The 56,091-nt window shown below is 70.9% G+C and carries 52 protein-coding genes, 2 tRNA genes and 3 pseudogenes (1 of these 57 running past the window's edge); 33 read left to right on the top strand and 24 right to left on the bottom strand.

The window, feature by feature from the left end; all coding sequences use genetic code 11:
- Positions 1–124: 124 nt before the first annotated feature.
- From tdh to TN53_RS06715, 10 genes and pseudogenes are all read left to right on the top strand, one after another.
- The gene (gene tdh, locus TN53_RS06760; protein WP_046257440.1) at positions 125–1,153 is read left to right on the top strand and encodes an L-threonine 3-dehydrogenase; all 1,029 of its coding nucleotides are present in this window, start codon (positions 125–127) and stop codon (positions 1,151–1,153) included.
- 28 nt (positions 1,154–1,181) lie between these two features.
- Positions 1,182–2,375, top strand: coding sequence for a glycine C-acetyltransferase (locus tag TN53_RS06755; protein ID WP_046257439.1), 1,194 nt, complete (start codon positions 1,182–1,184; stop codon positions 2,373–2,375).
- Positions 2,376–2,412: 37 nt separating this feature from the next.
- Entirely contained in the window at positions 2,413–3,315 is a 903-nt protein-coding gene (locus TN53_RS06750) for a LysR family transcriptional regulator (RefSeq protein WP_046257438.1), read from the top strand.
- A gap of 36 nt (positions 3,316–3,351) precedes the next feature.
- Positions 3,352–4,725: a B12-binding domain-containing radical SAM protein gene (locus TN53_RS06745; protein WP_046257437.1), complete on the top strand. Its 1,374-nt coding sequence runs from the start codon at positions 3,352–3,354 to the stop codon at positions 4,723–4,725.
- Between the two features lie 48 nt (positions 4,726–4,773).
- Positions 4,774–5,361 (top strand): helix-turn-helix domain-containing protein, encoded by a 588-nt coding sequence (locus TN53_RS06740; protein ID WP_046257436.1) that lies wholly within the window; start codon positions 4,774–4,776, stop codon positions 5,359–5,361.
- Positions 5,358–5,891, top strand: a complete 534-nt coding sequence (locus tag TN53_RS06735; protein WP_046257435.1) for a GNAT family N-acetyltransferase — start codon at positions 5,358–5,360, stop codon at positions 5,889–5,891. Before TN53_RS06740 ends, TN53_RS06735 begins: the two co-directional genes overlap by 4 nt.
- Before the next feature lie 30 nt (positions 5,892–5,921).
- Complete coding sequence (locus tag TN53_RS06730) at positions 5,922–6,281, top strand: MmcQ/YjbR family DNA-binding protein (protein WP_046257434.1); 360 nt, start codon at positions 5,922–5,924, stop codon at positions 6,279–6,281.
- 173 nt (positions 6,282–6,454) lie between these two features.
- A pseudogene (locus tag TN53_RS06725) lies at positions 6,455–7,658 on the top strand (MFS transporter).
- Positions 7,659–7,739: 81 nt separating this feature from the next.
- Positions 7,740–7,813: transfer RNA gene (locus tag TN53_RS06720), tRNA-Pro, on the top strand.
- Between the two features lie 96 nt (positions 7,814–7,909).
- Positions 7,910–10,402: a DUF4132 domain-containing protein gene (locus TN53_RS06715; RefSeq protein WP_052745147.1), complete on the top strand. Its 2,493-nt coding sequence runs from the start codon at positions 7,910–7,912 to the stop codon at positions 10,400–10,402.
- 6 nt (positions 10,403–10,408) lie between these two features.
- On the opposite strand, the gene TN53_RS06710 is transcribed toward TN53_RS06715, so the two are convergent.
- From TN53_RS06710 to TN53_RS06680, 7 genes are all read right to left on the bottom strand, one after another.
- Positions 10,409–11,677, bottom strand: coding sequence for an LPXTG cell wall anchor domain-containing protein (locus TN53_RS06710; RefSeq protein WP_046257433.1), 1,269 nt, complete (start codon positions 11,675–11,677; stop codon positions 10,409–10,411).
- A 168-nt stretch (positions 11,678–11,845) separates the two neighbouring features.
- Positions 11,846–12,382 carry an NUDIX hydrolase family protein gene (locus TN53_RS06705; protein WP_095046334.1) on the bottom strand — a complete coding sequence of 179 codons (537 nt, stop codon included), beginning with the start codon at positions 12,380–12,382 and terminating at the stop codon, positions 11,846–11,848.
- A gap of 15 nt (positions 12,383–12,397) precedes the next feature.
- Positions 12,398–13,498: an amidohydrolase family protein gene (locus TN53_RS06700; protein ID WP_046257431.1), complete on the bottom strand. Its 1,101-nt coding sequence runs from the start codon at positions 13,496–13,498 to the stop codon at positions 12,398–12,400.
- A gap of 1 nt (position 13,499) precedes the next feature.
- Positions 13,500–14,912: a glutamine synthetase family protein gene (locus TN53_RS06695; RefSeq protein WP_046257430.1), complete on the bottom strand. Its 1,413-nt coding sequence runs from the start codon at positions 14,910–14,912 to the stop codon at positions 13,500–13,502.
- 30 nt (positions 14,913–14,942) lie between these two features.
- A complete protein-coding gene (locus TN53_RS06690) occupies positions 14,943–15,746 on the bottom strand; it encodes an SAM-dependent methyltransferase (RefSeq protein ID WP_046257429.1) in 804 nt (267 codons plus the stop codon).
- 119 nt (positions 15,747–15,865) lie between these two features.
- Positions 15,866–16,645 carry a hypothetical protein gene (locus tag TN53_RS06685; RefSeq protein WP_046257428.1) on the bottom strand — a complete coding sequence of 260 codons (780 nt, stop codon included), beginning with the start codon at positions 16,643–16,645 and terminating at the stop codon, positions 15,866–15,868.
- A 65-nt stretch (positions 16,646–16,710) separates the two neighbouring features.
- The gene (locus TN53_RS06680; RefSeq protein WP_046257427.1) at positions 16,711–17,037 is read right to left on the bottom strand and encodes a hypothetical protein; all 327 of its coding nucleotides are present in this window, start codon (positions 17,035–17,037) and stop codon (positions 16,711–16,713) included.
- A gap of 139 nt (positions 17,038–17,176) precedes the next feature.
- Here TN53_RS06680 and TN53_RS06675 point away from each other — a divergent pair, with 139 nt between their 5' ends.
- From TN53_RS06675 to TN53_RS06635, 9 genes are all read left to right on the top strand, one after another.
- Positions 17,177–17,623, top strand: coding sequence for a potassium channel family protein (locus TN53_RS06675; RefSeq protein ID WP_046257426.1), 447 nt, complete (start codon positions 17,177–17,179; stop codon positions 17,621–17,623).
- A gap of 100 nt (positions 17,624–17,723) precedes the next feature.
- Positions 17,724–19,133, top strand: a complete 1,410-nt coding sequence (locus tag TN53_RS06670) for a cytochrome P450 (RefSeq protein ID WP_046257425.1) — start codon at positions 17,724–17,726, stop codon at positions 19,131–19,133.
- A 290-nt stretch (positions 19,134–19,423) separates the two neighbouring features.
- A complete protein-coding gene (locus TN53_RS06665) occupies positions 19,424–20,056 on the top strand; it encodes a helix-turn-helix domain-containing protein (protein ID WP_046257424.1) in 633 nt (210 codons plus the stop codon).
- Positions 20,057–20,108: 52 nt separating this feature from the next.
- On the top strand, positions 20,109–21,443 hold the full coding sequence (locus tag TN53_RS06660; protein ID WP_046257470.1) for a M24 family metallopeptidase: 1,335 nt from the start codon (positions 20,109–20,111) through the stop codon (positions 21,441–21,443).
- Positions 21,436–22,413, top strand: coding sequence for a thiamine pyrophosphate-dependent dehydrogenase E1 component subunit alpha (locus tag TN53_RS06655; protein ID WP_046257469.1), 978 nt, complete (start codon positions 21,436–21,438; stop codon positions 22,411–22,413). Before TN53_RS06660 ends, TN53_RS06655 begins: the two co-directional genes overlap by 8 nt.
- Positions 22,401–23,381, top strand: coding sequence for an alpha-ketoacid dehydrogenase subunit beta (locus tag TN53_RS06650; RefSeq protein WP_046257423.1), 981 nt, complete (start codon positions 22,401–22,403; stop codon positions 23,379–23,381). Before TN53_RS06655 ends, TN53_RS06650 begins: the two co-directional genes overlap by 13 nt.
- 22 nt (positions 23,382–23,403) lie before the next feature.
- Entirely contained in the window at positions 23,404–24,747 is a 1,344-nt protein-coding gene (locus tag TN53_RS06645) for an amidohydrolase family protein (protein ID WP_046257422.1), read from the top strand.
- Positions 24,744–25,619: a cupin domain-containing protein gene (locus TN53_RS06640; RefSeq protein WP_046257421.1), complete on the top strand. Its 876-nt coding sequence runs from the start codon at positions 24,744–24,746 to the stop codon at positions 25,617–25,619. The genes TN53_RS06645 and TN53_RS06640 overlap by 4 nt, the downstream gene beginning before the upstream one ends.
- Entirely contained in the window at positions 25,616–26,308 is a 693-nt protein-coding gene (locus TN53_RS06635; protein WP_046257420.1) for an SDR family oxidoreductase, read from the top strand. The genes TN53_RS06640 and TN53_RS06635 overlap by 4 nt, the downstream gene beginning before the upstream one ends.
- Here the strand turns inward: TN53_RS06635 and TN53_RS06630 are convergent.
- The 4 genes from TN53_RS06630 to TN53_RS06615 all read right to left on the bottom strand — a co-directional run bounded on the left by TN53_RS06630 (position 26,305) and on the right by TN53_RS06615 (position 28,943).
- Positions 26,305–27,123, bottom strand: a complete 819-nt coding sequence (locus TN53_RS06630; protein ID WP_046257419.1) for an SAM-dependent methyltransferase — start codon at positions 27,121–27,123, stop codon at positions 26,305–26,307. The genes TN53_RS06635 and TN53_RS06630 overlap by 4 nt on opposite strands.
- A 110-nt stretch (positions 27,124–27,233) precedes the next feature.
- The gene (locus tag TN53_RS06625) at positions 27,234–27,566 is read right to left on the bottom strand and encodes a DUF3140 domain-containing protein (RefSeq protein ID WP_046257418.1); all 333 of its coding nucleotides are present in this window, start codon (positions 27,564–27,566) and stop codon (positions 27,234–27,236) included.
- A 31-nt stretch (positions 27,567–27,597) separates the two neighbouring features.
- Entirely contained in the window at positions 27,598–28,077 is a 480-nt protein-coding gene (locus tag TN53_RS06620) for a Dps family protein (protein ID WP_046257417.1), read from the bottom strand.
- 134 nt (positions 28,078–28,211) lie between these two features.
- Entirely contained in the window at positions 28,212–28,943 is a 732-nt protein-coding gene (locus tag TN53_RS06615) for an alpha/beta fold hydrolase (protein WP_234441522.1), read from the bottom strand.
- On the opposite strand from TN53_RS06615, the pseudogene TN53_RS06610 reads away from it, so the two are divergent.
- A pseudogene (locus TN53_RS06610) lies at positions 28,885–29,397 on the top strand (thiolase family protein); the annotation flags it as partial. The gene TN53_RS06615 and the pseudogene TN53_RS06610 sit on opposite strands and share 59 nt — an antisense overlap.
- 217 nt (positions 29,398–29,614) lie before the next feature.
- Complete coding sequence (locus tag TN53_RS06605) at positions 29,615–30,388, top strand: sulfite exporter TauE/SafE family protein (RefSeq protein ID WP_046257416.1); 774 nt, start codon at positions 29,615–29,617, stop codon at positions 30,386–30,388.
- Here TN53_RS06605 and TN53_RS06600 read toward each other — a convergent pair.
- Positions 30,374–31,177, bottom strand: coding sequence for an HAD-IIA family hydrolase (locus tag TN53_RS06600; protein ID WP_046257415.1), 804 nt, complete (start codon positions 31,175–31,177; stop codon positions 30,374–30,376). The genes TN53_RS06605 and TN53_RS06600 overlap by 15 nt on opposite strands.
- A gap of 69 nt (positions 31,178–31,246) precedes the next feature.
- The gene (locus tag TN53_RS06595) at positions 31,247–33,697 is read right to left on the bottom strand and encodes a hypothetical protein (protein ID WP_159038104.1); all 2,451 of its coding nucleotides are present in this window, start codon (positions 33,695–33,697) and stop codon (positions 31,247–31,249) included.
- A 224-nt stretch (positions 33,698–33,921) separates the two neighbouring features.
- Between TN53_RS06595 and TN53_RS06590 the strand changes: the two genes are divergently transcribed.
- Complete coding sequence (locus TN53_RS06590; protein WP_046257466.1) at positions 33,922–34,668, top strand: cobalt-precorrin-6A reductase; 747 nt, start codon at positions 33,922–33,924, stop codon at positions 34,666–34,668.
- On the opposite strand, the gene TN53_RS06585 is transcribed toward TN53_RS06590, so the two are convergent.
- From TN53_RS06585 to TN53_RS06570, 4 genes are all read right to left on the bottom strand, one after another.
- A complete protein-coding gene (locus TN53_RS06585; RefSeq protein ID WP_046257413.1) occupies positions 34,655–35,071 on the bottom strand; it encodes a hypothetical protein in 417 nt (138 codons plus the stop codon). The two genes, TN53_RS06590 and TN53_RS06585, sit on opposite strands and share 14 nt — an antisense overlap.
- 44 nt (positions 35,072–35,115) lie before the next feature.
- Positions 35,116–37,188 carry an MDR family MFS transporter gene (locus TN53_RS06580; protein ID WP_046257412.1) on the bottom strand — a complete coding sequence of 691 codons (2,073 nt, stop codon included), beginning with the start codon at positions 37,186–37,188 and terminating at the stop codon, positions 35,116–35,118.
- A gap of 59 nt (positions 37,189–37,247) precedes the next feature.
- Positions 37,248–38,021: a precorrin-6A synthase (deacetylating) gene (cobF, locus tag TN53_RS06575; RefSeq protein ID WP_046257465.1), complete on the bottom strand. Its 774-nt coding sequence runs from the start codon at positions 38,019–38,021 to the stop codon at positions 37,248–37,250.
- Between the two features lie 239 nt (positions 38,022–38,260).
- Positions 38,261–38,776, bottom strand: coding sequence for a DUF309 domain-containing protein (locus TN53_RS06570; protein ID WP_046257411.1), 516 nt, complete (start codon positions 38,774–38,776; stop codon positions 38,261–38,263).
- A gap of 102 nt (positions 38,777–38,878) precedes the next feature.
- On the opposite strand from TN53_RS06570, the gene TN53_RS06565 reads away from it, so the two are divergent.
- A tRNA-Pro gene (locus tag TN53_RS06565) sits at positions 38,879–38,952 on the top strand.
- Between the two features lie 47 nt (positions 38,953–38,999).
- Here the strand turns inward: TN53_RS06565 and TN53_RS06560 are convergent.
- Positions 39,000–39,677, bottom strand: a complete 678-nt coding sequence (locus TN53_RS06560; protein ID WP_095046331.1) for a TetR/AcrR family transcriptional regulator — start codon at positions 39,675–39,677, stop codon at positions 39,000–39,002.
- A gap of 58 nt (positions 39,678–39,735) precedes the next feature.
- Here TN53_RS06560 and TN53_RS06555 point away from each other — a divergent pair, with 58 nt between their 5' ends.
- From TN53_RS06555 to TN53_RS06535, 5 genes and pseudogenes are all read left to right on the top strand, one after another.
- Positions 39,736–40,419 carry a class II aldolase/adducin family protein gene (locus TN53_RS06555; protein ID WP_046257410.1) on the top strand — a complete coding sequence of 228 codons (684 nt, stop codon included), beginning with the start codon at positions 39,736–39,738 and terminating at the stop codon, positions 40,417–40,419.
- A complete protein-coding gene (locus tag TN53_RS06550; protein ID WP_046257409.1) occupies positions 40,419–41,348 on the top strand; it encodes a carbohydrate kinase family protein in 930 nt (309 codons plus the stop codon). Before TN53_RS06555 ends, TN53_RS06550 begins: the two co-directional genes overlap by 1 nt.
- Positions 41,349–41,470: 122 nt before the next feature.
- Positions 41,471–42,139, top strand: a complete 669-nt coding sequence (locus tag TN53_RS06545; RefSeq protein ID WP_046257408.1) for an NUDIX domain-containing protein — start codon at positions 41,471–41,473, stop codon at positions 42,137–42,139.
- A gap of 85 nt (positions 42,140–42,224) precedes the next feature.
- Positions 42,225–43,245: pseudogene (locus TN53_RS06540) on the top strand (aldo/keto reductase).
- A 30-nt stretch (positions 43,246–43,275) separates the two neighbouring features.
- The gene (locus TN53_RS06535) at positions 43,276–44,079 is read left to right on the top strand and encodes a DUF427 domain-containing protein (RefSeq protein WP_046257407.1); all 804 of its coding nucleotides are present in this window, start codon (positions 43,276–43,278) and stop codon (positions 44,077–44,079) included.
- On the opposite strand, the gene TN53_RS06530 is transcribed toward TN53_RS06535, so the two are convergent.
- From TN53_RS06530 to iolC, 6 genes are read right to left on the bottom strand one after another with little or no spacing between them, the layout of a single operon-like run.
- The gene (locus tag TN53_RS06530; RefSeq protein ID WP_046257406.1) at positions 44,069–44,854 is read right to left on the bottom strand and encodes a GntR family transcriptional regulator; all 786 of its coding nucleotides are present in this window, start codon (positions 44,852–44,854) and stop codon (positions 44,069–44,071) included. The two genes, TN53_RS06535 and TN53_RS06530, sit on opposite strands and share 11 nt — an antisense overlap.
- Before the next feature lie 27 nt (positions 44,855–44,881).
- Positions 44,882–46,375 carry a CoA-acylating methylmalonate-semialdehyde dehydrogenase gene (locus tag TN53_RS06525; RefSeq protein WP_046257405.1) on the bottom strand — a complete coding sequence of 498 codons (1,494 nt, stop codon included), beginning with the start codon at positions 46,373–46,375 and terminating at the stop codon, positions 44,882–44,884.
- A gap of 27 nt (positions 46,376–46,402) precedes the next feature.
- Positions 46,403–48,280 carry a 3D-(3,5/4)-trihydroxycyclohexane-1,2-dione acylhydrolase (decyclizing) gene (gene iolD, locus TN53_RS06520; protein WP_046257404.1) on the bottom strand — a complete coding sequence of 626 codons (1,878 nt, stop codon included), beginning with the start codon at positions 48,278–48,280 and terminating at the stop codon, positions 46,403–46,405.
- Positions 48,280–49,185: a 5-deoxy-glucuronate isomerase gene (gene iolB, locus TN53_RS06515; protein WP_046257403.1), complete on the bottom strand. Its 906-nt coding sequence runs from the start codon at positions 49,183–49,185 to the stop codon at positions 48,280–48,282. The genes iolD and iolB overlap by 1 nt, the downstream gene beginning before the upstream one ends.
- Before the next feature lie 31 nt (positions 49,186–49,216).
- Positions 49,217–50,092: a Cgl0159 family (beta/alpha)8-fold protein gene (locus tag TN53_RS06510; RefSeq protein WP_046257402.1), complete on the bottom strand. Its 876-nt coding sequence runs from the start codon at positions 50,090–50,092 to the stop codon at positions 49,217–49,219.
- The gene (gene iolC, locus TN53_RS06505; RefSeq protein ID WP_046257401.1) at positions 50,089–51,051 is read right to left on the bottom strand and encodes a 5-dehydro-2-deoxygluconokinase; all 963 of its coding nucleotides are present in this window, start codon (positions 51,049–51,051) and stop codon (positions 50,089–50,091) included. The genes TN53_RS06510 and iolC overlap by 4 nt, the downstream gene beginning before the upstream one ends.
- 273 nt (positions 51,052–51,324) lie before the next feature.
- Here iolC and TN53_RS06500 point away from each other — a divergent pair, with 273 nt between their 5' ends.
- The 5 genes in view from TN53_RS06500 to TN53_RS06480 are tightly spaced (at most 10 nt apart) and all read left to right on the top strand, a layout consistent with a single transcriptional unit that may run on beyond the window.
- Positions 51,325–52,341, top strand: a complete 1,017-nt coding sequence (locus tag TN53_RS06500; protein ID WP_046257400.1) for a sugar ABC transporter substrate-binding protein — start codon at positions 51,325–51,327, stop codon at positions 52,339–52,341.
- Positions 52,341–53,417 carry an ABC transporter permease gene (locus TN53_RS06495; protein WP_046257399.1) on the top strand — a complete coding sequence of 359 codons (1,077 nt, stop codon included), beginning with the start codon at positions 52,341–52,343 and terminating at the stop codon, positions 53,415–53,417. The genes TN53_RS06500 and TN53_RS06495 overlap by 1 nt, the downstream gene beginning before the upstream one ends.
- Positions 53,418–53,422: 5 nt before the next feature.
- Positions 53,423–54,337 carry an ATP-binding cassette domain-containing protein gene (locus TN53_RS06490; protein ID WP_046257463.1) on the top strand — a complete coding sequence of 305 codons (915 nt, stop codon included), beginning with the start codon at positions 53,423–53,425 and terminating at the stop codon, positions 54,335–54,337.
- Positions 54,334–55,233: a sugar phosphate isomerase/epimerase family protein gene (locus TN53_RS06485; RefSeq protein ID WP_046257398.1), complete on the top strand. Its 900-nt coding sequence runs from the start codon at positions 54,334–54,336 to the stop codon at positions 55,231–55,233. Before TN53_RS06490 ends, TN53_RS06485 begins: the two co-directional genes overlap by 4 nt.
- Before the next feature lie 10 nt (positions 55,234–55,243).
- Positions 55,244–56,091, top strand: the 5' portion of a protein-coding gene (locus TN53_RS06480) for a Gfo/Idh/MocA family protein (protein WP_046257397.1). Its footprint extends 169 nt past the window's final position; 848 of the gene's 1,017 nt are visible here — the first part of the coding sequence; it begins with the start codon at positions 55,244–55,246; its stop codon lies off the right edge, out of view.

The following is a 56,091-nucleotide window of genomic DNA, read 5'->3' as shown; positions in this document are numbered from 1 at the left end:
AAAACCTCGATGGACCTGGGGCGCTGCCGTACGGCAGATTGCTACGCGATCCCACCCCTCTCCCCGGACGCGGGCATCTTCGGTATGTCCGCGCACGGGGACCGCACCCACAGGAGCCGTAGCGTTGAAGGCGCTGGTCAAGGAGAAGGCGGAGCCCGGGCTGTGGCTCGCGGACGTCCCGGAGCCCGCCGTCGGACCCGGCGACGTACTGATCAAGGTGCTGCGCACCGGCATCTGCGGCACGGATCTGCACATCCGGTCCTGGGACGGCTGGGCGCGGCAGGCGATCCGTACACCGCTGGTGCTCGGGCACGAGTTCGTGGGCGAGGTCGTCGGGACCGGGCGGGACGTCGCCGACGTCGCCGTCGGCGACCGGGTCAGCGGCGAGGGCCACCTGGTGTGCGGGAAGTGCCGCAACTGTCTCGCCGGGCGCCGCCATCTGTGCCGGGCCACGGTCGGGCTCGGCGTCGGACGGGACGGCGCGTTCGCGGAGTACGTCGCCCTGCCCGCGGCCAACGTCTGGGTGCACCGCGTCCCCGTCGACCTCGACGTCGCCGCGATCTTCGACCCGTTCGGCAACGCCGTGCACACCGCGCTGTCCTTCCCGCTCGTCGGCGAGGACGTCATCATCACGGGTGCCGGTCCCATCGGGCTGATGGCCGCCGCGGTCGCCCGGCACGCGGGTGCCCGCAACGTCGTCGTCACCGACGTCAGCGAGGAGCGGCTGGAGCTGGCCCGCAAGATCGGCGCGAGCCTGGCGCTCAATGTGACGCAGCGTCAGATTGCCGACGGCCAGCGGGAGTTGGGGCTGCGCGAGGGCTTCGACATCGGCCTGGAGATGTCCGGTCGGCCCGAGGCGTTGCGTGACATGATCGCCAACATGACGCACGGCGGCCGGATCGCCATGCTCGGCCTGCCGGCGCAGGAGTTCCCCGTCGACTGGGCACGGATCGTCACCTCGATGATCACCATCAAGGGCATCTACGGCCGTGAGATGTTCGAGACCTGGTACGCCATGTCGGTGCTCCTGGAGGGCGGTCTCGACCTCGCCCCCGTGATCACCGGCCGGTACGGCTACCGCGACTTCGAGGCGGCCTTCGCCGACGCGGCGAGCGGCCGCGGCGGCAAGGTCATCCTCGACTGGACTGCGTAACTCCCATACAGCTTCAGGAGCTTCTGTCATGTTCGACTCCGTGCGCGAAGACCTGCGCGCCACCCTCGACGAGATCCGTGCCGCCGGTCTGCACAAGCCCGAGCGCGTCATCGGCACCCCGCAGTCCAGGGCCGTCGCCGTCACCGCCGGCGGCCGCCCCGGCGACGTCCTCAACTTCTGCGCCAACAACTACCTCGGGCTCGGCGACCACCCCGAGGTGGTCGCCGCCGCCCACGAGGCCCTCGACCGCTGGGGTTACGGCATGGCGTCCGTGCGCTTCATCTGCGGGACGCAGGAGGTGCACAAGGAGCTGGAGGCACGTCTCTCGGCGTTCCTCGGCCAGCAGGACACGATCCTCTACTCGTCCTGCTTCGACGCCAACGGCGGTGTCTTCGAGACGCTCCTGGGCCCCGAGGACGCGGTGATCTCCGACGCCCTCAACCACGCCTCGATCATCGACGGCATCCGCCTGTCCAAGGCCCGCCGCTTCCGCTACGCCAACCGTGACATGGCCGACCTGGAAGCCCAGTTGAAGGACGCGTCCGACGCGCGTCGCCGACTGATCGTCACCGACGGCGTGTTCTCGATGGACGGCTATGTGGCACCGCTGCGCGAGATCTGCGACCTCGCCGACCGCTACGACGCCATGGTCATGGTCGACGACTCCCATGCCGTCGGCTTCGTCGGCCCCGGCGGCCGCGGCACTCCCGAGCTGCACGGGGTGATGGACCGCGTGGACATCATCACCGGCACGCTGGGCAAGGCGCTCGGCGGGGCGTCCGGCGGCTATGTGGCGGCCCGTGCGGAGATCGTCGCCCTGCTGCGCCAGCGCTCCCGCCCGTACCTCTTCTCGAACACCCTCGCGCCGGTGATCGCCGCCGCCTCGCTGAAGGTGCTCGACCTCCTGGAGTCGGCGGACGACCTGCGCGTGCGGCTCGCCGAGAACACCGCGCTGTTCCGCCGCCGTATGGCCGAGGAAGGCTTCGGCATCCTGCCCGGCGACCACGCCATCGCACCCGTGATGATCGGGGACGCGGGCCAGGCGGGACGCCTGGCGGAGCTGCTGCTGGAGCGCGGTGTGTACGTGATCGGCTTCTCGTACCCGGTCGTTCCCCAGGGGCAGGCGCGGATCCGCGTCCAGCTGTCGGCCGCCCACTCCACGGACGACGTCGACCGGGCCGTCGACGCCTTCGTCGCGGCGCGGGCGGAGCTGGAGGGCTGAGCCGGAGCACACAGGGGCATTTGAGACAATCGATCTCATGATCGAAGCGCGGCGGCTCCACATCCTCCGTGCGGTGGCCGACCACCGCACGGTGACGGCGGCTGCCGCCGCGCTGTACCTCACCCCCTCGGCGGTCTCCCAGCAGCTCACGGCGCTGGAGCAGGAGACCGGGCACCGCCTGGTCGAGCGCGGCGCGAAGGGCGTACGGCTCACCCCGGCCGGCGAGATCCTGCTCAGCCACGCCAACGCCGTCCTCGCCCAGCTGGAGCGGGCGGAGGCCGAGCTGGCCGCGTACGACACGGGGCAGTCCGGCACGGTCACCGTCGCCTCGTTCGCGACCGGGATCGCCCTGGTCGTCGCCCCCGCGGTGGCCCGTCTCGCCGACATCGCGCCCGGCATCCGTATCCGCGTCCAGGACGCCGAGGGCGACGCCAGTCTGCCGATGGTGCTGGACCGCCAGGTCGACGTCGCCGTGGCGGTGGAGTACCGCGGGGCGCCGCCCGCCGACGACCCCCGCCTGTCCCATGTCCCGCTGTACGCCGAGCCCTTCGACGCGGTCGTCCCCGTACGCCATCGGCTGGCCGACGTGAGCGAGGTGCCGCTGGCGGAGCTGGCCAAGGACCCGTGGATCGGCCCCTACCCGGGTAACCCCTGTCATGACGTGGTGGTCCTGGCCTGCGAGAGCGCCGGGTTCCAGCCCCGCTTGGAGCACTCCTCGGACGACTTCCGGGCCGTCGTCGCCCTGGCCTCGGCCGACGCGGGCGTGGCGCTCGTACCGCGGTCCGCGCTGATCGGCATGGATCTGACCGGCGTGGTCGTACGGCCCGTCGACGGCGTCGCGCCCACCCGCCGGGTCTTCGCGGCCGTACGGCGCGGGGCGGAGGAGCACCCGCTGATCCGCCCGGTGCTGGAAGCGCTCGGAGAGGCGTCCCAGCCGTAGGGAACCGGCCACCGGCCGAAAGCAGTCTGGGCTGTCATGCGTGTGACGATGATCCTCCCGGCCCTGACCGAGGCGACCAGCCCGCTGTTCCGGCCCATCAAGTACTCGCTGTTCCCGCCCCTGGGCCTGGCGACCCTGGCCGGCTATCTGGACCCCGACGACGAGATCACCCTCCACGACGAACACGTGGAGCGCATCGATCTCGAGGCCCTCGACACCCCCGACCTCCTGGTCGTCCAGCCGTACATCACCTCGGCCAGACGCAGCTACGAAATAGCCGACCACTTCCGGGCCCGGGGCGTGCATGTCGCCATGGGCGGTCTGCATGTCACCTCGCTCCCCGACGAGGCGGCGGCCCACGCCGACACGATCTTCACCGGCCCCGGTGAGGACACCTGGCCCCTGTTCCTGAAGGACTTCCGCGACGGAGTCCCCGCCCGCCGCTACGACTCGACCCAGCGCACGCTGGCCGGACTGCCGCCCATCCGACGGGATCTGATCAAGCGTCACCTCTACCTCGTCCCCAACTCCATCGTGGTGTCGCGCGGTTGCCCCCACCACTGCGACTTCTGCTACAAGGACGCCTTCTTCGAGGGCGGCAAGTCCTTCTACACCCAGAGCGTCGACGACGCCCTCGCGGAGATCGACCGGCTGCCCGGCCGCCATCTCTACTTCCTCGACGACCATCTGCTGGGCAACCGGCGCTTCGCGGAGGCCCTGTTCGACGGCATGAAGGGGATGGGGCGGCTGTGGCAGGCGGCGGGCACGGTCAACTCCGTGCTGAAGCCCGACCTGTTGGAGAAGGCCGTGGAGGCGGGTCTGCGCAGCCTGTTCGTCGGCTTCGAGACCGTCAACGACGCCAACCTCGCCGAGCGCCGCAAGAACCAGAACATCGGCGCCGACTACGCGGCCGCGGTGCGGCGCCTGCACGACGCCGGGGTGATGGTCAACGCCAGTTTCGTGTTCGGGCTCGACCAGGACGGCCCGGACGTCTTCGACCGCACCGTCGCGTGGGCGGTCGAGCAGGGCATCGAGACGGCGACCTTCCACATCATGACGCCCTATCCGTCGACGGGACTGTGGAAGCAGATGGAGTCCGAGGAGCGGATCGTCCACCGCGACTGGGACCTGTACGACACCCGGCATGTCGTCTACCGGCCCAAGGGGATGACGCCACGTCAGCTGGAAGACGGCTACTGGCGCGCATACCGCGACTTCTACCGCTGGTCCAACATCTGGCGTGGCTCGGCGGCCCAGCCGGGCCGTCCTGAGCGGCTGCGGCACCTCGCCTACTCGGGCGGCTGGAAGAAGTTCGAGCCCGCGTGGGACCTGCTGATCCGCTCACAGCGGGTGGTGCGGGCGATGCCGGCGCTGGAGCGGACGCTGGCGGCGTTCGGCGGACGGGAGTGAGCGGGGTCACGAAGACCATCGTCCCGTATCCGGGATAGCATCCCGGATATGAAACAGGATGTCGTCGTCGAGTCCGGGCCCGACCCCGTCGACGCCCGGCTCGGCGCCCGCCTCGCCGAGCTGCGGGCCGAACGCGGCTGGTCGCTGGGGGAGTTGGCGGAGCGCAGCGGAGTGAGCAGGTCGACTCTGTCGCGGGCCGAGCGGGCGGAGATCAGCCCCACCGCCTCGCTGCTGAACCGACTGTGCGGGGTGTACGGGCGGACCATGTCCCAGCTGCTCAGCGAGGTCGAGGCCGAGCCCGCGCTGCTGGTGCGGGCCGTCGAGCAGCCGGTGTGGGAGGACCGGGCCTCCGGGTTCCTACGGCGGTCCGTGTCGCCGCCGCACACCGGGCTGCGCGGCGAACTCGTCGAGGGGCGGCTCGCCGCGGGTGCCGACATCGCCTACGACCGGCCGCCCGTCCCCGGCCTCGAACAGCACATCTGGGTACTGGAGGGGGCACTCGACGTGACGGCTCAGGACGTCGAGCACCACCTCGACACCGGCGACTGCCTGCGGCTGCGGGTGTGGGGGCCGACGCGGTTCCGGTGCCCGGGGTCCGAGCCGGTGCGCTACGCCCTGGCGGTGGTGCTGCCGTGAGCGTGACACGCCTGGACGAGAGCGAGGTCCTGGACCGGCTGGACGCGTTGGCCGGCCTGATGGTCGACACCGTGGACGGAGGCGCCTCGATCGGCTTCCTCGGACCCCTCGACCATGCCGAGGCCGCCGCCTGGTGGAAGGAGCGGGCCGCCGGTGTGGCCGCCGGGTCGCTCGCGATCTGGGCGGCCCACCACGGCGAGCAGGTCGTCGGCACGGTCAGCCTGGCCTTCCCCGACAAGCCCAACAGCCGTCACCGCGCCGAACTGGTGAAGCTGATGGTGCACCGGGACGCCCGGGGCCGGGGCCTGGGCCGCAGACTCCTGACGACCGCCGAGGAGGCCGCCGCTGCGGCCGGTGTCACCCTCCTCCACCTGGACACCGAGACCGACAGCCCGGCGGAGCACCTCTACACGACGGCCGGCTGGACCCGGGCCGGTGTGATCCCGGACTACGCGGCCGACCCGGCCGGGGTGCTGCGACCCACCACGCTCTACTTCAAGGAACTGGGAGCAGCCACTCCCACCAGGTGATTGTCAGTGCGAGCGGCTACGGTGCCTGCCATGCCGGATGCCGAAGACGTACGTCGTATCGCCCTGTCCCTGCCGGACACCACGGAGAAGATCGCCTGGAGCATGCCCACGTTCAGGGTCGCGGGCAAGATGTTCGCCACCCTGCCCGAGGAGGAGACCTCCCTCGCGGTGCGCTGCCCCAAGGAGGAGCGCAGCGAGCTGGTGCTGGCCGAGCCGGAGAAGTTCTGGATCGCCGAGCACGAGGCACAGTTCGCCTGGGTGCGGGCCCGGCTCGCCGCACTGGAGGACGAGGACGAACTGCGGGACATCCTGGCCGACTCCTGGCGCCAGGCCGCCCCGCCCCGACTCCTCGACAGCCACCCCGAGTTGGGGAGATCGGCCGCGGACTGAAAATCCCTCGGACGCCGTCGGCCCCCGTGGCATGATCCGGAGCCGTGAGAGCCGGGGCGGACCTGACGGGGAGGGCGTGAGAGGTGACCGGGACGTCGTCGCACGCCGAGCGCGTTGTCGGTGACCAGGGGAGAACGCCGGCTGGTCCCCCCGTCTGGTCGCGGGACTTCGCCCTGTTCTTCGCCGCGCGGGCCGTCGCCGGGCTCGGCGACACCATGCTGCCCGTCGCCCTTGCCGCGGGCCTGCTCCAGCACGGGTACGGGGCGGGTGCGGTCGGCCTCGCCATGGCCGCGACGGCGGCCGCCTTCGCCGGGTTCGTCGTCTTCGGCGGGGTCATCGCGGACCGCTTCGACACCCGCAGGCTGATGATCGGCGCCGACCTGGTGCGCGTGGGCACCCAGGCCCTGGCCGCCACGCTCTTCTTCTCCGGGCATGTGGTGCTCTGGCAGATCTGCGCCATCGGATTCACCAACGGCGTGGCCGGCGCCCTGTTCCAGCCAGGTGTCGCGAGCACGGTTGCGCCGCCTCGCCACCGACGTCCAGGGCGCGAACGGCGCGATACGCGTCGCCGAGGCCTGCGCCCAGCTCGCCGGCCCAGCCTTCGCCGGTGTGCTCGTCGGCTTCGCCTCGCCCGGCGGCGTCTTCGCGACCCACGCCACCACCTACGCCGTGAGCGCCCTGTGCCTCCTCCTGCTGCGCCTGCCCCCGCGCGCCCCCGACGACGGCCTGCACCCGCACCCGACCAGCACCTTCGGGGCCGATCTGGTCGAGGGCTGGCGGGAGTTCAGATCCCGCACCTGGCTGTGGGGCGTGATCGCCATCTGGGGCCTCTACATGATCGCCGTCTCGGGCCCGACCGTCCCCCTGGTCGCGACGGAGGTGGTCCAGGAGCACGGCCCACGCGCCTACGGCCTGGTGAACTCCGCCCTCGGCGCCGGCACGGTGATCGGCGGACTCCTCGCGCTGCGACTGCGCCCCCGCCGGATGCTGCGCGCCGGGGCGATCGCCCTGGTCGGCTTCGGAGCCTTCCCGGCGAGCGTCGGCGCCGGCCTCGGTGTACCGGCCATGGCGGCCGGCGCCGCGGTCGCCGGAGTGGGCATGGCGTTCTGGAGCGTGATGTGGTCGACCAGCGTCCAGACCCAGGTACCACCGGATGCCCTCAACCGCATCCACGCCTACGACGTGGCGGGCTCCCTCGCCCTGATGCCCGTCGGCCAGGCCCTCGCCGGACCCTCCGCCGGGGTCCTCGGCGCCGACCACGTGCTCCTCGTCGCCGGTGCGACCAGCCTCGTCGTCTGCGCCGCCCTGCTCTCGGTCCCCGCGATACGTGACCTCGTGCGCGCCGACGCCCGCCCCCGGACCATCGGCCCCGAATAAACGGGTGCGCGACCACCGACCCGAGTGCGGTATTGTTTCCCTGCACGTTCGGCCGGGGGAAACCCCAGGTCAGACGGACACCGGGACGTGGCGCAGCTTGGTAGCGCACTTGACTGGGGGTCAAGGGGTCGCAGGTTCAAATCCTGTCGTCCCGACGGTGTGAAGGGTCTTCACAGGCGAGAGCCTGTGGAGGCCCTTCTTTCGTCGCATCGCTTGATCGCGTTGTCAGTGCCCCCTGCCATCATCCCGCCATGCTCTACGACACCTTGGTGGCCCAGGCCCGCAGGAACGACCCGTTCGACGACGTGCGGGCGGGCGCGCTCGCACGTGCGCGCTGGCTCGTCGATCTTCTGGAACGGCAGCGAGCCGAATTCGCAGCGGGGCTGCATGGCGCGTACACGCCCGAGCAGTCCCATATGCGGGACGCGCGGATACAGGCCGAGATCGAGGCGGGCCTCGCCGCCTGCGGGGACGAGGAGGGCCGGGCCGCGGTCCTGAGCCTGCTGCTCGCCGCGAGTTTCGGCGACACGCTGTGGCACTACGAATCGGAGATCGGCTCCCTGGTCTCGCGAGTGCGCGGGTGGACGCCCGCCGAGGTCGCGGTGATGCTGCTGCGCTCCGCCGAGTACGACATGGGCTTCTGGTTCGCCAACGCGCTCGGGTCCGCCCTGAGCGCCGCGGAGGAACTCGACGCCGAGGATCTTCGCACCATCGCGCCCTGGCTGCGGTGGGCGCACACGGAGCTCCTGGACACGGAGATCGGATCGGGAGCCGCCTCCCTCGCCCGTCGCCTCCGCGCCCTGCTGGCGCTCGTGGACGGCGCGGAGATCCCCGACGGCCTCATCCCCGGGCAGGCGCCCTGGGCCGCTGCGCTCCGCGCCCGCGCGATCGCCGGTCCCGGGGCCGAACTGGCCGGCCTCATAAGGCACTTGGCCGACCTGACGGCGCCGCGTCCCACACAGCGCTGGCGCCGGACGTGTCTGACGGCCGTCGAAGCGGCATCGGGGCGCGACCTCGTCGCCGAAACACTGAGGGCACTGGCAAAGGGCGAGCCGCTGTGCAGCAGGGAGCACGGGCGGCAGACCGCCGGGGAGTACGGCGACCACCACTACCACTACGTCGTCCACCAGAACGACGGCGACCTCGCGCGCGGCATGGTCTGGGCCGCCGCCCTGACCGACGGCCCGGCGGCGGTGCCGTACCTCGACGCCCTGGCGCTGCGCACCGGCGCCGCCCGGCCGACCGGCGTGGCCGAGGACCTCAAGCTCGCGGGCGCCGCGATCAACGCGCTGGCCGAGATCGACGACCCGGCCGCGCTGGAGTCCCTGTGGCGGCTCCGGTCCCGGATCAGGCACCGCGGTTTGCGCAAGCAGCTCGACACCGCGCTCACGGCGGCGGCCGGGCGGCAGGGCATCACCCCGGAGCAGCTCGTCGAGCGCAGCGTGCCCGACCACGGCCTGGCAGCGGACGGCTCGCTGGAACGTGAGGTGGGCGGCCACCGGGTCCGGGTGGAGATCCAGGACGCGACGACCGTACGGATCGGCTTCACCGCCCCCGACGGGCGGACGTCCCGCACGGCGCCCGCCGCGCTGAAGGACGGGTTCCCGGAGGAGCTCAAGGAGTTGAAGGCCCTGGTCAGGGAGGTGCGCGGCACGCTGGCGGGGGAGCGTGGCCGGGTCGAGGCACTGATGTCGGCGGCGCGGGAATGGCCGTACGACCAATGGTGTCGCCACTACCGCGACCACCCGGTCACGGGTGTGCTCGTGCGTGGCCTGATCTGGGAGTTCCAGGGCGCTGACGGGGCGTGGCGCGCCGTGGCGCCGGCCGCTCGGCCGGACGGCCGGCCTGAACGGGTGCGGCTGTGGCACCCCGTCCGGGCGTCGGTGGACGAGATCGGGGCGTGGCGGGAGCGGATCGTCGGCGAGCGGCTGCGGCAGCCGTTCAAGCAGGCTTTCCGGGAGCTCTATCTGCTCACTCCGGCCGAGGAGGAGACCGGCGTCTACTCCAACCGGTTCGCCGCCCACATCGTCCACTACCGGCAGCTCTACGCGCTGTTCAAGGAGCGCGGCTGGCAGACCGACTTCCTGGGCCGCTACGACGGCGGTCGGCACGGGGAGGCCCGGGCCGAGTTCGCCGACGGCCGGTGGCGGGTCTGCTTCCACCACGAACCCGCGGACGACGGGGGCCACGACGTCGAGCGTGCCGCCACCGACCAGGTGCGCTTCGAACGACGGGACGGCCGGCGCTGGCGCGAGACTCCGCTGGCCGACGTGGAGCCGCTGGTGTTCAGCGAGGCGATGCGCGACGTCGATCTGTTCGTGGGCGTCACCTCGATCGCGGCGGACCCCGAGTGGAGTGATCGGGGCGAGAGCCGTCACGCCGCCTACTGGCGGAGAGCCGGCTTCGGCGACCTGACGGTGAGTGCCGAGGTCCGCCGCGAGGTGCTGGAGCGGATCCTGCCGCGCCTGAAGATCGCCGACCGCTGCTCGATCGCCGGCCGCTGGCTGAGCGTGCGCGGCGATCTGCGTACGTACCGGATCCATCTCGGCTCGGCGAACATCCTGATGGAGCCGGACGATTCCTATCTGTGCATCGTGCCGGCGCGCCGCAGGACCGAGGGCACGGTGTTCCTGCCGTTCGAGGACGACCGGCTGTCGCTGATCCTGAGCAAGGCCCAGCTTCTCGCCGCCGACACGAAGATCAGCGACGAGACGATCCTGCGGCAGATCAAGAGGGGCGGCTGAGGGCCCTTACCGGCGGGTCTTTCGGCGCCGTACCACCAGCACGGCACCGGTGCCGACGGCGACGGCCGCGGCCGCCGCACCCGCGAGGGGCAGCGTCGAGGAGGAGCCGGTGCTCGCCAGGTCGCCGTCGAGGGGGGAGGAGCCGCCCGTGGTGGAACCGCCGGTGGACGACGTGGAGCCGCCGCCGTCGGTGGAGTCCCCGCTCGGAGTGGCCGTGGCGCCCCCGCCGCCCGTGGACCCGCCCCCGTCGGTGGAGCCGCCTCCGCCCGTCGATCCGCCGCTGCCGGCGACGTCGAGGAGGATGGCGGCGGTGTCGTTCGCCGTGTTCTCGTCGAACGGCCTGGGCTCACCGGCCAGCTTCACCGAGCCCTTGGCTCCGGCCACCGCCTTGTCGATCCGCAGCTTGAAGGTGTAGGTCTGGCCGTCACCCGGGTCGACCCAGGCCTGGCTGGTGCCGCACTCGTAGGTACGGGCCGCGATCTTGTCGCAGAATCCGTGGGCCTTGGTCACGGTCGTCCCGGCGGGCATCTGGACGACGACCTTGGTCGCCCCGGTGCCGGACTCCCTGCGCACCCACGCGGGTCCGGCGTTGGTGAACTTCACCTCGAAGGACAGGGTTTCGCCGACCTTGCCCTTCAACTTCGCACCGCTCACCTGGAAGTCGGCCGTGTTGACCGCCGTCACCGGCACGTCGGCGGCGTCCCAGCCCTCGTGCTCGCCGGAGCCCGGGGCGGCCGGGGTGGCGTCGGGCTGCTCGACGAGTTTCACGGCGGGCCCGGTGCCGGGCACCGGTCCCTCGTCGACGCCCTCCGTGGGCGCGGGGTCGTCCGCGGCCACGACGGCGCGGAGTTCATCGGTGTAGGCCTTGCCGAGGGCCTTGAACTCCGGTGACTTCTCGGGCGCGTAGACGATCCCGGGCTCCACGCTCTGGTCGAACTCGCAGACCGCGTACGAGTAGCTGGGCGCCTCGTCGAAGGAACCGACCTCGTAGCGCGCGCAGTTGGAGGGCAGCTCGGTGTGGCTCAGACCCTGGGTGAGGGAGTACGACAACCAGACCTTGCCGAGCGCCTCGGTGCCCGTGTTCGTGAAGGAGACCGGTACGTCGAAGGCGCTGCCCGGCTTCAGCCCCGTCACGGGCGCGATCTCTCCCAGCACCAGTTCGGGCGTCGAGTCGTCGGCGACGGCGGGCGTGGCGCCCAGTGCCATCAGTGCGACGGCGCCGAGCGCACCGGTGGTCTGTCGGAGCGTACGAGAGCCGGGAACGGCCTGGAACATGCGGGTCCCTTTGTGTGAATCGACGGTGGCGGACGGTCGAACTACGGGGAACGCGAGTTCCCGGGAGTGAGACGTCAGCGCTCGCCGAATGGTTGTACTCCTCAGGGATGCGTGAGGTCTCGGTTCGCTCGGGTGAAGCGCTCGAGCAGCGGGACCGCCGGCCTGCGGTCAGACCGCGCAGCCCAGGTGTGCCAGGGCCTGCTTCAGCAGCACCCCGTGCCCGCCGGGCATCTCGCTCTGCACCGCCTCCGACACGGCGTCCTGGGGGCTGAACCAGACCAGGTCCAGGGCGTCCTGGCGGGGACGGCAGTCGCCGCTCACCGGGACGACGTAGACCAGCGACACCGCGTGCTGTCGGGGGTCGTGGTACGGCGTGATGCCCTGCGTCGGGAAGTACTCGGCCACCGTGAAGGGCTGCAGGGCCGCCGGGATGCGGGGCAGTGCCACCGGGCCGAGGTCCTTCTCCAGGTTCCGCATGAGGGCGTCGCGGACGCGCTCGTGGTGCAGAACACGGCCCGAGACCAGCGTCCGGCTGACCGTCCCGCCGGAGCCGATGCGCAGCAGCAGGCCGACGCTGGTGACTTCGCCGCTGTCGTCGACGCGCACGGGCACGGCCTCGACGTACAGGATCGGCATCCGGGCGCGCGCCTGCTCGAGGTCGTCCGTAGTCAGCCAGCCGGGCGTGGTTTCGGTCATGTCAGACATTGCTTGATCATACTTTCAGGAGGGGCCGGAAAGGCGGTAGACCCGATGGGCATTGTGTGCTCCCGCCCACTCTGCGAGCCGCAGCGCGTCGGACAGGCTCAGCTCGTCGTCGTCCACCCGGTTCTGGAGCAGCTCGCCCAGGCCCTTGCGGAAGGACAGTGCGCCGAGCGCGTAGAACTCGGACAGGCCGTACGCGTCGGAGCTGTACAGCAGTTTGCGGAACGGTGTGATCTCCAGCGCCTCCTCCAGTACCGCCCGCGCCCGCGCCGGGCCGACGTGGTGCAAGGTCAGCCCCACGTCGAGGTACACCTGCTCGAAGACCGCCGCCAGATAGCCGGCCTGCCGCTGGTACGGCCAGCAGTGCAGCAGCAGTACCGGGATCGTACCGGCGCTCAGATGCAGCCAGTCCGTGAGGTGCGTGGGGTCCACCTTGTGCAGCCGGATGTCGTTGTCGCCGAACCCCGTGTGCAGCTGGAGCGGGAGGCCCAGGTCGACCGCCGTCCAGAGCAGGTTCCGTACGAGGACCGGGTCCTCCAGCCGGCCGCCCGCCGCGAGCCGGTGCCGCGCCGCCCGCTCGACCTCCGCCGCCGACGGACGCGCCGGATCCAGGTCGAAGCCCGTCCGGTACGCCGCCACGGACTTCACCGCCACCACGCCCGGCCGCCCCACCGCCTTCCGCGCCGCCGAGCAGAAGGCCTGCGCGTACGTGTCGGGCTCCACACCCTCGGCCGCCATCGCCTCCTCGACGCTCTCCAGCCGGACGACCTCGTACACGTCGTCCGCGGCGAGCTCGGCCGGACCGAATCCGGTGTCCACGCAGTACGTGCCAGTGCCCGCGGCGGCCAGGAAGCGGCGGTTCACCTCCTGCCAGCCCAGTTCCGTCCGCCGCGCCAGGTACTGCCGCGGCGGGGCATGCCGGTCCAGGTCCAGCAGCGGTGCGCAGTGGCGGCGTACGGCCACGCCCACCGGGGTGTCGAACGGCGAGCCGCCCGGCCAGCGGTCGCCCTCGGTCAGCAGTGATTCGAAGCCGGGCCGGTCCAGATCGGCGGTCACGACACCGTGGCAGTGGTGGTCGACCAGGCTCAGGGCGGCGAGCGCCTCGTGGACCGCGCCCATGTCAGTACTTCCAGCGGTACGCCGCCGCGACCTGCTCGTCGTCCAGCCCGGCCACGGCCGCGATCTCGCCTTCCCGTACGGCGATCACGGCGTCGGCGAGAACCGTGCCCAGGGCGCCGCGCAGCTTCTTGTCCCCGCGGAACTCCACCACCGCCTCCGCCAGCGACGTAGGCAGCCGGCGTACGCCACGGGCCGTCGCGGCGTCGGCCGCCAGGCGGGCCGGGTCGCCGGTGATCTCCTCGGGGAGCGGCGCGGACGACGTGATGCCGTCCAGGCCCGCGGCGATCACACTCCCCAGCGCCAGATACGGGTTGGCGGCCAGGTCGACCGGCTTGACCTCCAGATTGGCCGCCTGGTCGCGCAGGCCGAGGGTGCCCGTGACGACGCGTACCGCCGCCTCGCGGGTCTCACGGCCCCAGGCGGTGAACACCCCTGCCCACTGGGAGGGTTTGAGGCGCAGATAGCTGGCCGGGCTGGGGGCGGTGACCGCGGTGAGGGCGGGGAGATGGGCCAGCACCCCGGCCGTGAACGACTCGGCGTCCGCCGTCATGCCGTACCGGCCGTCGCCGCCGGCGTGCAGATTCGTGCCGTCCCGCCACGCGGAGAGGTGGAGGTGGCCGCCGTTGCCGACGCCCTGGGCGAAGACCGCCGGGGCGAACGAGACCACGAACCCGTGGCGCGCGGCGACCGCGCGGATCGTCTGCCGCACCAGCACGCTCCGGTCGGCCGCCGCCACCGGGTCCAGGGCACCCACCGAGACCTCGAACTGCCCGGCCGCGTACTCGGGATGAAGCTGGTCGACGTCGACGCCCTGTGCCGCGAACGCGGCCAGCAGGTCGGCGGTGTAGTCGCTGACCTCGACCTGGCGGATCGCGCCGTACGCCGGACCCGACAGGGCCGGGACGAAGTCCCCCTCGGCCGACGGGCCTTGGCCGACCGCCCACTCGACCTCGACGGCCGCCTTGAAGGTGATCCCGTGCCGCTGCTCCGCGTCCGCGACGAGCCGGCGCAGGAGGGTGCGGGTGCAGCCCGGGTGCCGCTCGCCCTCCTGGGTGACGCGGTCGACCGGCGCCCAGGCCCAGCCGGGCTGCCCGGCCAGGACCACGAGTCGGTCGAGGTCGGGGTAGAGGCGCAGGTCGCCGTCCGGGGAGCCGAGGACGTCGGTGGTGACGATGGAGTCGTTCGCCAGGAAGGTGTCGAAGACCGGCGACATACCGACGCCCCAGGCCGCGGCCGACGCCAACTTGGCCGTCGGGACCGTCTTCACCCGGCCGACGCCCGCGGTGTCGACGTAGGACAGCACGACGCCGTGCACGCCTCTGTCGGCCAGTTCGTCGCTCAGGGCGGTGGCACGGTCGACATCACCGGGACGTCCGCCGGGTACGGGGTCGGCGGGGTCGGCAAGGGGGGTCATACGTCCTCCACGACGGGCTGGGCCTGCGCGTCAGGGTTTCACGGCCACCGCGCCGAACTGCGGTACCGCGCCCGGGGAGTCGGTCTCGGCGCGCCACTGCGAGCACGACACCAGACCCGGCTCCATGAAGTCCAGCCCGTCGAAGAACGCGGCGATGTCGGTGCCGCTGCGGGCGGTGATCGGTGGGGTGGCGTTCTCGTTCCAGAACTTCATGGCCGGGATCTGGCCCGCGCCGCCGAGGGCGTCGTCGAAGGTCGGGTGGGTGAGCACCAGATAGCTGCCGGAGGGGACCTCGGCCAGCAACCGGCGGACGATGTCCCGCGCCTTGTCGTGGTCGAGCACGAAGTTGAGGATGCCCAGCATCATCACCGCGACGGGCTCGGTGAAGTCCAGGGTGTGCGCGGCGCGTTCGAGGATCGCCTCCGGCTCGTGGACGTCGGCGTCGATGTAGGCGGTGACGCCCTCGCCGGTGCTGGTGAGCAGGGTGCGGGCGTGGGCGAGGACGGTGGGGTCGTTGTCGACGTAGACGATCCGCGCGTCCGGGGCGATGCGCTGGGCGATCTCGTGGGTGTTGTCCCCCGTCGGCAGGCCGGTGCCGATGTCCAGGAACTGGCGTACCCCGCGCTCGTCGGCCAGGTGGCGCACGGCCCGGCCGAGGAAGTCGCGGTCGGCGCGGGCGATGGCCCGGATGACGGGGAACATCCCGGCGATGTGCTCGCCGACCCGCCGGTCGACCTCGTAGTTGTCCGTGCCGCCGATCCAGTGGTTCCACACACGCGCGTTGTGCGCGACACCGGTGTTCAGCCTCGACAGCACGTCCGGGGTGTCACTCACGTCTCGTCCTCTCCTCGCCCGACGACCGCGGCGCCGCAGGCCGTCGTCACCATTGTGCCGCCGGATGATCAAGCTGTCCCGGAATCGGCTCAAGCGGGCGGTGGGGAAGAGGGGTTGTCCTAGCCCACTACGTCGTCGAGGCGCTTCGTGCCCGCGTTTACCGCGTCCTCGACCGAGTCGTCCTCGTCGCCGTCCAGGCCGCCGGCCGTCACCGTGATCGCGTCCGTGCCGACGCGTACGGCGGCGACGTCCAGGGTGAGGGTGGCCGGGGTGCCGCCGGACGTGCCCTGGACCGTCACCCGCAGCCCCTGCCGTGCGTCGCCCTCCTCGGGCGGCGAGGCCTCGGTGACCTGGACCGTGCGCTTGTCGCCCGCGGAGTCGACCGCGGTGAACTGGTCGCACTTGGCCGGCAGGGACTTCAGCCAGGCCAGGGAGGCGTCGAGGCCCGCCTGCCGGTAGGCGCCCACCTGGTAGAGCAGCCGGGAGTCCCCCTCCTTGAAGCCGGTCAGGGCGGAGGCGCCGGACGGCTGGCCGAGCAGTGCGTCGCTGTAGAGGCCGTCGAGGAGCTTCTGGCAGTCGGCGGCGTCCGCCTTGGCGGTGAGGAAGTCGGCCACGTCGACCTTGCCGACGAGCAGGCTGTCGCGCCAGGTCGCGGCGTCCTTGACCTGCGTCCAGTCGTCCTCGAGGTCGGTCTCGGTGATGAGGGCCCGGCGTGCCCCGGCCTCGGTGAGGCGGGCCGTGGCGGAGGCGGTCGGGGAGTCGGCGGCCAGTGGGGAGGCGCCGATGGCCGAGGCGCTGGAGTCCTTGTCGTCGTCCGAGCAGGCCGCGCAGGTCAGCAGCACGGTCGCGGCCAGGGCCGGGGCGAGGACACGGGCGGGTCGGGGCGGACGACGGGTCATCGCGGATGCCTCCTGGGGGCGTGGGTGTGCCCTCAGCGCATCACCGGCCCGCACCGCTCACCAGCTCACTCGGACCGTTCGGGTGAGCGGTGCGGGAGATGGAAGTGGTGTTCGTGGGGGGTACGGGGTTCGTGCTCCGCGCGCCGGGCGCGTTCGGCGCGCCCGGCCTCCAGGACGTGCACCTTGCGGCCACCGCACTTGGGGCAGACCGCGTCGGCGAGGGGCGACCTGATGGCCTTGCCCGCCTCGTCGACGTACTCCTGTGTGGTCAGGCCCGAGGCGTCCAGCGGGTCGGTGAAGAACATGACCTGGAAGGTGGCCTCCCAGGTGTGGCCGCAGTCGCCGCAGGCGAACGCGAAGGTCTCCGGCACCGATCGGGGCTCCGGCGTCATGGGTCCTCCGTCGAGTGGGGGCGTCGACCCCAGCAGATGACGGCCTGCGGCGCACGGCAACTCGAACGAGCCGCCCGGCATGCCCGCCCGCGCACCGCCACCGACACTGACTCCAAGCGCCGCACCCGAAGGAGTCGCCATGCTGCCCGGATTCCTGACCAGGGCCGTCGAGTTGCTGCTGGCCCGGGAGGGGCGCTCGCTCCATCTCAAGGCGGCGGGCGGGGCCACGGCCGTTCTCGTGGTGGTGATGCTGCTCGGTTCATGGGCGGTGGTGGCCGCCGAGGACGGGGCGCGGGGCGCCAATCTGACGTCGTACCCGAAGGCGCTGTGGTGGTCGATCGAGACGGCGACGACCGTCGGATACGGCGACTTCTACCCGGTGACGCCGTGGGGCCGGGTCGTCGGCGCGGTGGTGATGGTCGTCGGCATCACCACGTACGGCATGGTCACCGCGGCCCTGGCCACCTGGTTCGTCGGCCGGGAACAGAAGCGCCGCCACCGACTGGGCCACGAGACGGTCCAGGCGCTGCACGAACGGTTCGACCGGCTGGAGCAGTTGGTGACCGGGAAGGGCGAACGGCACTGATCCCTACCGGTCGGTACCCCGGCACTCGACGCCCGTGACGCCTCGGGTAGGGTCCCGTGCGGTCTGTCATGGGCGGGTGCCGGAGGGGGGCGACAGCACGATGGAGTTCCATGTGGTCGACGAGGAGGAATCCACGTCGGACGGGGCACGGCTGGAGGACCTGTCTCCCGAACCCCTGCTGACCCGGGACTACGAGACGCGCCCCGCGCTCGTCTACGAGCGGCTGCGTGAGCGCCACGGTCCGGTCGCGCCGGTCGACCTGCTGGGCGTGCCCGCCTGGCTCGTGCTCGGCTACCGCGAGTCGCTCCAGGTGCTCCAGGACGACGCCGGCTGGCCGAAGGGGCTGGAGAACTGGCGGGCCCGCACCGAGGGCCGGGTGCCCGCCGACTGGCCGCTCGGCCCCTCCCTCGAGGTCAACCACGTGCTGATCCAGGGCGGTCCCGGCTACCCCCGGCTCCGCGGCGCCTGGGACACCGCCCTCAGGCCCTTCCAGGATCCGCGCCACCCGCAGGCCAAGCGGCTCAAGGCCGCCGTCACGGGCTACGCCGACGAGCTGATCGGCCTGCTCGCGCAGGGCGGCCGTACGGGGCTCGCCGATCTGTCGGCGCAGTTCTCCCGCCCGCTGCCGCTGATGGCGGCGAGCCATCTCCTCGGCTTCCCCGGCTCGCAGGGCGACGACGCCCTGATGGACATGTGGCGGGTGCTGGACGCCGGCCCGGACGCCGAACCCGCCCTGGCGCGACTGCTGGTGACGCTCTCGGAGCTGGCCGCCGCGAAGAGGGAGAAGCCGGGCGACGACTTCCCCTCGCATCTGCTCGCCGCCCACCCGGACCTCACGGTCGACGAACTGGCCCGCGAACTGTTCATGCTGCTCGGCATGACCTCCGACCACGTCGGCATCCTCATCTCCAACACCGTCGTCGAAGTGATCTCCGGCGAGGGCGACGGCGGGGTGCGCCAGACGCTGTCCGCCGGCATGGTCCGGGAGACCATGAACCGGGTGGTCATGCGCAAGCCGCCGCTGGTCAACTTCGTGCCGAGGTTCGCGGCCGCGGACACCCCGCTCGGCGACTACACCATCCACGCCGGCGACCCCGTGTGGGTCTCCGCCGCCGCCGCGCACGCCGACCCGCTGTTCGCCGGGCAGATGGCACCGGGCTCCTCCAGCATCAGCAGCCGGGCCCATCTGGCGTGGGGCGCGGGGCCCCGTCAGTGCCCGGCCCGGGAGCTGGCGTCGACGATCGCGGCGGCCGGGGTGAGCCGCATCGTCGAACGGTTCGGTCATCTGGAGCTCGCCCTGCCGGTGGACCAACTGCCGTGGCGTTCCTCGCCGTTCATGCGAGGACTGCGGTCCCTGCCGGTGCGCTACGAGCTGTCCGGCACGTTCGTGCCGGAGCCCGTACCGGCCGAGGCGCCCGCCACCGGCGTACCTCGGGCCCAGGACCCTGCCGTCAAGCGGCGGTCGTCGCTGTGGCGGTATCTGACGGGGCTCATCCGTTCGGGAGACTAGGGCCCTAGGTGACGGTGCCGTCGTTCGGGGGCCGTGTCGGTGCCCTGGGTCGTGGGTCCGTGGGCTGACCGCAGGCCAAGGGGCGGGGGCGGGTAGGAGGTGTGGGCGGTCAGTTCGGGGGAGTGAGGGGGTGGCGGGTATGGGCGCGGGGCGGCGTCTCGGCGGTGGCAGCCCTGCGTACCGGCGGCCCGGGGCGCGTCCGGTGCTGCGCCTGGCTGCGGTGCTGGCCGCGTGGTGGTCCCCGGATGTTCAATGGTGCTGCACATTCCCGCGAGGGAGAGGAGCCGCCCGTGTCCCCTGTCGCCGTGCCGCCCGTCGGTGCGCGCATCCGGCGGGCGCGCCTGGAGAGCGGGCTCAGTCTGCGGGCCCTCGCGCGTGAGGTCGGGGTCTCCGCGAGCCTGGTGTCGCAGATCGAGACCGGCAAGAGCCAGCCGTCGGTGAGCACGCTGTACGCGATCACGACGGCACTCGGCATCTCCGTCGAGTCGCTCTTCGAAGCGCGGGAGCCCGCCACCGCGACGGTCGGCGCCGCCGCGCTGCACGCGATGGCCGCCTTCGCCGCCGACCCGGGCCGACGCATAGGGCCCCTGGTCACCCCAGGTGAGCGGGAGGTCCTGGAGCTGGACTCGGGCGTCGTGTGGGAGCGGCTCGGACACGTCCCCGGCACGGACGCCGACTTTCTGCTGGTGACCTACCGGCCCGGCGGCTCCTCCGCCACATCAGGCGGTCTGATGCGCCACGCGGGCACCGAGTACGGCTATCTCACCTCCGGTGAACTCGTCCTCACCCTCGGTTTCGAGGAACGCGTCCTGCGCCCCGGCGACGCCGTGTGCTTCGAGTCGACGACCCCGCACCGCTACCGCAACGACGGCGCCGAACCGGCCGTGGGGGTCTGGTTCGTCGCCGGCCGGAGTGTTCAGTAGCACTTGACACTTCCGGGACACGGTCGTTGACTCGAAGGTGGGGGTGGTCGCCATGGCGATCCGCACTTTCGGACCGGGCGCCGTCGACTGGGAAGAGCGCGTCGACCTGGACCGGCTCCGCAGGCAACGGCTGGCCCGGCTGCACGAGACCCTGAACCGCTCCTCCCTCGGCGCGGTGCTCAGCTTCGACTTCGCCAACATCCGCTACATGACCGCCACGCACATCGGCACCTGGGCGATGGACAAGCTGATCCGCTTCGCCCTGCTGACGCGCGGTGGTGAACCGGTCGTCTGGGACTTCGGCTCCGCCGCCCGCCACCACCAGCTGTACAACCCCTGGCTCGACTACAGCGCCGGCAAGGACGGCCCGCCCACGGGCGCCCGCGCCGGCATCTCCACCCTCCGCGGTGCCTTCCACCCGGACGCCGGGATCGCCGAGGACGTCGCCGCGAAGATCGCCGCCGAGCTGCGCGAACACGGCCTGGCGGACGAGCCGTTGGGCATCGACGTCGCCGAGATGCCGGTCCTCGCCGCCCTGCGCGCCGAGGGCATCGACGTCGTCGACGGCCAGCAGGTCTTCCTGGAGGCCCGCCGCATCAAGACCCGCGACGAGATCTCCCTGCTGGCCCAGGCCTGCGCGATGGTCGACGCCGCGTACGAGGAGCTGTACGGCTATCTGCGGCCCGGCGTGCGTGAGAACGAGTGCGTGGGGCTCGTCAGCAAGATCCTGTACGACCTGGGGAGCGAGTACGTCGAAGGCGTCAACGCCATCTCCGGGGAACGCTGTTCGCCCCACCCGCACGTCTACAGCGACCGTCTGATCCGCCCCGGCGACCCCGCCTTCTTCGACATCCTGCACAGCCACCTGGGCTACCGCACCTGCTACTACCGCACCTTCGCCGTGGGCAGCGCGTCCGGCGCCCAGCGCGACGCGTACGTCCGCTGCCGGGAGTACATGGACGAGGCGATCGCGCTCGTCCGCCCCGGCGCCACCACCGCCGACATCGTCCGGGTCTGGCCGAGCGCCGAGGAGTTCGGCTTCGCCGACGAGACCGCCGCCTTCGCCCTGCAGTACGGCCACGGCGTCGGGCTGTCCATCTGGGAGAAGCCCATCTTCAGCCGCCTGGTCTCCCTGGACCACCCCGAAGTCCTCGAAGAGGGCATGGTGTTCGCCCTGGAGACCTACTGGCCGGCCGCCGACGGCTGGTCCGCGGCCCGTATCGAGGAGGAGCTCGTCGTCACCGCCGACGGCTGCGAGGTCATCACCAAGTTTCCCGCCGAGGAACTGCTGGTGGCGGGCCGCAAGTACTGGACGGTCGGCGGCGAACTCAACACCCGGCGGGAGTCGCAGTCCCATCTCAACCGGGGTGACTCCCATGGTGGATAGCGCCGAACTCCTCGCCCTGTACGAGCAGATGGTCCTCATCCGCGGTACCGAGAAGGCCGCCCACGACCTGTTCCTCCAGGGCCTCGTCAAGGGCACCACCCACCTCGCCGCCGGACACGAGGCGATCGCCGTCGGCGCGAGCGCCGCCCTGCGCGCCGACGACTACGTCTTCGCCACCTACCGCGGCCACCATCACGCCCTGGCGCGGGGCGCCACCCCCGAGGAGTGCCTCGCCGAACTCATGAGCCGGGCAACGGGGCTGTGCGGAGCCAAGGGCGGCTCCATGCACCTGACCAAGGCGGCCACCGGCATGCTCGGCTCCTACGCCATCGTCGGCGCCCACCTCCCGATGGCGGCCGGCGCGGCCTGGTCGGCGCGGCTGCGCGGCACCGACCAGGTCGCGGTGGCCTTCTTCGGTGACGGCGCGACCAACATCGGGGCCTTCCACGAGGCGCTGAACCTGGCCGCCGTGTGGAAGCTGCCCGTGCTGTTCGTCTGCGAGAACAACCTGTACATGGAGTACACGCCGATCGCCGCCGTCACCGCGGTCGCCCGGCCCGCCGCCGACCGGGCGCCCGCCTACGGCATCCCGGGGGAGACGGTCGACGGCAACGACGTCGTCGCGGTCCGGGACGCCGTCGCCGCCATGGCAGGGCGGGCTCGGGCAGGAGACGGGCCCGCTCTGCTGGAGGCCACGACCTACCGGCACTTCGGCCACAGCCGGTCCGACCCGGCGACCTACCGTCCGGCCGAGGAGGTCGAACGCTGGCTCAAGCACGACCCGTTGGACATCGCGCGGGGACGGCTGACCGAGCTGGGCGTGCCCGAGGCGACGCTCACCGCGGCCGACGAGCGCGCCCTGGACGTCGTACGGAAGGCGGTCGAGGCGGCGAAGAGCGCGCCCGCGCCCGATCCTGAGCAGGCACTGACCGACGTATGGGCCGACGGAGGTGCGGCGTGGCGGACGTGATCACCTACCGGGAGGCGGTCGCCGAGGGCATCGCGCGGGAGATGCGCCGGGACCCACGTGTCGTCTGTCTCGGCGAGGACATCGGGGAGGCCGGCGGGGTGTTCAAGACGACCGCCGGGCTGTTCAAGGAGTTCGGGCCGGAGCGGGTGTGGGACACGCCGATCTCCGAACAGGCCATCGTGGGCGCGGCGATGGGCGCGGCCATGACCGGGATGCGGCCGGTCGCGGAGATCATGTTCTCGGACTTTTTGGCCTGTTGTTGGGACTACCTCGCCAACGAGATACCCAAGGTGCGTTACATGACAGGCGGTCAGGTCACCGTGCCCCTCGTCGTTCGCACCGCCAACGGCGGCGGGCTCGGTTTCGGCGCCCAGCACTCGCAGGCCACCGAGAACTGGGCGCTCACCGTCCCCGGCCTGAAGATCGCGGCACCGGCGACGCCCGCCGACGTGATCGGCATGATGGCGGCGGCGATCCGCAGCGACGACCCCGTGGTCTTCTTCGAGCACAAGGGGCTGCTGGCGTCGAAGGGTTCGCCGCCGCCGTCGGACCATGTGGTCGAGCTGGGGCGCGCCGCCGTGGTGCGCGAGGGTGCCGACGTGACCCTCGTCGCCCTCGCCGCGATGGTGCCGGTGGCGCTGCGGGCGGCCGCCCGGCTCGCCGAGGAGGGTGTCGAGGCCGAGGTCGTCGATCTGCGCTGTCTGGTGCCGCTGGACATGAGCACCGTTCTCGCCTCGCTCGCCCGGACCTCGCGGCTCGTCACCGTGGAGGAGAACCCGTACCAGGGCGGCTGGGGCGCCACCGTCGTCTCGGTCGTCGCCGACGAGGGCTTCGGCCTGCTGGACGCGCCCGTGCGGAGGGTGGCGGGGGAGTGCGTCCCGTTGCCGTTCGCCGACGCGCTGGAGGAGCGGGTCATCCCCACCGTCGACAAGGTCGTGGCGACCGTCCGCGACCTCACCGCGTACTGAACACCCCGAAGGAGGAAGGGCGATGACCGTTCGGACACTCCTGCGCGCAGGTCACGTGATCTCGATGGACCCCGACATCGGGGACCTTCCCCGAGGGGACGTCCTCATCGAGGACGGGAAGATCGCGGCCGTACGACCCGAGATCAGCGCCGACGCCGAAGTCCTCGACATGACCGGCCGGATCGTGATCCCCGGCTTCGTCGACACCCACCGCCACACCTGGGAGGCCTCGATCCGCGGGGTCGCGCCGGACGCCACGCTCGACGACTACTTCGTCGACATCCTCGACACCTTCGCACCGCTCTACACCCCTGAGGACGTCTACGCGGCCAACCTGGCCGGCGCCCTGGAGTGCCTCAACGCAGGAATCACCACGCTCGTCGACTGGTCGCACATCAACAACACCCCCGAACACCCCGACGCCGCGATCCGGGCCCTCGCCGAGACCGGCATCCGCGCCCAGTACGCCTACGGCAGCGCCAACACCTCCCTCGCCGACTACTGGTTCGAGAGCAAGATCGCGATCCCGGGAGACGACGTACGACGGATCCGCGCCAGGTACTTCGCCTCCGACGACTCCCTGCTCACCATGGGCCTCGCCACCCGTGGTCCCGGCTTCTGTGTGAACGACGTCGTCATCGCGGAGTGGGGTCTGGCCCGGGAACTGGACATCCCGCTCACCGTCCATGTCGGTATGGGCCGGCTGGCCGGCCGCTTCGGCATGGTCAAGCAGCTCCACGACCTGGGGCTCCTCGGTCCGGACACCACCTACATCCACTGCTGCTACTTCAGCGAGGAGGAGTGGCGGATGGTCGCCGACAGCGGCGGTACGGTGTCCGTCGCGCCGCAGGTCGAGACGCAGATGGGGCACGGCTGGCCGCCGGTGATGAAGGCGATCGAGCACGGGCTGCGGCCATCCTTGAGCATCGACGTCGTCACCACCGTCCCCGGCGACATGTTCACCCAGATCCGCGCGGCCTTCGGTGCCGAACGCGCCCGCGTCAACGCGGAGTGCTGGCAGGCCGATGTCCCGGTGCCCGAAACGATGCTGACGGCCCGTCGGATGCTGGAGATCGCCACCCTCAACGGTGCCCACGTGGCGGGCCTGGAGGACCGCACCGGCTCCCTCACACCCGGCAAGCGGGCCGACGTCGTCGCGATCGACGCCACCGCGCTGAACGTGGCGCCGGTGCACGACGCGGCGGCCGCGGTGGCGCTGTCCGCCGACGTCTCCAATGTGGACACCGTGCTCGTCGACGGCGTGATCCGCAAGCGGGACGGCAAGTTGACCGCCGACGTGGCCCGCGCCCGGCGCCTCGTCGAGGAGTCCCGCGACCGGCTCCTGGCCGCGAAGGCCGCCCGGTGACCGCTCACCTGGTACGCCGCGCCACCGACGTACCGCCGTCGGAGTACGACGAACACGGCTATCGGCGGCGGGAGTTGGTCGGCGAGGACGACGGCAGCGTCCATACCGGCTTCGGCGTCTGCGAGTTGCTGCCGGACGGTGCGATCGGGCCCCACGTCCACTCGTACGAGGAGAGCTTCTGCGTGCTCGACGGGACCGTCGTCCTCGACGTGCCCGAAGGGTCGTATCTCCTCGAAGAGGGCGACTACGGGCTGCTGCCGACAGGTGTCCCGCACGCCTGGCGGGGCGCCGGGGACACCGCCGCACGCTGGGCGGACATGCTGGCGCCCGTGCCGCGTGCCCGCTACGGCCACGACACCCAGGCGGTGCCCGCGCTGCCCCGCCGAGGCCCCGTCCGCCTCGACGTCCGTGACCCGCGCACCCGTTCCTTCGGGCACTTCGAGCCCGCGCAGATGGAACCCGGCAAACAGTCCCAGGACCTGCTCGCGGTGTCGGCGAGCATGCGCACCGCGCTGCTCGTCTACAGCGGGATCACGGTGAAGATGATGGTCGACGGCGACCTGGGCGCGGTCGCCTCGACGATGTTCATGGTGCAGTACGCCCCGGACGGCGTCGCGGGCACGCACGACCACCCCTTCGAGGAGACGTACCTGATCCTCGAAGGGGCCGTGGACGCCACCTTCGACGGCTCGGTGCACCGGCTGGGGCCCGGCGATGTGGCCTGGGCGGGCGCCGGTTGTGTACACGGGTTCACCAACGCCGGTGCGGGGCCGGTGCGTTGGCTGGAGACCCAGGCGCCTCAGCCGCCGACCCGCCACTCGTACCGGTTCACACGGGACTGGCAGTACCTTCAGGAGGCGCTGGAGTCATGAGCAGTGTGCTCGTCGTCGGTGGTACGTCGGGGATCGGCCGCGAGTTCGCCCGCTTCCGTGCGGGGCGGGGGGACGAGGTGGTCCTCACCGGCAGGGACGCCCATCGTGCCGGCACGGCGGCCAAGGAGGTCGGTGCGCTGCGAGGCATCGCCCTCGACCTGTCGCGGCCACGGGAGATCGCGGCAGCGCTCGGCGGCATCGGGTCTGTCGACCATCTCGTCCTGGCCGGTGTCGCCCGCGACGACAACCGGGTGAGCCAGTACGACATCGAGGCCGCCCTGAACCTGGTGACGTTGAAGCTCGTCGGCTACACCGAGGTCGTGCACGCCCTCCGGGACCGGCTGCACGACGACAGTGCCGTCGTCGTGTTCGGCGGCCAGGCCAAGGAGCGGCCCTACCCGGGCGCGACGACCGTGGCGACCGTCAACGCGGGAGTGCGCGGACTGGTGAACACCCTCGCCGTCGAACTCGCCCCCGTCCGTGTCAACGCCCTCCACCCCGGAGTCGTCGGGGACAGCCCGTACTGGCTGGCCAAACCGGGGGAGGTGCTCGCCCGACTGCGCACCGGGACACCCACCGGACGGCTCGCCACGATGGCGGACGTGGTGGACGCCGTGGACTTCCTGCTGCGCAACCGGTCGGTCAACGCCGTCGAACTCGCGGTGGACGGGGGGTGGTTGCTGGGCTAGGACTTGATCCCGACGGCCCCGTAGAGCGACACCGGTCCCGCTGCGGGGTCGGGCGTCTCGGCCACCGCGAGTTCGGGACGCCAGTCCTTGACCGACACGATCCCCGGCTCCAGCACGTCGAGTCCCTCGAAGAAGCGGCCGAACTCGTCCCGGGTACGGGCCACCAGCGTCACTCCGCCCGCCGCGTAGGCCTCGATGCCCCGCTGTACGTTCTCCGGCTCGAAGTCGGCGGTCATCGCGGACAGCACCAGAGCACTGCCCGGAGCCAGCGCGCCGACCAGCGCGTCCACCAGGTCGTACGCGCCGTCCTCGGCGGCGACGAAGTGCATGAGGGCGATGAGCGACAGGGCGACGGGCCGGTCGAAGTCGAGGATCTGCCCCGCCTGTTCGAGGATCGTCCGCGGCTCGCGCACGTCGGCTTCGATGTACTCCGTCACGCCCTCCTCGGTGCCGCGCAGCAGGGCGCCGGCGTGGGCGAGGACGATCGGGTCGTTGTCGACGTAGACGACGCGGGCGTCCGCGGCGACCTGCTGGGCGATCTGGTGGAGATTGGGCTCGGTGGGGATGCCGGTGCCGATGTCCAGGAACTGGCGGATTCCCGCGTTCGCGGCCAGCCGGCGGATGGCCCGGTTCATGAACCAGCGATTGGCGCGCGCGGCCCGCGGGGCGTCGCCGCTGAGCGAGGCGATCTGACGGCCGAGGGCCTCGTCGACCGGGTAGTTGTCCTTGCCGCCGAGGTACCAGTCGTAGACGCGGGCCGGGTGCGGCCTGGTCGTGTCGATCCGCTGGACGGCGGCCGGCTCGGTCCCGGTCACGTGTGGCTCCTCTGCTCGCCCGTCAAGGTTGCGAGCAGTCTCGCACGATCATCCGGGCCCGGCGGAGTCGGTCTTCGGCCACCTGCTTCAGGTCAACTGCGCTGTCATTCCTACGGTTTGAGCGGATCGTGGCCCAGCGTCATCAGCAGGTGCCGACGCCGCGTGTCCTCGGCCGCCGGCTCGTTCTCCGGGTCCGTCTGTGCCGAGACGGTGTCCACCACCTCGTACATCACCTGGACGTCGTCATCGGTGAGATCCGTGCGCCGCTTCTGCAGGATCGCCAGGACGTGCTGTCCGGTGGGCGACCCGGCGTGTTCCGGCAGCGGCTCGGTGTCCTCGTCGGCGTCGCTGACCCGCAGCCAGGCCGCCAGTTCCTGCGAGGTCATGTTCACCGCGCGGTGGAAGTCCTCCCACAGCGCGTCGAGTTCGAGGGCGTCGGTCATCGCGTGCCCCTTCCGTACGTAGAGGTGGCGGTCAGTCCCGCGGCCAGTTCTCCGCGTCGAACATCCAACGCTGCTTCTCCAGTTCCGCCGTGATGCCGATCAGCAGGTCCTGGGTGACCGGGTCCGCCTTCTCCGTCGCGCCGATGCGCTCACGCAGCCGGGCGATCGCCGTCTCCAGGGTCTCCTGCATCAGAGCGACGACCTCGTTGTCCCGCTGCCAGCCCTCCTTCGTGCCGGGCAGGGTGTACGCGGTGGCGATCGTCTCCGGGCGGCCGTCGGGCGGCAGCCCGAGCGCCGCGGCGCGCTCCGCCACGGTGTCGGAGTAGGTGCGGGCGGTGTCCACCACCTCGTCCAGTTGCAGGTGGATGGAGCGGAAGCGCGGGCCGACGATGTTCCAGTGCGCCTGCTTCCCGATCAGCGACAGCCCGAGCAGATCCACGAGCGTGCTCTGCAGGGCGTCCCCGGCGATCCGTCGGGCGTCCTCGGGAAGGGTGCTCCTCACCACGGTCATACCGTGCTCCTCCTTCTGGCGTGGTTCGTGCCTGGTACGGAGCGGTGCGAGGCGTCCCTGGTCACAGGCAGCCTGCCGCGACCACTCCACGGGGGCGCGGGTGCCCAGGGCGAACCGGTGCAAACGCCGCGGGATCAGCCGTCGAGCACACCGTCCAGGAAACGGGTGAGGTCGGCGAGGACTTCCGCCCTGTTCGTCTCGTTGAACACCTCGTGCCGGGCGCCCGGATAGATCCGCTCGGTCAGGACACCCCCGCTGAGCTGCTCGACCCCGACGCGGCTGCCGCCGAGCGGCACCAGCCGGTCGTCGTCGCCGTGCAGCCACAGCAGGGGGAGCCGGCCGATGTCACCGCCCTTGGCCACCGTCTCCAGTGTGCGCAGGAACGACTCGACCGTCGGCCGCTTCATCGGCCCGTGCCAGACCAGCGGATCCGCCACGTACGCCGCTCCCACCGCGGGATCACGGGAGAGCGAGGCCGGGCTGATGGGCGTGTCGGGGATCTCGTCCAGGGCGATCAGCCGCCGGGGCAGCTCCCGGTCGCCGATCACCGGTCCGGACAGGACGAGCGCGGTGAGCTCGGTTCCGTGGCGCTGTGCGAAGCGGGCGGAGATCAGACCGCCCATGGAGTGTCCGATCAGGACGACCGGCAGGCCCGGGTGGGCGGCCCGGGCGAAGTCGGCCACGGTGTGCACATCGGTGACCACGTCCTCGAAGTCCTCTACCAGCACCCGCTCGCCCGCCGACTTCCCCTGGCCCCGGTGGTCGGGCCCGAAGACCGCGGCGTGCCGGTGGAGGACATCGGCGAGCTCCTCGTACCGGAAGCTGTCCCGGCTGAAGCCGGTCTTCCGGCAGAGCGGGAGCGTCACGGCCGGCAACGCCGCACCCATGAACGACGGCGCCGCGGGCCTTCTCCTGGTCAGCGAGGAGGCACTGAACGACCTCGGCCTGGACTCGCTCGGCCGCTATGTCGCCGGCGCCTCCGCCGGCGTTCACCCCGACGTGATGGGCATCGGCCCCGTCCCCGCCACACAGAAGGTGCTCGCCCGCGCCGACTGGACCGTCGGCGACATCCAGGAGGCCGAGTTCGACGAGGTCTTCGCCGCCCAGGCCCTCGCCTGCGTGGACCGCCTCGGCATCGATCCGGAGCTGGTCAACCCGAGCGGCGGCGCGATCGCGCTCGGCCATCCGCTGGGCTGCTCGGGGGCACGCATCCTCACGACGCTGCTGCACCGCATGCGGCGGACGGGGGCGGCGCGGGGCCTCGCGACGATGTGCGTGGGCGTGGGGCAGGGGAGCGCGGTGCTGGTGCAGAGGCACTAAGCGCTCCGCCGGCAGTGCGGTGGACGGGTTGTTGTTCGTCTGCGGCGCCGTCGTGGCTGGTCGCGCCCACGCGGCGGCAGCCGCAAACTGACACAGCCCCGCGCCCCTTCGGGCGCTACCTGACCGCAGTGGACTTCACCCGGCCCGCTCAGGGCCGGGTCATCAGGCGAGACGCTCCTTACGCCACCCATTAGATGCGCATAGCATCGGGTTCCGCATGAACACGATGACGCTCTGGCACATAACCGGCTGGGAGTTCGCCGCCCTCGCCTTCGCGGCCCTCCTCGTCGGCTTCTCGAAGACCGCCGTGAGCGGGGCCAACACGGTCAGCCTCGCCATTTTCGCCGCGGTCCTGCCCGCCCGCGCCTCGACCGGCGTCCTGCTGCCGATCCTGATCGCCGGCGACGTGCTCGCCGTCCTCACCTACCGGCGCCACGCCCACTGGCCGACCCTGTGGAAGCTGTTCCCGGCGGTCGCGGCGGGCGTGGTCGCCGGCACGCTGTTCCTGATGTGGGCCGACGACGAGATGGTCCGGACGTCGATCGGCGCCATCCTGCTGCTCATGGCGGCCGTGACGGTGTGGCGCCGCCGCGCAGCCGACCAGGCCGACGAACCGGACTCGGTCGCCACGAAGACGGGCCGGATCAAGGCCCGTTCCTACGGCGTCCTGGGCGGTTTCACCACCATGGTCGCCAACGCCGGCGGCCCGGTGATGTCGATGTACCTTCTGTCGGCGGGCTTCCGGAAGCTGGGCTTCCTGGGCACCTCCGCCTTCTTCTTCCTGATCGTCAACACGTCCAAGGTGCCCTTCAGCGTGGGCCTCGGCCTGATCGACGGCCACTCGCTCCTGCTCGACGCCGCGCTCGTGGCGTTCGTCGTGCCCGGCGCATTTCTCGGCAAGTGGGCCGTGAACAGGATCAACCAGCGGCTCTTCGAACAGCTCGTGATCGCGGCGACGATCGTCGGCGGCCTCCAGCTACTGCTCCGCTGACCACGCCCGGAGCAGTGCGGGCAGCTGCGCGAACGAGTCGATCACATGGTCCGGGGTGCCGCTCGCGTCCCGATGCGTCTGAGGCAGATACTTGCCCGTCCTGACCAGCACGCCCGTGACACCGGCGGCCTGCGCCGCCAGAACGTCCGACTCCACGTCGTCCCCCACCATCACCGCCTCGTCCGCACCGGCCCCCAGCCGGGCCAGCGCCGAGGCGAAGAACGCGCGCGACGGCTTCCCCGTCACCACGGCCTCGGTACGGGCCGCCTTCTCCAGCCCCACCAGGAACGCACCCGCGTCCAGTTGAAGTCCGTCGTCGGTACGCCAGTACAGATTCCGGTGCATCGCCACCAGCCGCGCGCCGCGCTGGAGATGCCCGAACGCCCGGTTGAGCGCAACGTAGTCGAACTCGGGCCCCGCACCCCCGACGATCACGACGTCCGGGACGGTCCCGGTGTCCCCGGCATCGATCACGTCCACGTCCCCGAGGTCCTGCCCGATGTCCCCGCTGTTCAGCAGCGCACAGCGCGCCCCCGGGAAATGCTCGGTGACATACGCGGCGGTGACGGCGGGCGCGGTCAGGATGTCCCGCGCCGTCACCGGGAACCCCGCCTGCGCCAGCGTCCCGGCGATCGACGCCCGTGTCCGGGACGTCGTGTTGGTGACCAACGCGACGGCGAGACCGGCCTCGCGGATCTCCCGCAACGCCTCGACCGCACCCGGCAACGGCTCCCACGAGACGGTGAGAACCCCGTCGATGTCGATCAGTACGGCGCGCACGGAGTCCATGGCAGGACGATAGCGATCCGCCCGGGCCGGGCGGAGCGATCCGAACGCATGCCACACGACCCCCACACTTCAGGGCGTGGCGGTCGGGCTCGCGGGTGAGGGGCTCTGCGGAACGGCGGGCGACTCGGGGTTGGCCGGGCCGGACTGGAGCATCGCCACGGTCGCCGCACCCGCCAGCGCGGTCGCGACCGTGGTGGCCATGGCCACGATCACGGTGGCAGCGGGCGCGGTGACCGTGGAGAGCCGGCGCAGATCGCGCAGTCCGCTCCACGGCAGGCCGGCCAGCCGGGCCAGCCGGATCTCCCAGGACAGTCCCAGGCCGTAGCAGAAGACGACGATTTCTCCGGTGCGCAGCAGCAGAACGGTCAGTGTCTCGCGGGTGGAATACGGCGCGGACAAGGGGATGAGGGTCAGTTCGGGGAGGAGGACCGCCAGGAGGAAGAACGTCGACTTGGCGACCGGAACCTGCCCGGGAAGCCTCGGGTAGAAGTAGCCGTAGAACGCCGCGTAAACGACCCAGCGGAGGATGTGCAGCGCGAGCATGGTGAGCTCGGTGAATGAGACGGCGGGAAAGACCGATTCCCAGGAGCGCAGGTCGATGACGATCACGGGGGTGGCGAACACCAGGCCCAGGATCCCGGTTTCCAGTGCGTTCTGACGGGGTGTCCGGGCGGCGCTGCTGGCCAGTGCGGGGTTCGTCGAGACGAAGTGCTTGTTTCTGAGCGGGATGGGCCGCTCGGCGAAGTCACGCCACTTCATCTCGAATTCCCTGGCCCCGGTTTCCTCGGCGCTCAGTGAGCTGTGAGCCGACTTGTGGAAACCCATCCAGGCCTGCCGGTGGAGCCGGTTGCGTGCCTCCGCGTGCATCAGACGCACATAGGCTCCGGGGCTGAGCCGGGAGAGGCGGTAGGCGAATTCCGCTTTGGTCCTCGGCAGCAGGAACCAGAAGGTGATCACTCCGAGGACGCAGGCGATCACATCGCTGGCCATGAAGGACACGTTGGCCATCAGCGGACTGATCGACAGGCCGACGAGCAGTACGCCGCACAGGCGGACGCCGCCGTCGCGCATGGCGTCCGCGTCGGCACCCCGCCGCAGGACGACGGCGGCGCAGGCCGCCGCGGTGGCCAGAGCCGCGAGCTCGATCAGCCCGTAGGCGACGGAAGAGGCCGTGGCGTCGGCCACCACCCGGAAGAGAGCGTCGTCCCCGCTCCAGGTGAGGTACTTGCTCGCGGGGAAGAGGCACAGGGCGGCGCAGAAGGCGGCCAGGGCCAGGGCGCCGATGCGCCAGTCACCGAGACCGCGCGCGCAGAACGTCAGTGCGGCGGCCCAGGAGAGCGAGCAGCCGACCGCCAGGGCGAACGTGGGGCCGACCGGAAGGGGAGCCTCCAGCAGGGGCGCGAGCCAGAGACCGGTGAACAACAGGGAGCCCAGCCCCGCGCCCGCCCACGGGCCGCGCCCGAGCATCACCGAGGCCCAGGTGAGCGCGGAGACCGCCATGCAGCCGATGGCGACGAGCCGTGGGCCCTCCACCCGGTCGGCGTACCGGACGAGCACCGCCAGCACAGCCAGGACCACGGCGGCGAAGGGCACGGCCGTGCCGTACCTCAGCAGGCGCGGGAGCGGTGGCCGACCCTGGTTCTCCCGATGGCGGGTGACGGCGATGACCAGCAGGGCGGGCAGCAGCAGACTCCACCACGCGAAGGAGAGGTCGATCAGGAACGTCCCCGGCGTTCCGTCCTGGAGAAGGGAACTGTCCGAGGTGCCGAGAACGAAGCCGGTCGTCGTACTGATCCCCGTCACCGCGACGCAGACGCCCACGGGGACACGGGGAAACCGGGAACGCGCCAGCAACAGGCCGATGCCGGCGGCCGCGAGCACCAGTGCCAGCTCGTTGCGGAGGGCGTCCGCGGGTTCCGTTCTCTCCTCGGTGGCGAGAGCGGCACCGCTGCCGTCCGGGGCCAGGTAGATGTGGAATCCTGCGTCGGGCTCCTGGGTGCGGACCTTGACCGAGTGCGGTTCCTGAACGTATGGATTCGCCTCGTATATTCCGGTGAACGAATACCCTTCCGCGGTGAAATCGAAGTCGCGCCGGCCTATCGGAGGGGTGTTCCTGCCGCTGCTGTCATAGCCGCAATAGAAACCGATCGACGTCGCGTCCGTCAGATCGAGCGTGGTGCGGGGGATCGGGAAACTCGCGATGACCTGATCGTCGCGGACGGTGATCCGTGGCGCCTGGGGATAGGTCCAGCCGGAAGCGGGGGTGTGGACGGAGCAGGCCATCGCCCACACGAAGTTCGACCAGTCGGATGTGACGCCACCGTGCCGCAGTACCGCGGCCAGGGGATCACCCAGGGGCACGGTGAGGACTTCCTCGCCGCTGATCTCGAGTTCACCGCTGCTGTTCTCGGTGAAGGAAAGCGAATAGGTCGAGGTGCGCTTCTCCTGTCCTTCGGAGAAGCCGAGCCAGTAGGTGACTTCATCGGGGGTCTCTTCGTCGGCCGTGAAATCCTTGCCCACGGTCTCGACGGTCCACATCATCTCGGGCGCAACTCGATAGCAGAGGAGAGTGGCGAACAACGCCAAGAGTGCTGCCCCGGCAATCCGAAATACGCGAAAATGTATCCAAGGAAGTCCCTGCACCGGCGAAGTGTAGCGGCGGCCGTGTCGAACCGTATAGACAGCGGAAATCGAACGAACCCCCCGTGCCCGCTCTCCCGCACGCCCTTCGTACGCTCTCCTTCATGGCCCCCCACGTCCTCATCCTCGGCGGCACCACCGAGGCCCGTGAACTCGCCGCCGCGCTCACCGCGCTCCCCGGCATCCGCGTCACCACCTCCCTCGCGGGCCGGGTGACCCGGCCCGGAGCCGTCACCGGGGACATACGCATCGGAGGGTTCGGCGGTGTGGAGGGCCTCGCCGACTGGCTGCGCGAGCAGAAGGTGGACGCTCTCGTCGACGCCACGCATCCGTTCGCCGAGACCATCACGGGAAACGCGGCCCGGGCCGCCGCCGCGACCGGCGTACCGGCGGTGGTGCTGCGCCGCCCGGGGTGGCGGCCCGGTCCCGAGGACCGCTGGTATCCGGTCGGTTCACTGGCGGAGGCCGCCGGCCTGCTGCCACTGCTGGGCCCCCGAGTGTTCCTCACCACCGGCCGCCTGGGCCTCGCGGCCTTCGCTCACCTGACCGAACTCCACTTCGTCGTACGCTCCGTGGAACTGCCCGAGCCGCCGATGCCACCGCGCACCGAAGTCCTGCTGGCACGCGGCCCGTTCACCGAGGACGACGAGTCCGCGCTGCTGTCCACGCACTGCATCGACGTCGTGGTGACGAAGGACAGCGGGGGAGCGGCGACAGCCGCGAAACTCACGGCCGCACGCCGACTGGCGTTGCCCGTCGTGGTCGTACGACGTCCCCCGCTGCCCGCGGACATGGAGACGGTGCCCGATGTCGCCGGGGTCCTGGAGCGGCTGGGCCTCAGCCGGAGATGACCGAGGCCCGCATGCGGTCGATGGCGCGCAGCACCTCGGTGCGGTTCTTGGCACTCTTGATCCAGACGGGGAGCCGGCCGATGTACGTCATCTTGCGCCCGTGCTCGTACCAGGGATCACGCTCGCGCAGGTCCGCCGCCACGAACCGCCTGAGCAGGTCGAGGTGTTCGAGGCTGTACGCCCACACGACACCGTGACGGGTCTCGGTGCGCAGCCACAGCTTCGGCCAGGCGCACCGGTTCGTGGGCCGGCACAGACCGCAGGACCGGCAGATCACCCGAGGCTGCGGCGGTGCGCTCCGCTCGAAGTGCGCGATCCGGTCGCAGCGCGGGCAGCGGACCAGCACCGAGTCGCTGAAGTGGTGCGCGTCGAGGCCGGGATCATGGAAGCGGACGGGAGGCATGCCGGGAGTATGACGACTTTCCGGCCCGTCCCGCACATGGATTCTCAGTGGGTGGAGGCCAGTTCCCTGGGCCGTTCCGTCAGGCCGTTGCCCAGGTCCTCCACCAGCAGGCGCTTGGAGATCGTGTCGACCGCGGCCCGCAGATCCGTGCCCGCCGGGCGGCCGATGTCCTCCTGCACCCGCTCCTCCAGCCACGTGGCCCAGGCCTTGCCGATGACATGGGCCTCGCGGGTGCCCGCGTCGGTGTGCGAGAAGAGGTTGCCGGCGCGGGTCAGATAGCCCTCATCGACCATCCGGTCGAAGACCGGCAGCAGTACCTCGGGCGGCATGTGACGGCGGGCGGCCATCAGGCCCAGACTGGCGTGGCCCGTCATCCGCGTGAACAGCTCCACCTGCATCACCGCCCAGGCTCCGGCGATGTCCAGACGGGTGTCGGACGCGGCGACGATCCGACGCGCGTCCTCAAGGCCCGTGGTGCCGATGATCTTCCCGACCGCTGCTTCCAGTACCCGCTGCGAGTCCGCGCCGGACGGCTGCCCGAAGCCCTCGCCCATGTCGGTCGAGCCCGCCCGCGCGCTGTCGCGCAGCTGAACCTGCTTGAGGAACAGGGCGACCACGAAGCCCAGCGCCGCGACCGGCACCGTCCACAGGAAGACGGTCTGGATGGTGTCGGCGTAGGCGTCGATGATCGGGGAGGCCACCTCCGCGGGCAGGTTGTGCACGCCCTCCGGACTGGTCGCCGCCTTGGCGATGGCCGCCGGGTCGAGGCCGCTGCCGGTCTGCGCGGCCCGCGCGATGCCGTCCTCGAGGTTGGGCTTGAGCGAGTTGGCGTAGATGGTGCCGAAGACGGCCGTGCCGAACGAACTGCCCAGCGTACGGAAGAAGGTGACACCGGAGGTGGCGGTGCCCAGGTCGGTGTAGTCGACGGTGTTCTGCACGGCGATCGTCAGCACCTGCATGCACAGACCGATTCCGGTGCCGAGCACGAACATGTACAGCGACTCCAGCCAGGTCCCGGTGCCCGGCCCCATCAGGGACATCAGATACAGCCCGATCCCCATCACCAGGGAGCCGACGATCGGGAAGATCCGGTAGTGCCCGGTCTTGCTGACCACGTTGCCGCTCGCGACGGACGCGATGAGCAGGCCGATGACCATCGGCAGCGTCCGTACCCCGGAGACCGTGGCCGAGTCGCCGTCGACGTACTGCAGATAGCTCGGCAGATAGGTCATCGCGCCGAGCATGGCGAAGCCGACGATGAAACTGAGGATCGAGCAGACCGTGAACACCGGGTTCCTGAACAGCCGCATGGGCAGCATCGGTTCCGGCGCCCGGGTCTCCGCCCAGCAGAACAGACCGAGGGCGACGGTGCCGCCGACGAACAGGCCGATGATGACGCCCGAACCCCACGCGTACTCGTTGCCGCCCCAACTCGTCGCCAGGATCAGCGCGCTGGCGCCGACCGCGACCAGTGCGATGCCGAGATAGTCGATGATCGGCCGGGAGGCCGACTTCACCACCGGGATCGTGCGGGCGGCCGCGAAGACGACGACGACGGCGATCGGGACGTTGACGTAGAACGCCCAGCGCCAGGTCAGATGGTCGGTGAACAGACCACCCAGCAGCGGCCCGATGACGGTCGCGACACCGAAGACGGCACCGATGGCGCCCTGGTACTTGCCGCGCTCCCGCAGCGGGATGACGTCGGCGATGAGGGCCATCGACGTCACCATCAGACCGCCCGCGCCGATGCCCTGCATCGCCCGCCAGACGATCAGCAACGTCATGTTCCCGGCGAGACCGCACAGGAACGAACCCGTGATGAACACGATCGCCGATACCTGGAAGACCACCTTGCGGCCGAACAGGTCGCCGAACTTGCCCACCAGGACCGTTGAGACGGTCTCCGCGAGCAGATAGGAGGTGACCACCCACGACATGTGCTCGGCGCCGCCCAGGTCCGACACGATCGTCGGCAGGGCCGTGCCGACGATCGTCTGGTCCAGGGCGGCCAGCAGCATGCCCAGCATGATCGTCACGAAGACGACGTTGCGGCGACGCTTGTCCAGTACCGGCGGCTCTGCGGCGGGCGGCGCGGTTTCCTCGGTGACGGTCACGAGGCCACGGTCACACCGGTGGCCCAGTGACGCATGCGGGACGGGGCCGCTCGGGTGCCCTACCGCTCCCCGGGGTTGCGGCGCAGGAGATACGTGTCCATGATCCAGCCTTTGCGCTCCCGGGCCTCGGCCCGCAGCCGCTCGATCCGGGGCGCGGCCTCGGCGATCGGACCCGAGGCGAGGATCTCGTCCGGGGTGCCGATGTAGGCGCCCCAGTAGATGTCGATGTCCTCGTCCGCGTACTGCCGGAAGGTCTGGTGGGCGTCGAGCATCACGACCACGTCGTCCACGCCCTCGGGGAATCCTTCGGCGAGCCGCCGTCCGGTGGTGATCTGCACGGGCCGGGCGACCCGGTTCAGTCCGGTGCGATGCCGGGCGACGAGGGCGGAGACACTGCTGATGCCGGGCACGACGTCGTACTCGAAGCCGACGGCACCCCGGTCGAGGATCTCCTCCAGGATTCCGAGCGTGCTGTCGTACAGCGCGGGGTCGCCCCACACCAGGAACGCACCGCTCTCGTCCGCGCCCAGTTCCTCGGTGATCAGCCGCTCGTAGATCTCGGCACGGGCGCTGCGCCAGTCCCCGACGGCGGGCGAGTAGGCCGCACCGCCCGCCCTGCGGTCCCGCTCCGGATCCCGCGCCTCGACGACGCGATACGTCCCCTCGGGTATGTGCGCCTCCAGCATGTCCCGGCGCAGATCCGTCAGGTCGCTCTTCACCTCGCCCTTGTCCAGGACGAAGAACACGTCCGTGCTCCGCAGCGCCCTGACCGCCTGGAGGGTGAGCTGGTCGGGGTCGCCCGCGCCGATACCGATGACATGAATCTTTCGCACGCCCCGAGTCTGCCGTACGGCACCGACAGTGACGGCACCGCGTCCAGGTCGGGGGCGTGACGGGGGCGGGTCGGAGTTGTGAGGCAGGGGCGCGGTGCGGGGCCGGGTGTCGGGGCGCCCGAGGTCCGGCGCCGTGCCGCGGCTGTACGCGCTCCCGGACTCCTTCTGGGCCGGGTCCGGCCCGAGACCCGGGTGCGCGCCCACGGCTCGACGCGCTCCGGGCGGCGCCGCCTCCGGCGTCACTGTCGCAGGCGCGGTGCCCGTCCCTTCGCGTCCACGGGCCCGCCGCCCCGCTCCACGTCCTCCGCCAGCTCCCGGGCCCACCCCGCGAGCCCGGCCGGATCCATTCCGTACGGCTGGGAGTGCCCCGGGGCCGACGCCCACTCCTCGATCGCCCCCGCCCCGCGCCGCAGCAGCCGCGCCCCGCCCGTGACGTTGCCCCGGGCCGCGTGCGTGAGGCCGACCGCGAGCTGGGCCAGGCCCCGCCACAGGGCCCGCTCCTCCTCGGGCCCGGACTTCCAGGCGTCCTCGAAGACCTCGTGCGCATGGAAGGGCTTGCCCGCGTCCAGCAGCTCCTGGGCCTCAGCGACGCTCCGCTCGGGGGTGCGTACGACCCCCTCCGGCTGCCGCTCCACCCCGTCCGCGCCGTACGGCAGGGGCCGCCCGAGCCCGTCCCGGGGCCGGGCGTTGCGTGCCCGCCCCTCGTTGTCCCGGTCCCTGGCGTCGGCCTGCTGTCCTGAGGATGTACTGCCCATACGCCGATTGTCCCGCGCGGCCCGGGCCGTCTTCGAAGCGGCCCACCACGTGGGGTAAAGTGCTCTTCGCGCGATCACGCGGTTCACCGCGCGAAAACGCACCGGGACGTGGCGCAGCTTGGTAGCGCACTTGACTGGGGGTCAAGGGGTCGCAGGTTCAAATCCTGTCGTCCCGACGGTGTTCACCGGCGGATCTGCCTGAGGCAGGTCCGCCGGTCGCGTTTCAGCGGTCGCCCCGTGTCGCCCCGCCCCGATAGCGCGCCGCCACCTCCCCCAGATACCCCCGCAGCATGACCTTCGCCTCGTCCAGCAGCGCCGCGTCCCCCGCCCTGTCCCGCCGGAACGCCTCCTGGGCGAGAGCGTCGGCCACGAGCATGGCCGCGTGACAGGTGCGGGCCAGCGCCTCGTCGTCCTCGGCGAGGTCGAGGGCGAGGAGGATACGGCGGATGCCGTCGGCCATACGGCGCTTGTGCTCCCGGTCGGCGGCCCGGGTCTGTTCGGTGAGACCGCTGCCGAACCACAGGGCGCGGAAGCCGTGTTCGGTGCGGTAGATGGAGGCGAACGCGTCGATGAGGATGCCGACCGGGTCGTCCCAGCGCTGTGCGGCGGCCGCGCCGACCAGGTCGTCCATCGCGGCTTCCAGCTTCGCGAAGTACCCGGCCGCGAGGGCCTCGATGATCGCCCCACGGTCCGGCAGATACTGATACAGCGAGCCGACGGAGACCCTGGCCTCGGCCGCGATCCGGGTCGTGGTGAGCGCCTCGACGCCCTCCTCGATCAGCACGCGCTCGGCGGTTTCCAGGACCCGGGCGAGCCGGGCCTTGCTACGGGCCTGCTGGGGTGTGCGGCGCAGCGAGGCGACGCCCGCCGCCCAGTCGGTGTCCGCGATGGGATCGGCCACGCAACAACCTCCGAACGTGAACGTGACTTTGTTTCATGTTTAGGTTAGCGTCGCGCGCATGACCGACTCAAGCTCGGCGTGGAGCGGGGAGCGGGCCGCCGTTGCCGACGCCTGCCGTCGGCTGGGCGCCGAGGGACTCCTCATCGGCACGGCCGGGAACGTCAGCGTGCGCACGGACGACCGGGTCGCGATCACCGCCACCGGCGCGGTCCTCGCCGACCTCACCCCGGACCAGGTGACCGTCGTCGACCTCGACGGAAAGATCGTGTCCGGAACCCTCCGGCCGACCTCCGAACTGGACCTGCACCTCGGTGTCTACCACCGCTACGGCACCGGCGCCGTCGTCCACACCCATGCGCCCATGGCGACCGCGCTCTCCCTCGTCCTCGACGAACTGCCCTGCATCCACTACCAGTTGCTCACCCTCGGCGGCACCGTACGCGTCGCACCGTACGCCACCTTCGGCACCCCGGAACTCGCCGAGTCGGTGCTCACCGCGCTGGAGGGCCGCGGCGGAGCCCTGATGGCCAACCACGGCGCGGTCACCCACGCGCCGACGCTCGACAAGGCGGTCGAGCACGCCCTGCTGCTGGAGTGGGCCTGCGGGGTGTATCGGAGCGCGGCCGCCATCGGGCAGCCCCGCGTCCTCGACGAACAGCAGCAACTCGCGGTCATCGAGGCCGCCATCGCGCGCAATTACGGCACCACACAATCCGTACCACCTGTGCAGGAGGGAACCTGATGAAGGTCGTCACGATGGGCGTGCACGTACTGGACGTGCTGGTACGGCCGGTGGAGGCCATACCCGAGGGGCAGGGCGCCACCCTGGTGGATGACATACGCATGACCGCCGCCGGAACGGCCGCCGGCACCGCGCTCACCCTCGCCAAGCTCGGCGCACAGGTGCGTACGGCCGGAGCGATCGGCACCGACCCGACGGGCGACCTGCTGGTGCAGCTGCTCGACACGGCCGGTATCGACACCGCCCTGCTCGTCCGCCGCATCGACACCTCCACCTCCGCGAGCGTCCTGCCCATCCGGCCCAACGGCGACCGCCCCTCCCTCCACCTCCTCGGCGCCAACATCACCTACGGCCTCGACGACGTCCCCTGGGACGCGGTCGCCGAGGCGACCCATCTCCACCTGGGCGGACCGGAGTTGATCGGCGCCGAGGTCGCCGCACGCATCCTGGCGCACGCCAAGGAGCATGACGTCGTCACCTCCGTGGACCTTCTCGCCCCCGGTGAGCTCGGCACCTTCGACCAGATCGAGCCGCTGCTCCCGTACGTCGACTTCCTGCTGCCCAACGACGACCAGGTGCTCGGCTTCAGCGGCGAGGACGACCTCGTGGCCGGCGCGAAGAAGCTGGTCGCCGCCGGGGCCGGGCTCGTCGCCGTCACCCGCGGTGGTGAGGGCGCGCTGCTGGTGACCGCCGAGGGCACCGAGAGCGTCCCCGCCTTCGAGATCGACGTCGTCGACACGACCGGATGCGGCGACGCCTTCTCCGCCGGCTTCCTGCGCGGCATCAGCCTCGACCGCACGCCGCGAGAGGCCGCCATTCTGGGCAGCGCGGCGGCGGCACTGGTGGCGCAGGGGCTCGGCAGCGACCACGGGGACTTCGACCTCGCCGAGGCCGACGAGTTCTCCATGACCGCCAAGGTGCGCATGTGAGCTGAGGCCCAAGGAGCACCACGGAGCGCGGGACGCCTCCGTGGTGCCCGCACCGAAGCTCCCGGGGCTGATAGACAGGGAGACATGACCACGTTGATCTTCCGCCCGACCCGGGACGCCCGATGACCGCCGGTATCGACACCCCCGACGGCCGGGGCCGCACCGGACTGCACCGCACCGGCCTCGGCCTGACCGGCAACCCCCGCGTCAAGGTCCGCGATGTGAAACTCCTGTCCAGCCACTGGTACGTCGAGCGGGCCACCACCTTCGACCTCCAACTCGCCGACGGCAGTTGGAGCACCCAGCAGCGCGAGACCCACGACCGCGGCAACGGCGCCACCATGCTGCTCTACGACGCCGAACGCGAAACCGTCCTCCTCACACGGCAGTTCCGCTTCCCCGTCTACGTCAACGGTCACCCCGACGGCATGCTGATCGAAACGCCGGGCGGGCTGCTCGACGACGATGACGAGCACCCCGAGATCGCGGTACGGCGTGAGGTCATCGAGGAGACCGGGCACACCATCGGAGAGGTCCGGCACGTCTTCGACGTCTACATGAGCCCGGGGTCCGTGACCGAACGGGTCAGCTTCTACGCCGCCGAGTACGGCCCCTCGACCCACACCCACGAGGGCGGCGGCCTGGAGGAGGAGGGCGAGGACATCGAGATCCTCGAACTGCCCTTCCGCCGGGCCCTGGAGATGATCCGCGCGGGGGAGATCGCCGACGCGAAGACCATCATGCTGCTGCAATGGGCGGCTCTGGAGGGACCGTTCGCCGGCAAGGCGTGAATCCCCTTGCCGTGAAGTGCACTTCAAGATGCAGACTCCCGTTCGCGCACCCCGAATGCGGATGCGTGAACGGGAGGGATATCCCATGAAGTACCGCACCATCGGCACCGACCCCAAGACCCGCCGCGAGGTCAGTGTGCTCGGCCTCGGCGCGATGCTGTTCGGCTCGCGCACCGACGAGGAGACCGCCTTCGCCGTGCTCGACCGCTATGTCGAGGCCGGCGGAAACTTCATCGACACCTCCGACAACTACGCCTTCTGGACCGACGGCGGCCAGGGCGGCCAGAGCGAGGAGCTTCTCGGGCGCTGGCGGCGCAGCCGCGGCATCGGCGGCGAGATCGTGATCGCCACCAAGCTCGGCGCCCGCCCGCTCGCCCCCGGCACCAGCTATGTCGACAACGCGGAGGGCCTGTCCGCGAAGGTGATCCGCGAGGCCGCCGAGCGAAGCCGGATGGGGGCACCGCCCGCGCGAGCGTAGTCGAGCGTGGGGGAGGCTCGGCGTGGACAAGCTGGATCTGCTCTACGCCCATGTCGAGGACCACGCGGTGCCCCTGCGGGAGACCGTCGAGGGCTTCGCCGAACTGGTCGCCGAGGGCACGGTCGGCCTCCTCGGCGTCAGCAACCACGCCGTGTGGCGGGTCGAGCGCGCCCGGTCGATCGCCGCCGCGGCCGGGCTGCCCGGCTACGAGGTGTTCCAGTACGCCCACAGCCACCTCCGCCCCCGCTACGACGTCCCCGACGACCTCTTCCCCGACGGCAGCCTCGGCCACGCGGGACCCGACCTCCTCGGCTATCTGCGCGAGGAGCCCGGCGTGACCCTGGTCGCCTACTCGCCCCTGCTCAAGGGCGCCTACACGCACCCGGACCGGCTCCCCGCCGACTTCGATCACCCGGGCACCGCGGCCCGCCTGAAGGTCCTGCGCGACGTGGCCCGCGAGACCGGTGCGACCGTCAACCAGGTCGTCCTGGCCTGGCAGATCGGCGGCGCACTGCCGTTCCTCCCGCTGGCCGGAGTGTCCTCGGTGGCTCAGCTGGAGGAGAACCTGGCCGCGATCGACCTGGACCTGACCGAGGAGCAGCGGGCCCGGCTGGACGGGGCGCACTAGGCTCGTGAGGGAGCCGAAGGAGTGCCGGCCATGACCTCACATCCGTTCGCGAAGACGATCCGCTCCACGCCGGAAGGCCTGCTCTGGGAGCCCGGTGAACGCTGGGTGCGCGGCTGCAAACGCGACGTCGCCGTCGTCGACAGCCGCCACCCGGTCCTCGTCTGGGAGCCCGGCGTGCCCGTCCCGTGTTACGCGTTCCCCCGCGAGGAGGTCCGCACGGACCTCCTCCGCCCGGCGAAGAACCCGCGCACCGGCGCCCACACCGGATCGCAGACCTTCTACGACCTCGAAATCGACGGGGAGCTCGTGGAGAACGCGGCGTGGACCTTCCCGGCCGACGACCTCGCCGGGCACATCGCCTTCGAGTGGTTCCGGCACTGGGACAGCGGCCTGGACCACTGGTACGAGGAGGAGGAAGAGATCTTCATCCATCCCCGTGACCCGCACAAACGGGTGGACGCCCTGCCCAGCAGCCGCCATGTCGTGGTCGAGGTCGCCGGCACCGTCGTCGCCGACAGCCGGCGACCGGTACTGCTCTTCGAGACCTCGCTGCCCACGCGGTACTACATCCCCCGCGAGGACATCCGCCTCGACCTGTTCACCCCGACCGACCACCGCACCGGCTGCCCGTACAAGGGCACGGCCGAGTACTGGAGCTGGCGCGGCGAGGGCGACATCCCCCGCAACATCCTGTGGAGTTACCCGGAGCCGCTGCCCGCGGTGGTCCCGGTCAAGGGACTCCTCGCCTTCTACAACGAGGCCGTCGACATCACCGTGGACGGCGAACGCAAGGAGCGGCCGGTCACTCCGTTCACCGCGAGCCTCAAGACCTGACCAGCAGCTGGAAGTCGAACGCGTACCGGGACGCACGGTAGATGTGCGTCCCGTACTCGACCGGCCGGCCCGTGTCGTCGTAGGCCGTGCGCTGCATCGTCAGCAGCGCGGCCCCGGTCTTCTCGTCCAGGCGTGCCGCCTCCTCGGCGGTGGCGCAGCGGGCCCCTATGGTCTGGCGGGCACTGTGCAGGGTGATGCCCGCCGAGCGCATCAGCCGGTACAGGCCCGTCGACTCCAGCCGGGCGGAGTCGAGTTCGAGGAGTGTCGCGGGCAGGTAGTTGCACAGGATCGCGACCGGCTGGCCGTGTGTGGCGCGCAGCCGCTCCAGGACGACGACGTCGCTGCCCTCCGCGACACCGAGCGCGGCGGCCACGTCGGCGGACGCCGGGGTGTGCTCGTTGCGCACCACGACCGTGGTCGGCCCCTGTCCGGCGGCCTCCAAGTCGTCGTAGAGGCTGCTCAGTTCGAGGCCGCGCTTGACCTGGCTGTGCACCACCTGCGTGCCCACCCCGCGCCGCCGGACCAGCAGCCCCTTGTCGACGAGGGACTGGATCGCCTGCCGGACCGTCGGCCGGGACAGACCGAGGCGTACGGACAGGTCTATCTCGTTGCCCAGGAGGTTTCCCGGGGCGAGGACCCCGTGCTCGATCGCCGCCTCCAGCTGCTGGGCGAGCTGGTAGTAGAGCGGCACCGGACTGCCCCGGTCCAGGGCGAAGTCCAGGGAATCGAGTGCGGGGGCGGTAGCGGCACGTGAGGAGCCGCCGGTCTTCGCCATGGAACGTCCCTCCCTTCTGAGGAAACGTCAGGAGTGGCTGGGGAACCCGAGGTTGATGCCCGCGTCGGCCGGGTCCGGCCAGCGCGTGGTGATCACCTTCCCCTGGGTGTAGAAGGCGACTCCGTCATTGCCGTAGACGTGCAGATCGCCGAAGAGGGAGTCCTTCCAGCCGCCGAAGGAGTGGTAGCCGACCGGGACCGGGATCGGCACGTTCACGCCGACCATGCCCGCCTTGACCTCCAGCTGGAAGCGGCGGGCGGCGCCGCCGTCCCGGGTGAAGATCGCGGTGCCGTTGCCCCAACGGGAGTCGTTGATCAGCTTGATGGCCTCGTCGTACGACTCGGCTCGCACCACGACCAGGACGGGACCGAAGATCTCGTCCCGGTAGGCGTCCGCCGTCAGCGGCACCTTGTCCAGCAGCGAGACGCCGAGGAAGAAGCCGTCCTCGTGGCCCTCGACGCAGTGTCCGGTGCCGTCGACGACGACCACCGCGCCCTGCTCGGCGGCCGACGTCACGTAGGACGCCACCTTGTCGCGGTGCTCGCGCGTGATCAGCGGACCCATCTCGGACGACGGGTCGTCGCCGGGGCCGATCGTCAGGTTCCTTGCCCGCTCGGCGATCTTGCCGACCAGTTCGTCACCCGTGTCGCCGACCGCCACGACCACCGACACGGCCATGCAGCGCTCGCCCGCCGAGCCGTAGGCCGCGTTGATCGCCTGGTCGGCGGCGAAGTCCAGGTCGGCGTCGGGCAGCACCAGCATGTGGTTCTTGGCGCCGCCGAGGGCCTGCACACGCTTGCCGTGCTCGACCCCCTTGAGCTGGATGTACTTGGCGATCGGTGTCGAGCCGACGAAGGAGACCGCCTCGATGTCGGGGTGCTCCAGGAGACGGTCGACGGCCACCTTGTCGCCCTGCACGATGTTCAGGACACCGTCCGGCAGACCCGCCTCGGAGGCGAGTTCGGCCAGCCGGAAGGAGGCCGACGGGTCCTTCTCGCTGGGCTTGAGCACGAAGGTGTTCCCGCAGGCGATGGCGAGCGGGAACATCCACATCGGCACCATGGCCGGGAAGTTGAACGGAGTGATGCCCGCGACCACGCCCAGCGGCTGCCGGATCGAGGCGACGTCGACCCGGGTCGAGACCTGCGTCGACAGCTCGCCCTTCAGCTGCACGCTGATCCCGCAGGCCAGCTCCACGATCTCCATGCCGCGCGCCACCTCGCCGAGCGCGTCGCTGTGCACCTTGCCGTGCTCGGCGGTGATCAGCGCGGCGATCTCGTCGCGGTGGGCGTCCAGGAGCTCGCGGTACTTGAAGAGGACCGCCGTGCGCCGGGCCAGCGAGGATGTGCCCCAGTTCTCGAACGCGGCCTTGGCGGAGGCCACGGCGGCGTCCACCTCGTCGACCGTCGCGAACGCGACCTGCTTCTCCTGTGCGCCGGTCGCCGGGTTGTAGATGGCGCCGTGGCGGCCGGAGAGGCCTTCGACGGGCTTGCCGTCGATCCAGTGGGTGAGGGTCTTCATGGTGCGGGGCCTTTCATGAGCGGTGGTTCAGAGGTGGCGGCGGCGGTCGGCGACCTGGCGGTCGTACTCCCCGCGGGCCCGTACGGCCGACTCGCGGGCGGCGACCTCGGCGACCGGCACGTCCCACCAGGCCTCGGTCGGGGGAGCGGCCGGGTTGGCGGTGTCGGTCTCGACGTACACACAGGTCGGCCGGTCCGAGGCGCGGGCCGCGTTCAGTGCCTCCCGCAGCTCGCGCACCGTCTTGGCGCGCAGCACATCCATGCCGAGGCTGGCGGCGTTGGCGGCGAGGTCGACGGGGAGCGGGGCGCCGGAGAAGGTGCCGTCGGCGGCCCGGTAGCGGTAGGCGGTGCCGAAGCGCTCGGCGCCGACCGTCTCGGAGAGGCCGCCGATGGAGGCGTAGCCGTGGTTCTGGATGAGGACAAGGTTGATCGGCAGGCCCTCCTGGACGGCCGTGACGATCTCGGTCGGCATCATCAGATAGGTGCCGTCACCGACCAGCGCCCACACGGGTGTGCCGGGGCTCGCCTGCTGGACGCCGATCGCGGCCGGGATCTCGTAGCCCATGCAGGAGTAGCCGTACTCCAGGTGGTACTGGCGGGGGCTGCGGGCCCGCCAGAGTTTGTGCAGGTCGCCGGGGAGTGAGCCCGCCGCGTTGATCACCACGTCCTCGTCGCCGACGACCGCGTCGAGGGCGCCGAGGAGCTGGGTCTGGGTCGGGACGGCGTTCTCGTCGGCGGCGTCGAAAGCCGCGTCGACCACCTGCTCCCAGCGTTCCTTGCCGGTGCGGTACTGGGACTCGTAAGCCGAGTTCACACGGTGCCCGGACAGTGCCTCCGTCAACGCCGTGAGTCCTGCCCGGGCGTCGCACACGAGTGTCCGTGCCGCGAGCTTGTGGGCGTCGAAGCCGGTGATGTTGAGGTTGAGGAACCGGACGTCGGGGTTGAGGAAGAGCGTGCCCGAGGCGGTGGTGAAGTCCGTGTACCTCGTCCCCACCCCGATCACCAGGTCCGCGGTGCGGGCGAGTTCGTCGCTGACGGCCGTGCCGGTGTGGCCGATGCCGCCGAGGTCGGCGGGGTGATCGTGACGCAGGGAGCCCTTGCCGGCCTGCGTGGACGCGACCGGGACACCGGTGGCGTCCACGAGGGTCTTGAGGGCCTCTTCCGCCTTGCTGTGGTGGATGCCGCCGCCCGCGACGATCAGGGGGCGGGAGGCGGACCGTACGGCACGTACCGCCTCGGCCAGCTCGACGGGATCGGGAGCGGGACGCCGTACGCGCCACACGCGCTCGGCGAAGAACTCCTCCGGCCAGTCGTAGGCCTCCGCCTGGACGTCCTGGGGGAGGGCGAGGGTGACGGCGCCGGTCTCGGCGGGGTCGGCGAGGATTCGCATGGCGTTCAGGGCCGAGGGGATCAGGGCTTCGGGGCGGGTGACGCGGTCGAAGTACCGGGAGACCGGGCGCAGGGTGTCGTTGACCGACACGTCCGCCTCCGTCGGGTGTTCGAGCTGCTGGAGGAGCGGGTCGGCGGTGCGGGTGGCGAAGTAGTCGCCGGGCAGGAGCAGGACCGGGATGCGGTTGATCGTCGCCAGGGCGGCGCCGGTGACCAGGTTCGTCGCGCCCGGGCCGATGGACGTCGTCACGGCCTGCGCGGAGAGCCGGTCGAGGTGGCGGGCGTGACCGACGGCCGCGTGCACCATGGACTGCTCGTTGCGGCCCTGGTGGAACGGCATCACCCCCTCGCCGGCCTCCAGCAGCGCCTGACCGAGGCCCGCCACGTTGCCGTGGCCGAAGATGCCCCAGGTCCCGGCGATCAGCCGGTGCCGCACCCCGTCCCGCTCGGTGTACTGGACGGACAGGAACCGCACCAGGGCTTGGGCGACGGTCAGGCGGCGGGTGGGCGTGCTCATCAGGACTTCTCCGGTGCCGTGTAGAGGGGGAGTCGGGGGTCGACCGGCTGGTCGGGCCAGGTGTCGCGGATGCCGGCGTGATCCGGGTGGTCGCAGATCAGCCAGCCGCGCTCGGCCTCGGGGCCCGCCATGACGTTGAGGTAGTACATGTGGTGACCGGGCACGGCCATGGAGGGCCCGTGCCAGCCGTCCGGGATCAACACGACGTCACCGCCCCGCACTTCGGCCAGCACGTCGGTGTTGCGGCCCCGGCCGGACGGTGAAACGCGTTGGTAGCCGCAGCCGCCCGGGCCGTCGATCTCGAAGTAGTAGATCTCTTCGAGCACCGACTCCTCACCCGGGCGATGTTCGTCGTGCTTGTGCGGCGGGAAGGAGGACCAGTTGCCGCCGGGGGTGATCACCTCGACGGCGATGAGCTTGTCGCACTCGAAACCCTGTCCATCAGCGTCTCCGGCGCGGGCGGCCGCACCGAAGTTGTTGACCTGCCGGGAGCAGTTCCCGGTGCCGCGCAGCTCCACCGGGACGTCGGACGCCGGTCCGTAGCGGGCGGGCAGCCGCCTCGTGCAGCGTGCGCCGGTGAGGGCGAACCGTCCGCCGCCGGCCGTCGAGACCGTCGTACGGGAATCGCGTGGGACATACGCGAAGTCGCTGACGCCCGTGAACACGCTCTCGCGGCCGTGGAGCGGGAACGTGTCACCGCCGAACTCGTCGGCCGTGGTCACCGTGCAGCCGCCCGCCAGGGGGAGGACGATCCACTCGCTCTCGCCGGTGTCGAAGGTGTGGGTGCCGCCCGGTGGCAGCTCCAGGACGCGCAGAGCGGAGTAGCCCCAGCCGGCCGACTCGGGGGACACGTCGACCAGGTAGGGGCCGCCGAGGGCCTTTCCCGCGGGGAGGTGATACGTCATCGGTGCCTCCGTGCCTTCCGTACCTCTCGTGTCACAGCAGCCCGACGGCCGTGTCGACCGCCGTCTCCACGCTGCCCTCGGCCGGGTAGAGCAGGGACCGGCCCACGACCATGCCCTGGACCGTCGGCAGCCTGAGGGCCTTGCGCCAGCGCTCGTAGGCGGCCTCCTGGTCGTCGACCTCGCCGCCCAGCAGCACCGCGGGCAGGGTGGAGGTCTCCAGGACCTCCGCCATGTCGTCGGGGTCGTGGGTCACGGGCAGCTTCAGCCAGGTGTACGCGGAGGTGCCGCCGAGGCCCGAGGCGATGGCGATCGACCTGGTGACGGCCTCGGGGGAGAGGTCGTTGACGACCCTGCCGTCGAGCCGCCGGGAGATGAACGGTTCCACGAACAGGGGGAGCCGGTGGGACGCCATGTCGTCGATCGCGCGGGCCGTCGACTCCAACGTGGTCAGCGAGCCCGGGTCGTCGTAGTCGATGCGCAGCAGCAGCTTGCCCGCGTCGAAGCGGAGCCGGGCGAGGTCCTGGGCGCGGTGGCCGGTGAAGCGGTCGTCCAGCTCGAAGGCGGCGCCCGCGAGGCCGCCGCGGTTCATCGAGCCCATGACGACCTTGTTCTCCAGCACGCCGAGCAGGAGGAGGTCCTCCAGGATGTCCGCGGTGGCCAGCACCCCGTCCACGCCAGGGCGCGACAGCGCGACACAGAGGCGTTCCAGCAGGTCGGCGCGGTCGGCCATGGCGAGCCTGCGGTCGCCGACGCCGAGGGCGCCACGGGCCGGGTGGTCGGCGGCCACGATCATCAGCCGGCCGCTGTCGCCCAGCAGTGGGCGCCGCACGCGGCGGGCGGCCGCCTCGGCGATCGCCTCCGGATGCCGGGCCCTGAGGGAGACGAGGTCGCGGATCCTGGTGCTCAAGACGGAACTCCGTTCAGCAGGCTCTCGACCTCGGCCGCCGTCGGCATCGCCGAGGAGCAGGCGAGACGGGAGGCGACGAGGGCGCCGGCCGCGTTGGCGTACCGCATGATCCGCTCCAGCTCCCAGCCGGACAGCAGACCGTGGCAGAGCGAGCCGCCGAACGCGTCGCCCGCGCCGAGGCCGTTGACCACCTCGACGGGGACCGGCGGGACCTCGGCGGTCGTGCCGTCGCGATGGACCGCGAGCACACCCTTGGGGCCCTGCTTGACGACGGCCAGTTCGACTCCGGCCGCCAGCAGGGCCTCCGCGCAGGCGCGGGGTTCGCGCACTCCGGTGGCGATCTCGCACTCGTCGAGGTTGCCGACCGCCACGGTCGCGTGGCGCAGGGCTTCCGCGTAGTAGGGCCGGGCCTCTTCCGGGTCACCCCAGAACATCGGCCGCCAGTCCAGGTCGAAGACGGTGGTACCCGCCTTGGCGCGGGCCTTCAGTGCGGCGAGCGTGGCCGAGCGGCTGGGCTCCTCGCTCAGACCGGTGCCGGTGATCCAGAAGATCCGGGCCGAGCGGATCGCGAAGTAGTCCAGCTCATCCGTGTGGATCTCCAGGTCGGGAGCCTTGGGCCGGCGGTAGAAGTACAGCGGGAAGTCGTCCGGCGGGAAGATCTCGCAGAACGTCAGCGGCGTCGGGTACGCGGCCACCGATGTCACCCAGCGGTCGTCGACGCCGAACTCCTTGAGCGCGGTGTGGAGATAGCTGCCGAAGGGGTCGTCACCGGTGCGGGTGATCACGGCGGCGGAGCGGCCCAGCCGGGCGGCCGCGACCGAAACGTTGGCCGCCGAACCACCCAGAAACTTTCCGAACTTCTGCACATCGCCCAGTGGCACGCCGGTCTGAAGTGGGTAAAGATCAACTCCTATGCGGCCGATCGTGATCAAGTCGAAGGGCTGGGATGAATCGGCCATGTGTGACGCTCCTCGAGTCCCAGGGGGCCTGTCGCCTCTCAGATGTAGGACCCGGAGGGCAACCCTGTCAAGACTTTGTACTTACATTCGGACCTGATTGTGAAATGATGTCTTAACAAAGTATTGACAGCGGGCTCCGGAAGGGATGGAATCCCGTCCCAGTACAACCGCCGTATTTGCGGCACGCGACCCGCACATGCCAAGATCCCGGGCCTCGGAATCCCCCGAGATCTTTCTCCCTTTCCCCCGTAAGCACAGTGAGGTGCAGGAAAGATGGACCGCTCTGCTCACTCCCGTTCTCGTCGATTCGCCCCAGTTGTGGCGATCGCCGCGGCGGCTGCCCTGACCCTCGCCGGCTGCTCCAGCAGCTCCGGGGGCAAGAAGTCCGAGGAGAGCGCAGACGGCGCCTCAGCGGGCAAGGCCTCCACTCCGCGCATGACGATCGCGCTGGTCACGCACCAGTCGGCCGGTGACACCTTCTGGGACATCGTCCGCAAGGGCGCCACGGCCGCGGCCGCCAAGGACAACGTCAAGCTGATCTACTCCGCCGACCCGAGCGCCGCCACCCAGGCCAACCTCATCCAGAACGCCATCGACCAGAAGGTCGACGGCATCGCGGTCACCCTCGCCAAGCCGGACGCCCTCAAGGACGTCATAGCCAAGGCGAAGAAGGCCGGCATCCCCGTGGTCGGCCTCAACTCCGGTGTCAGCGAGTGGCAGAAGCTCGGTCTGATGGAGTTCTTCGGCCAGGACGAGACCGTGGCCGGTGAGGCGCTCGGCAAGCGGCTGAACGAGGCCGGCGCCAAGAACGCCGTCTGTGTCATCCAGGAGCAGGGCAACATCGGCCTGACCCAGCGCTGCGACGGCGTCGACAAGACCTTCGACGGCAAGCTCCAGACGCTGAACGTCAACGGCACCGACATGCCGTCCGTGAAGTCGACGATCACCGCCAAGCTCAGCGACAAGTCCATCGACTACGTCGTCACCCTCGGCGCCCCCTTCGCGCTGACCGCGGTGCAGTCGGTGGCGGACGCGGGCAGCAAGGCCAAGGTCGCGACCTTCGACCTCAACAAGGACCTGACGGGCGCCATCAGCAAGGGCACCATCGAGTTCGCGGTGGACCAGCAGCCCTACCTCCAGGGCTACCTGGCGATCGACTCGCTGTGGCTCTACAAGAACAACGGCAACTACATGGGCGGCGGTGAGCAGCCGGTGCTGACCGGTCCCGCCTTCGTCGACAAGACCAACGTCGACAAGGTCGCCGAGTTCGCCTCGAAGGGTACCCGGTGATGGGTATGACCCAGCATGCCGAGCCGGCGGTGACCACACCGCCGGCCCCCGGCCCGAAGGAGACCGACGGCCGCACCGCTCAACGATCCCTGGCACTGCGCCTGTTGGCGCGTCCCGACGTCGGTGTCTTCCTCGGTGCCGTGGCGGTGTGGGTGTTCTTCCTCATCTCCGCCCCGCCGGTGCGTGACGGCGGTTCGATGGCCAACATCCTCTACCAGTCCTCCACCATCGGGATCATGGCGCTGCCGGTGGCGCTGCTGATGATCGGCGGCGAGTTCGACCTCTCCTCCGGCGTCGCGGTCATCACCTCGGCGCTCACCGCGAGCATGCTCGCCTACCAGCTCACCGTGAACGTGTGGGTGGGCGTCATCGCCGCGCTGATCGTCTCGCTGGCGATCGGGTTCCTCAACGGCTGGCTGGTGGTCAAGACCGGTCTGCCCAGCTTCCTGATCACCCTGGGCACGTTCCTGATCCTGCAGGGCGTGAACCTGGCGGTCACCAAGCTGGTCACCGGCAACGTGGCCACCGACGACATCAGCACCATGGACGGCTTCTCCGGAGCGAAGAAGATCTTCGCCTCCTCCTTCGAGGTCGGCGGCGTCCAGATCAAGATCACCATCGTCTACTGGCTGGTCTTCGCCGCGCTGGCGACCTGGGTACTGCTGCGCACCAAGTACGGCAACTGGATCTTCGCCGTCGGCGGCAACAAGGACTCCGCGCGGGCCGTCGGTGTCCCGGTGACCTTCACCAAGATCTCCCTGTTCATGCTGGTCGGCTTCGGCGCCTGGTTCGTCGGCATGCACAACCTGTTCTCCTTCAACACCGTGCAGTCCGGCGAGGGCGTGGGCCAGGAGCTCATCTACATCTCCGCCGCGGTGATCGGCGGCTGTCTGCTGACCGGCGGCGCCGGCTCCGCGATCGGCCCGGTCTTCGGTGCGTTCATGTTCGGCATGGTGCAGCAGGGCATCGTCTACGCCGGCTGGAACCCGGACTGGTTCAAGGCCTTCCTCGGCGTGATGCTCCTCGGCGCCGTCCTGATCAATCTGTGGGTCAGCCGCACGGCGACCCGGAGGTGACCGCAATGACATCCAGCAACGAAGCCGGCACCCACGGAGCCGTTCTCGCCGACGACGCCCCCGCCACCGACGGGGCGATCGTCGAACTCCGCAACGCCGGCAAGTCGTACGGCAACATCCGCGCCCTGCACGGTGTCGACCTGAAGGTCTTCCCCAGCCAGGTCACCTGTGTGCTCGGTGACAACGGCGCCGGCAAGTCCACCCTCATCAAGATCATCTCCGGGCTGCACCAGCACACCGAGGGCGAGTTCCTCGTCGACGGCTCCCCGGTGCGCTTCTCCACCCCGCGCGAGGCCCTCGACAAGGGCATCGCCACCGTCTACCAGGACCTCGCCGTGGTCCCGCTGATGCCGGTGTGGCGCAACTTCTTCCTCGGCTCCGAGATCACCAAGGGCCCCTGGCCCGTGCGCCGTCTCGACATCGAGAAGATGAAGAAGACCGCCGACGAAGAGCTCCGCAACATGGGCATCGTCCTGGACGACATGGACCAGCCCATCGGCACCCTCTCCGGCGGCCAGCGCCAGTGCGTGGCCATCGCCCGCGCCGTCTACTTCGGCGCCCGCGTCCTGATCCTGGACGAGCCGACCGCCGCCCTCGGCGTCAAGCAGTCCGGTGTCGTGCTGAAGTACATCGCCGCCGCCCGCGACCGCGGCCTCGGCGTCATCTTCATCACCCACAACCCCCACCACGCCTACATGGTCGGCGACCACTTCAGCGTCCTGCGTCTGGGCACCATGGAACTCAACGCCTCCCGCGACGAGGTCAGCCTCGAAGAGCTCACCAACCACATGGCCGGCGGCTCCGAACTCGCCGCCCTCAAGCACGAGTTGTCACAGGTCCGCGGCGTCGACGTGGAGGAGCTCCCGGAGGAGCAGGACCTCACGGCACCGGTCGTGGTGACCAAGGAAGACGCGTCGTGACCGCCCTGGACCGCATCCGGGTCGGCTCCGCCCCCGACTCCTGGGGCGTCTGGTTCCCCGACGACCCCCAGCAGGTCCCCTGGGAACGCTTCCTGGACGAGGTCGCCGAAGCGGGCTACTCCTGGATCGAGTTGGGCCCCTACGGCTATCTGCCCACCGACCCGGCCCGGCTGACGGACGAGGTGGCCAGGCGGGACCTCACGGTGTCGGCCGGCACGGTCTTCACCGGTCTGCACCGAGGCCCCTCCGTGTGGGAGTCGACCTGGGAGCACGTCAGCCAGGTCGCCGCCCTCACCCAGGCGATGGGCGCACAGCACCTCGTCGTCATCCCGTCGTTCTGGCGCGACGACAAGACCGCCGAGATCCTCGAACCCCCGGAGCTGACCCACGAGCAGTGGGCCCACCTCACCAAGGGCATGGAGCGGCTCGGCCATGAGGTGAAGGAGGCGTACGGCCTCGACATCGTCGTGCACCCGCACGCCGACACCCACCTCGACACCGAGGACCACGTCGAGCACTTCCTCGACTCGACCGACTCCGAACTCGTCAACCTCTGCCTGGACACCGGTCACTACGCCTACTGCGGCGGCGACAGCGTCAAGCTGATCGAGACGTACGGCGAACGCATCGGCTACCTCCACCTCAAGCAGGTCGACCCGGCGATCCTCGCCGACGTCGTGGCGAACGAGGTGCCGTTCGGACCGGCGGTGCAGCGCGGGGTGATGTGCGAACCGCCCTCCGGCGTACCGGAGTTGGAGCCGGTGCTGGTGGCCGCGCAGAAACTCGGCGTGGAGCTGTTCGCCATCGTCGAGCAGGACATGTACCCGTGCGAGCCGGACAAGCCGCTGCCGATCGCCGTACGCACCCGCAAGTTCCTGCGGTCCTGCGGAGCCTGAGAGGGCGGTCATGACCCAGCGTGCACCGCTCCAAGTCGCGGTCATCGGTACGGGAAAGATGGGCGCCGACCATGTGCGCCGTATCGAAGAGGTCACCAGCGGCGCACGGGTGAGCGCCGTCGTGGACGTCGACGCGGAGCGGGCCAAGGCCGTCGCGGCCCGCGTCGACGGCTGCACCGCCTACACCGACGCGGCGACCGCACTCGCGGCGCCCGACGTCGACGCCGTGCTGATCGCCTCGTCGGGGCCGGCCCACGAGGGGGCACTGCTCGCCGCCCTCGAACGGGATCTCCCGGTTCTGTGCGAGAAGCCGCTCACCCCCGACTCGGCGTCGGCGCTGCGAGTGCTGGAGGCCGAGCGGAAGCTGGGTCACCGGCGGGTTCAGGTCGGCTTCATGCGGCGCTACGACGCCGAGTACATGAAACTCAAGTCCCTGCTGGAGACAGGTCAGTTGGGCCGTCCGCTGATGGTGCACAACCGGCACCGCAACGCGGCCAGCCCGCCCTTCTTCACCAGTGACATGCTCGTCAGCGACTCGGTGGCGCACGAGACGGACGTGACCCGCTGGCTGCTCGGCCAGGAGATCACCGCCGTCACCGTGCTGCGGCCCAAACCGTCCGCGAACGCGCCGGAGGACCTCCAGGACCCGCAGTTCGTGGTGTTCGAGACGGACGGCGGCGCGGTCGTCGACGTGGAGATCTTCGTCAACTGCGGCTTCGGTTACCAGGTCCAGGCGGAGGTGGTCTGCGAACGCGGCACCGCCCGCATCGGCGACGGCCACGCCATGGTCACCAACATGGCAGGCCGTTGGGGCGGAACCATCTCCCAGGACTTCATCGACCGCTTCGCCGACGCCTA

The sequence above is a fragment of the Streptomyces sp. WM6386 genome, assembly GCF_000972385.1.
Lineage (GTDB): Bacteria > Actinomycetota > Actinomycetes > Streptomycetales > Streptomycetaceae > Streptomyces.
Note: the sequence above shows the minus strand (reverse complement) of the source record. Positions and strands in the feature narration are given on the sequence as shown.

Excerpts from the sequence above, each read along its gene's own strand:
- TN53_RS06645 (WP_046257422.1), top strand. The coding sequence starts at position 23,404 with ATGACCGTTCGGACACTCCTGCGCGCAGGTCACGTGATCTCGATGGAC.
- TN53_RS06715 (WP_052745147.1), top strand. The coding sequence starts at position 7,910 with ATGCTCTACGACACCTTGGTGGCCCAGGCCCGCAGGAACGACCCGTTC.
- TN53_RS06605 (WP_046257416.1), top strand. The coding sequence starts at position 29,615 with ATGAACACGATGACGCTCTGGCACATAACCGGCTGGGAGTTCGCCGCC.
- TN53_RS06495 (WP_046257399.1), top strand. The coding sequence starts at position 52,341 with ATGGGTATGACCCAGCATGCCGAGCCGGCGGTGACCACACCGCCGGCC.
- TN53_RS06620 (WP_046257417.1), bottom strand. The coding sequence starts at position 28,077 with ATGACCGTGGTGAGGAGCACCCTTCCCGAGGACGCCCGACGGATCGCC.
- TN53_RS06730 (WP_046257434.1), top strand. The coding sequence starts at position 5,922 with ATGCCGGATGCCGAAGACGTACGTCGTATCGCCCTGTCCCTGCCGGAC.
- TN53_RS06625 (WP_046257418.1), bottom strand. The coding sequence starts at position 27,566 with ATGACCGACGCCCTCGAACTCGACGCGCTGTGGGAGGACTTCCACCGC.
- TN53_RS06550 (WP_046257409.1), top strand. The coding sequence starts at position 40,419 with ATGAAGGTCGTCACGATGGGCGTGCACGTACTGGACGTGCTGGTACGG.
- iolC (WP_046257401.1), bottom strand. The coding sequence starts at position 51,051 with ATGGCCGATTCATCCCAGCCCTTCGACTTGATCACGATCGGCCGCATA.
- TN53_RS06660 (WP_046257470.1), top strand. The coding sequence starts at position 20,109 with ATGGCGATCCGCACTTTCGGACCGGGCGCCGTCGACTGGGAAGAGCGC.
- TN53_RS06680 (WP_046257427.1), bottom strand. The coding sequence starts at position 17,037 with ATGACGCCGGAGCCCCGATCGGTGCCGGAGACCTTCGCGTTCGCCTGC.
- TN53_RS06695 (WP_046257430.1), bottom strand. The coding sequence starts at position 14,912 with ATGACCCCCCTTGCCGACCCCGCCGACCCCGTACCCGGCGGACGTCCC.
- TN53_RS06600 (WP_046257415.1), bottom strand. The coding sequence starts at position 31,177 with ATGGACTCCGTGCGCGCCGTACTGATCGACATCGACGGGGTTCTCACC.
- TN53_RS06490 (WP_046257463.1), top strand. The coding sequence starts at position 53,423 with ATGACATCCAGCAACGAAGCCGGCACCCACGGAGCCGTTCTCGCCGAC.
- TN53_RS06570 (WP_046257411.1), bottom strand. The coding sequence starts at position 38,776 with ATGGGCAGTACATCCTCAGGACAGCAGGCCGACGCCAGGGACCGGGAC.
- TN53_RS06755 (WP_046257439.1), top strand. The coding sequence starts at position 1,182 with ATGTTCGACTCCGTGCGCGAAGACCTGCGCGCCACCCTCGACGAGATC.
- TN53_RS06635 (WP_046257420.1), top strand. The coding sequence starts at position 25,616 with ATGAGCAGTGTGCTCGTCGTCGGTGGTACGTCGGGGATCGGCCGCGAG.
- TN53_RS06585 (WP_046257413.1), bottom strand. The coding sequence starts at position 35,071 with ATGCCTCCCGTCCGCTTCCATGATCCCGGCCTCGACGCGCACCACTTC.
- TN53_RS06670 (WP_046257425.1), top strand. The coding sequence starts at position 17,724 with ATGGAGTTCCATGTGGTCGACGAGGAGGAATCCACGTCGGACGGGGCA.
- iolB (WP_046257403.1), bottom strand. The coding sequence starts at position 49,185 with ATGACGTATCACCTCCCCGCGGGAAAGGCCCTCGGCGGCCCCTACCTG.
- TN53_RS06740 (WP_046257436.1), top strand. The coding sequence starts at position 4,774 with ATGAAACAGGATGTCGTCGTCGAGTCCGGGCCCGACCCCGTCGACGCC.
- TN53_RS06530 (WP_046257406.1), bottom strand. The coding sequence starts at position 44,854 with ATGGCGAAGACCGGCGGCTCCTCACGTGCCGCTACCGCCCCCGCACTC.
- TN53_RS06685 (WP_046257428.1), bottom strand. The coding sequence starts at position 16,645 with ATGACCCGTCGTCCGCCCCGACCCGCCCGTGTCCTCGCCCCGGCCCTG.
- TN53_RS06745 (WP_046257437.1), top strand. The coding sequence starts at position 3,352 with ATGCGTGTGACGATGATCCTCCCGGCCCTGACCGAGGCGACCAGCCCG.
- TN53_RS06590 (WP_046257466.1), top strand. The coding sequence starts at position 33,922 with ATGGCCCCCCACGTCCTCATCCTCGGCGGCACCACCGAGGCCCGTGAA.
- TN53_RS06545 (WP_046257408.1), top strand. The coding sequence starts at position 41,471 with ATGACCGCCGGTATCGACACCCCCGACGGCCGGGGCCGCACCGGACTG.
- TN53_RS06700 (WP_046257431.1), bottom strand. The coding sequence starts at position 13,498 with ATGGGCGCGGTCCACGAGGCGCTCGCCGCCCTGAGCCTGGTCGACCAC.
- TN53_RS06555 (WP_046257410.1), top strand. The coding sequence starts at position 39,736 with ATGACCGACTCAAGCTCGGCGTGGAGCGGGGAGCGGGCCGCCGTTGCC.
- TN53_RS06750 (WP_046257438.1), top strand. The coding sequence starts at position 2,413 with ATGATCGAAGCGCGGCGGCTCCACATCCTCCGTGCGGTGGCCGACCAC.
- TN53_RS06675 (WP_046257426.1), top strand. The coding sequence starts at position 17,177 with ATGCTGCCCGGATTCCTGACCAGGGCCGTCGAGTTGCTGCTGGCCCGG.
- TN53_RS06525 (WP_046257405.1), bottom strand. The coding sequence starts at position 46,375 with ATGAAGACCCTCACCCACTGGATCGACGGCAAGCCCGTCGAAGGCCTC.
- iolD (WP_046257404.1), bottom strand. The coding sequence starts at position 48,280 with ATGAGCACGCCCACCCGCCGCCTGACCGTCGCCCAAGCCCTGGTGCGG.
- TN53_RS06705 (WP_095046334.1), bottom strand. The coding sequence starts at position 12,382 with ATGTCTGACATGACCGAAACCACGCCCGGCTGGCTGACTACGGACGAC.
- TN53_RS06535 (WP_046257407.1), top strand. The coding sequence starts at position 43,276 with ATGACCTCACATCCGTTCGCGAAGACGATCCGCTCCACGCCGGAAGGC.
- TN53_RS06710 (WP_046257433.1), bottom strand. The coding sequence starts at position 11,677 with ATGTTCCAGGCCGTTCCCGGCTCTCGTACGCTCCGACAGACCACCGGT.
- TN53_RS06500 (WP_046257400.1), top strand. The coding sequence starts at position 51,325 with ATGGACCGCTCTGCTCACTCCCGTTCTCGTCGATTCGCCCCAGTTGTG.